This is a genomic window from Arcicella sp. GW821-FHT09D11 (genome assembly GCF_059416265.1).
The window spans coordinates 413,318-461,913 of sequence record NZ_JBWKOV010000005.1 but is presented as its reverse complement, the minus strand read 5'-3'; the positions used below and the strand labels follow the sequence as shown (position 1 = coordinate 461,913).

Genomic DNA, 48,596 nt, shown 5'->3' with positions numbered 1-48,596 from the left:
CCCAGATAACTTTCTTGGAACAATTTGTAAAAACATTAACCAAAATACAAAGGAACGGTTATTTCATGAAAGCTAATAAGTCCCTCGCTAAGGATAATGGTTGTAAGTTATTGATAGTCAAAGTGTAATAGGCAATTTGTCGTCGTAGTGTATTAAGATTACTATTCTTTTTTATATGAAAGTAAAAAATAGATATTATTTCTATTTTGTCAACAAATTAGGAATATTTATACCAATTTGGATAATTTTTTATATCCTTAAAATAGAATTTATGATGGTGCTTATACCATTATATCTTCTTTTGAATAGTATTTATTATTATATCTTTTGTAAAGACTTTATCATTGAAAAAGATAAAATAGTCTTACTTTCAGCCAAAGCCGAAAACTATGATTTTGATAATATTGTAAATATTGTTTTTGTAGAAAAATCTTGTCTGGTTTATGTAAGTCAAAAGATTGAAATATTATTTTCTGATGGAAGTAAAAAAATAATTAATTGCGACGGATTAAATTCAGACGATGAGTATATCAATTCATTCTATAACAAATATGAGTATATAAAAAATGTGTTCGAAAAAACATACTTACAGGAATCCATTTTGAGTCCTTTAGTAGGTCATAGAGTTGATTAGCAAATTTTAGACACCTATTAATCTCTCTTTCCCCCTATGGCACAGTATTTTAGCTATTCTTGAAGAACATAAAACTAAATCAAAAGATGATGATGTTATTCAAGCTACCACCTTTGTGCCATAACTCCTTCAAAAGAACTTGTTTTTTATTGATAGGACTATCGCTGTTTATTAATTTATCAGCTTTGACTCAGACGCCTCAGCCTGCTACTTTACCTGCACCTTATGCAACCAAATCGACTATGAATTTTAGCAAGGTGTTAGGTTGGAAAAACGGACAAACGCCTAAAGCTCCCGAAGGCTTTATTGTTAGTCGCTTTGCAGATAAATTAGATAACCCTCGGTGGATGTATGTAACCCCGAACGGAGATATATTAGTAGCTGAAAGCAATACCAATCATACCTTAGTAGATAAAATAGGAGGGAAAGTAATAGGGGCAAGTAAGTCAAACAATCAAAGTAAAAGTGCCGATAGAATTACTTTATTGCGCGATACTAATCAAGATGGCATTCCCGATTTACGCACTATTTTTCTAGCGAACCTCAACCAACCTTTTGGAATGTTGATAATAGGAAACTGGCTGTATGTAGCCAATACAGATGCCGTAGTACGTTTCCCTTATCAAAAAGGACAGACCCAAATTATGGGGGAAGGGCAGAAAGTAATAGACCTACCTTCTGGCGACCATCCACGCCACTGGACACGCAATTTGATAGCCAATGCAGATAATACAAAAATCTATGTGTCAGTAGGCTCCAATACGAATGTAGCCGAAAAAGGCATTAAAGAAGAATTCAAACGTGCGGGCATTCTTGAGATTAATCCAGATGGCTCGGGCGAACGCATTTATGCAAGTGGTCTGAGAAACCCTATGGGAATGGGTTGGGCGGTGGGTACAAAAACACTTTGGACGGTAGTAAACGAAAGAGATGAACTAGGCGACGATTTAGTGCCTGATTATTTAACTAGCGTGAAAGACGGAGGATTTTATGGATGGCCTTATTCTTATTTCGGTCAGCATGTTGACCCACGAGTAGAAGAAAAAAGACCAGACTTAGTGGACAAAGCCATTGTGCCTGATGTTCCTTTGGGTGCTCATACGGCATCGTTGGGCTTGGCTTTTTATAATCAAAAAGCATTTCCTAAAAAGTACCATAATGGTGCATTCATCGCCCAACATGGTTCGTGGAACCGTTCTGTATTGTCGGGCTATCGGGTAGTATTTGTGCCATTTACAAACGGAAAACCAAGTGGAAAGCCACAGGATTTTTTGACGGGATTTATGGCTGATCAAACCAAAAACGTTTATGGAAGGCCGGTAGGCGTAATTGTATTACCCAATGGTTCGCTATTGGTGACGGATGATGCGTCTAATACTGTATGGCAAGTAAGCGTTAAAAAATAAGATATTATGGACTTCAAGAAGATTGTTGAACTATTAGGAGATGATGCTGATAAGTTGCTACAGCATGAGTGTACTACTTTTTCAAAGGAACTCTTATACCGCCCTTCACCCGACTATATAAGTCAGGTTTTAGTAGAGAGCAATCGTAGCCCACAGGTATTACGCAACCTTGCTACTATTTTTAACCACGGTCGCTTGGCAGGTACGGGATATGTCTCTATTTTACCGATTGACCAAGACATCGAACACACAGCTGGAGGTTCGTTTGCCAAAAATCCGATTTACTTTAATCCAGAAAATATCCTGGAATTAGCGATGGAAGGGTCTTCCAATGCAGTGGCTACCACCTTTGGGAATCTGGCATTGGTTGCTCGAAAATACGCCCATAAGATACCCTTTATTGTAAAGATAAACCATAATGAATTACTGACGTACCCTACCAAGTATAATCAAATCATGTTTGGGTCGGTTCGGGAAGCTTGGAACTTAGGGGCTACGGCCATTGGAGCTACCATTTATTTTGGTTCGGAAGAATCAAGCAGACAGATTATTGAAGTGTCGGAAGCCTTTGAGGAGGCCCATAGCTTAGGAATGCCCACTATTTTGTGGTGTTATACCCGTAATAATGGCTTTAAAAAAGAAGGTATTAATTATGAAACAGCCGCGGATATTACGGGACAGGCCAATCATATAGGCGTAACGATTCAGGCAGATATTATCAAACAAAAAATACCTGATACGAATGGCGGTTTTACTGCGATTGACTTTTCAAAAAGCGACCCTTTGATGTATTCAGCGTTGACAACAAAGCATCCGATAGACCTTTGTCGCTATCAGGTAGCCAATTGTTATATGGGCCGAATCGGACTAATTAATTCAGGAGGGGAATCTAAGGGAGCGTCTGATTTAGTAGATTCTATTAAGAATGCCATCATTAATAAAAGAGCAGGAGGGATGGGGATGATTTTAGGGCGAAAGGCCTTTCAGCGGACATTTACTGAAGGCGTAGACCTTTTGCATGCTGTGCAAGATGTGTATTTAGCCAAAGAAATTGGCTTGGCGTAGGATAGTTGTTACGTTTTTGTTTTGGTAAGATAATCCTCAAAATAATTTTCTATTAGCTGGTGACTTATGTCCTAACCATTATCCACATCTTTTAAAAAAGTTGAAATGAAGATGTAATTATTGATAAAATTGGTTCAAATAGGCTTAAATCGTCTTTCAAACTGAGGTTTGGTCGCCTCATGTCATAGCCTGACTACGTGAAGCTCTTATCCCTAGCGAGGGACTTAAGTCCCTCGCTAGGGATAAATTCTTTGATTATCAGTGATTTATTTGCTTATGGGTAATCGATAGAACTTAGGTCACCAACTAAGAGAAAGGGAATAAAAATTTGAATATAACGAGATACTTTATTTGTAAAATGTAATTGACACAATCATGAAAATCTCACAACAATTATTCGCATTTGCTTTTTGGACAATATTAGTATCATGCTCAATAAGTTTGTTTGCTCAAACACAAACAGAGCTAGAAGAAAAAGACTCTAAGCAAGTATCAGAACATTATACGATAGCTTTAGAACAAATTTCGTCTGTACAACTGGCAGAGTCTCTGACCAAAGCAGAGTTGTTGGAACACGTACAAAATGCAGGAAAAAATTTGAAAAAGGCAGAGGAGTTTTTTGCTTTAGTAGAAAAATACATAGGCAAAATAGATGCGAAAAGTTCTGCCTGTTTGGCTGTTAAACAATATAATAAAGCAGCAAACGGCTATTATTTAGCGATGGTGAAGGAACTGGAAAAAGAAAAATATAATATTGGGGTTATAAAAGCCCATGCAGTGAAGTTTCAAGATGCCATATCTAATGCTGAAACTGAGCATATAAAGGCTAGAATGATGTAGCAGACCTACTATTAAATGATAACTTTTTCTATTAGCAAGTGACTTAAGTCACCAGCTAATAGAAAAGGAATCTCTTTACTTACTCACATTTCTATAAGTAAAAGAATGAAAGATATGTCTTTTGGCAAATCTTGGCAATGATGGAGCATTAACAAGCTTCACATAAGTATTTTTAGGCACACCGAAATATTCATATACTACATTATCTTGAAAGATGATTTTTAATGTTTCATCTTTATAATCAAAATCTTCAATGATAGAAGTCGTCGTGATACGAGTATACTCTTCTGCATTAGCCAAATGTGTTTCTGGGGCAATACCTACCAAAAGATTATAGGCTTCTATGATTACCTTACTCTTCACCGCGGCTTGTGCCTGTAGGTCCTCGTTATCTTGAATTTTATCAGGATGCCACTCTTTTATTAGATTTCTATATGTTTTTTTTAATTCGGAAAGCTCAGTTGTTTTTGTTGCACCAAATAATGTTCTATAAGAATTGATCTTTTTCATGAATTTATCAAAATGTGAATAACGACATTAAACACCTGTTAATGCTTCTATTATTTTATTCGGGTGCAAAATTACGGATTTATATTTATCGAAGTATAAAAAAGCTTGTTACTCTCTGCATTTTGGGGAATTTTGGGGAATTTCTGTGAACCTCACCCCTTTATTCATAACCAATCATAGCCAAATCAGCTATAAACCAGCAATGGAATAGTATTTTGACACTCTTAAGCGTAATTAATTATCATTCAATTATTCCCTTTTTAAAGTTATGAAAAAGAAAACAAGTTTATTCGTTGTAGCTATCTTATTAGTTACTAGCTTATCGAAAGCTCAAAATTTATCTTTTGGACCAATGGCTGGGGTAAATTTCTCTAATTTATCTTCAACCAATAATACTACCTCTACAAAAACAGGACTCACTGCAGGAGCATTTTTTAACTATAGCAGTAAAAATTGGTTTGGCGTAGGCGTTCAAGTATTATATAATGAAATGGGAGCAAAACTGAAAAACTCGACAGCTTCAATTAATCTAAACTATCTACAAGTTCCAGTTTTATTTACGTACTATTTCCCTGGGGATAATACAGCAGGTTCATTTAGACCAAAGTTATTTGCAGGGCCACATGTTGATTTTTTATTAAGTGCCAAAAATCAAGATGGCAATGATTTGAATCCTGACGGAAAGTATTATTCGAGTGCCGATTTCGGGGTAACCTTAGGTGGAGGATTTAATTATGCACTATCAGACCAAATTTGGTTGAATGTAGATGCTCGTTATGGACTGGGTCTAACAGATGCTACAAAATCAACTACTACTAACAGCATGAACAGAAGTTTTGGTGTAAATGTAGGAGTAAGTTTCCCAATCGGAAATCTCTAATTGTTTAAAACAATATAACAAAAATTCCCATTTTACTCATATTGTGTAAAATGGGAATTTTTGTTTTTTAGGGAGTGATAAATTGTTTGATTAAGATTCAGTGTTAAATATTGTTTCGTAACTGATGGTATACTTAAAGTCATGCTATCAATATTAATTTGTAGAGGATTGCTAAAAGGAGTGGAGACAAAAATCAAATTGCCAAATAGCATACGTTCAATTAATCGCGTGTTTATGATAATATTGTTTAAATTAAGATAATTGGGATTTATAAATTTATAAGATTAATTTTAAACACTATTATCCAAACTAAATATCTTTCGTATATGGCGATTCCAAAGTGCTACAGGTGCTACTACTGTTGGAAGTCAAAAACAAGACTTAAAATATGACTTAGAAGTAAGTAATAATGGGGTAAGTCAGAAAATCAAAAAAACACTCACTTGGATTTTTAACGAAAATGGTTTTGGTACCCTCGCTTGGCGTAGTGTTTTTCACTACGTCAGTGTGATAAGCAATGTTATATTGCAAAAATGTGAAGCATTTATCGTTTTTTGAACTTCCATTACTAAGCGATGCCTTCTAAGAAGGCAATACACACTGACGTAGTAAAAAACACTACGCCAAGCGAGGGTATTTAATAATAAAGGCCGAAAGATAAAGCCACAGCTTTAAATTCGCAATTTGCAAATCGTGAATTTATTGTTGACTACTCACTCCTGTAGAATATTGAACGTTATCACTAGCGAGGGACTTAAGTCCCTCGCTAGTGATAAATAATTGTAAGGCAGTATTTTGTAATAAAAATATAACCATTCAATCCCTAACTCACTAAACAAAAAAAGACCCCACAAAGTGAAGCCTTTTTAAATACGAATCAAAAACCCGTTAGGGATAAAAATGATAATATTTAATGGTTAAGTGATTTTGTAATCTAAATACTAGCAATGACAAATGACAACTCCAAAACTAAAGCTCACATCTCATCGCTCAAAGCTTATAATGCACTTCTGATAAAGCACGCAATACTGTCGCACTTTTTTCAGCGGTGATGTCTCTCTGTGGATTGGCTAGCATTTCGTAGCCTACCATAAATTTCTTGACTGTTGCCGAACGTAAAAGCGGAGGATAAAATACAAAATGCCAATGCCATTCGTCATGCGCTTCGCCATCGGTTGGGGCTTGGTGTACACCAGCCGAGTAGGGGAAGGAGGTCTCAAAAAGATTGTCGTAACGTACAGTCAACCTTTTGTAGGCATTTGCAAAAGCGTCTCTTTCAGCACCAGTCATGTCCGAGATTCTTGCCATTTTACGCTTAGGTACAATCATGGTCTCAAACGGCCAAACTGCCCAATAAGGCACTAGGGCCACAAAATGTTCGTTTTCAAATAATACTCGCTCTTGCTTTATTAACTCTTTTTCCAGATAGTCTGCCAATAAAGAGCGTTGGTTTTTCTGCCAATATTTCAGTTGTGAGATTTGCTTTTTCATGGGTTCATCTGGAATCGACGACGATGCCCAGATTTGTCCATGTGGGTGTGGGTTCGAACAGCCCATTACAAAACCTTTGTTCTCGAAAATCTGAACGTAGTTAATAAAGTCTTTTCCGCCAAGGGTTAGGTATTCATCTACCCATGCATCCACTACTTTTCTGATAGCCGTTTCTTCCATTTCTGGAACGGTAAGGTCGTGGCGAGGGGAGAAACAAATTACTCTGCCCAATCCTCTTTCAGTCTCTGCTCTGAACAATTCGTCTTCTTCAAAACTATGCGGAGGGGTGTCTTCTAACAAAGCCGCAAAGTCGTTATTGAAAATATAAACGTCTTGATAATCAGGGTTTACTTCGCCATTCATCCGTGTGTTTGTCGGACACAGATAGCAGGTTTCGTCGTAAGCAGGGCGGTCGTCGCCCGCTAATTTTTCTACCTGCCCTTGCCACGGACGTTTGGCACGATGTGGCGATACTAATACCCAACTGTCTGTCAGGGGGTTATATCTTTTATGTGGATGTTCTTCAAAAATTGAGTTCATATTTATGCTTTGAGCTTTTTTGCTTTCGGATGTCGGCTTTCGGGTATCGTTTTTTTTATCTGCGTAAATCAGCGGATAAAATCTCTGTAAATCTGCGGGTAAAAGCTTTTTAAAATCTAGTTTCAATTGTTTTTTTACCCGCAGATTTTCGCTGATTTGATTCGCTGATTTTGGAGATTATTAATCTTATTTTAGCTTTGAGTCATCGGAAGTCAGCTTTCAGTTTTTTTACATCTTGTGTCTAATGTCTTGTGTCTAACATCTTACCTCTAAATCACTTCCGTTCCATTCGTCAAAGCCACCTCGCAAGTCACTAAATCTTTTTGGTATTTAGACTGATACACTCTTTTGATTCTTTGTAAAAATGCTGCTGCATTACTTTTCTCAACGATGTTTACTGTGCAACCACCAAAGCCTCCGCCCATCATTCTTGAACCTACTACCGCACTATCCTCACGAGTTTCGTCCACTAAAAAGTCTAGCTCCTCGCACGATACAGCATAATCATGTTGCAGACCGTCATGCGTTTCATACATTTTTTTGCCGAAAGTCGCCAAATCGTTTTGTTCCAAGGCTTCGCACGCCACTACTACGCGGTCTATTTCGCCCACCACATATACACAACGTTTATACACATTTTCAGAAAGACTATCTTTGGCATCTTCTACCATCGTAAGCGTCAGGTCTCTAAAGCTTTTTACGGCTGGATAAATTCCGCCTAAAATCCTCAGCCCTTCTTCGCATTCCAATCTACGGGTATTGTATTCCGAATCACCCAAAGAGTGTTTAACCCCAGAATTGCAAAGAATAATGGTATGGTTGGGTAACGACAACGGAAAATGTTGGTAATCAAGACTTTTACAATCCAATCGAATTACCGCATCTTTTTTACCAAACATCGAAGCAAACTGATCCATGATACCACAATTTACGCCTACAAAATTATTTTCGGCAGCCTTCCCGATTTTTACCATTTGCATGGTTGCTAAACCTAAACCATAGATTTCGTTCAAGGCAAAAGCCAAGCCCGTTTCTACCGCAGCCGACGACGATACGCCAGCCCCCAAAGGAATATCTCCACCAAAAACTAAATCAAAACCCTTGATAGTCTGTCCCGCTTTTTGGATTTCATCCACCACGCCAATTAAATAATTCGCCCAACTGTTAGTAGACTTTTGAATATCGCTGATGCTGAAAGAATCGCTACTTTCTAAATCGTAGGCATATACATTACAGGTGTCATCCTGACGAGGAGCAATGGCAAAATAAATGGCTTTATCGATAGCGGCAGGCAACACAAAGCCATCATTATAATCGGTATGTTCGCCGATAAGATTGATGCGTCCTGGCGCACGAACCACTAGGGAAGCTTGTTTTGAAAATTGTTCTTGAAATTTGGCAATAATATTTTCTGGGTACATCTCTGAGCGTAAAATTAAATTTTAAATCAAAGGACGATATTTTTTAGAAATACTCATTGCCATCATCTACGCTAGGCAATGAAATTAATTGAAAAAGTACCATAAAACCCATTGAAAAGGCATTACAAACATTTGCGCAAATTTTGCACAAACCTCAAAAATCTTCCTAATTTTACAAATCCAATCTCAAAGATGTATCATGCAGAAAAGTCAGGTTACTATTAAACATATCGCTCAAGAACTTGGCATTGCTATTTCTACGGTGTCGAGGGCATTGCAGAATCATCCAAGGATTGGACTTAAAACCAAAGAGCAGGTTTTTGAAGTAGCCAAACGGCTAAACTATGTGCCAAATCCAGCGGCAATATTATTAAGAAAAAACAAAACCTATACTGTCGGAGTAGTCTTTCCGCATTTGCAAGAAGAGTTTTTTTCGCAAGCCATTACAGGTATCGAGGATGTTATTAGCGAAAAGGGATATAACGTAGTAATCAGCCAGTCGAGGGATAAATTAGCACGCGAAAACAGGGCTATAAAGTCGTTTATCAGTAGCCGAGTAGATGGCGTAATAGCCTCCATTTCAGCCGAGACTACCCAATATTACTCTTTCAGGGAGCTAGAAAATTATGGTATCCCTTTGGTGTTTTTTGATAGAGTACCCAAAGATGTGGCCGTCAACAAAGTAAGGGGGAACATCCTTGAAGCCGCCTTTGAGGCTACCTCTTTTTTAGCCAACAAAGGCATCACCAAGATTGCCATTTTGAATGGTCCATCGAATCTGGAGATTTCAAACGAGCGCTTAGAGGGTTATTGGAAAGCCTTAAAATCTTTGGGACTGCCCATCGTTCAGCACTACATTAAATCTACAGATTTGAGCAAAGAAGATACTTTCAAGAAAATGGAAGAGTTGATGGCTTTGCAAGAAAAACCCGAGGCAGTTTTATGTTTCAACGACTACGTAGCCCTGTATGCTATGCAAAGCTGTCGGCAAAATGGCATTGTACCCAATAGCGATATTCACTTTGTAAGTTTTGCCAATTTGCCCATTACGGCATATTTAGATAACCCACCGTTGGCATCGGTAGAACAATTCGCCTACAAAATGGGCGAACAGGCGGCCTTGTTGCTTTTAAAGATAATAGATGCCAAACCCGCCGAAAAACTAATGCCTGAGGAGATTATTATTGATACGGAGTTGGTGGTGCATTAGGGGTTTTCGGCTGTCGGTCTTCGGCTTTCGGATTTCAGCTAGGCAGTCACTCGGCTAAAGCCAAGCGACTGTGAGAAGCGTTCTAATTTTTTTAAAAATCTCCATAAATCAGCGTATCAAATCAGTGAAAATCTGCGGGTAAAGTCAGCTTTCGGCTTTCGGTCTTCAGATGTCAGCATGTGTAGTCACTCGGCAAAAGCCAAGCGACTGCACAGACTGAAAGCTGATTTTTACCCGCAGATTCACGCTGATAAAACCCCGCTGATTTTCGCTGATTAAAAAACCAAAAGCAAAACCCCAAAAAACCTACAGCTTACAGCCAAAAACTATCACCATTTCCGAAGCACAAACTGCGTAGGTTTTTGTCTTGATAACATCAGCAGAATACTTTCGTACGTAAGAGCCTCTAACAATTTGGTAGCCCTGTAGGCAGAAATATTCACCAGTTTAGCATATTCCTTAGCCGTAATTTTAGTGTTCTTTTTCAGGTAAGTAATTAAATACTTTACGTTGGGTTGTTCCAAGATTTGCTTGTTGATGTCCTTGTCCCCAGCCTTTATCATTACTTGTGTCATCTCCTTTGTTACGGGCGTAGTCTCATCATTTGCCCGAACATATACTGTACGATGCTCGTGTTCGTCTATGGCTTCATGCGGTTTATTGACAGCCTCAGTAATATTCACAATCATAATATTGTGTTTGTCTTCCACCTTTACCGATGAATAAACAATATTAATAGCAGGGACTACTAGCTCGCTAGCCGCATAGATTACTTTCGTCATTTCTTCTACTTCCGAACAGCCTTTTATCGACTTATCGTCGTTTACACCAATAATCAACTGTCCGCCAGAAGTATTGGCAAAGGCTGCCAAGGTGCGTGCTATTTTATAAGGACTATCAATTCTACTTTTAAATTCTAATGTGGTAGATTCTTTTTGTTTAAGGATTTCAAATAATTGTTTTTCTGTCATTCGTTTCGCTTATGAGTAAATAATGAACAATTTCGGTAATTTTGGATTATACTTCATACGTTATCAACAATATTTTGAAAACACAAGATTCCGACATTCCTTTAAAGGCTTATCTATACCTCCTGTTGGGCGTTTTTTGTATCGCTTGGTCTGCTATTTTTGTCAAAATGGCCGATGCCCCAGCCCTTACTTCTGGTTTTTATCGTTACTTTTTTTGCTTTATTGGTCTGGTGCCAATTTGGCTATACAAAGGCATCAAAATTCCAGATGCGAACACTGCCCTTTTAATCACTATAGCAGGCTTTTTGTTTGTAGCCGATATGAGTCTCTGGAATCTCTCTATCCTCCGCACTTCTGCGTCGGTGTCAACCCTGTTAGCTAACAATGCCTCGGTATTTGTTGGTTTAGGAACATTACTTTTTTTCAAACAAAAATTACCTAAAATCTATTGGTTTGGGCTGGCAGTGGCGATGGTAGGGGTTTTTCTGGTAGCGGGCAAAGATATTTTGCAAAATCCTAGTGTGGGTTTCGGGCATTTTATGGCTATAGGTGCCGCTGTATTTTATGCAGGGTATATGCTCATTACCCAACGTATCAGAGGGAAGGTCGATACCGTTAATTTTATGGCATGGTCGCTAATAGCCTGTTTGATTTTCTCATTTCTTACCTGTTGGCAACAGGATTTAAAAATGATACACTTCAATCAAACTACATGGATAGCCTTTGTGGGTTCGGGTTTAATCTGCCATTTGGCTGGTTGGCTTTCTATTAATTATGCCTTGGGCTTTATCCCAGCCGCCATCGTGTCGCCCACCTTACTAATTCAGCCAGTACTTACGTCGATTATCTCTTTTTTCTTGTTAAGCGAAATCCTAAGAACCGAACAAATTATTGGTGGACTGATTGTATTATGTGGTATTTATTTGGTTAATAAAAAGAGCTGACTTTAAGAGTTGTGAGGGTTGAAAAATGAGTGATTGAGTGATTTTATCCTAAACCTGTATTCTGTGGCACACAGAACATAAGTTTAGGATAACGCAGTCAGCGCTCTTCGGGATATTCCGAAGGACACCTCGAAGTACGGATAGAAAGGATTTTATACCTTATTTTACTAACAAATACGAGCGTGACGCTCTTCTTCATTTTGGGTCGTAGGAAAGCGTACGACCAGAGGGAACAACGCTTTAAGATTGGAGAAGTTTTAAATAACTCAGAAAAAAAATCTTTTATTTATGATGATAAAGGTAGGGTTGATTAGGATTTCACTACGTCAGAGTGTCAGGCGTTCTTAGAACGCAACGACAAAAGAGTGTGATTGGTCAAACTTATAAAATGCGTTGTATTTTTGCAATGTAACATTGCAGTTCACACTGACGTAGTAAAAAACACTACGCTAAGCGAGGGCTACCCATTTACCACTTTCAATCAATTTAATGAACACGGAACTTTCATAAGATGAAAAGCCGTCTGCTCTCATAGGGCTGCGTCTGTAGAACTTTCTTCTGTTAATCCAGTAACGAAGTCCCAAGCCTGTAATCAAAAATATTATCCCTATAACTAATGATGAAACTATATCCTCACATTTTTAATTTTACAAGTATAAATTTAAGAAATATTGATGAACCTATAAAATACACGTATGCTAAAACGCTATAAATAGAAAACGGCTTACCACAGAGATAAGCTGCTTTCTGCATCTTCTGCGCTTGGCGGTTCGTTGTTTTTGATTGCCTGTGCAGTGTAATTTCACCTCTACCGTCTTTTATTCTCCCATTTCTTTAAAAAGATTAATCAGTTTTTCTTGGGCATTTTCACTGTGCATCCATTCAATCATTTCAAATGATGTTTCGACTTCTTCTGCGGCTCGTTGACGCATTGAGGTTTCGTAGGTAGCAATGGCAGTTTGTAAATCGTCAAATTTATTATTGGTAAGACACTCACATAATTCAAGTGCATCAAGCATTGCCAAATTTACACCTTCACCAGACGGAGCCATAATATGAGCTGCATCGCCAAGTAATGTGATGTTGGATTGTGCTTCCCAAGTTTGGTTGATAGGAATACAATATTGCGGACGTATAAGCATAGGTACATCTACATTTTCAAATAACTCAAACCATATGCTGTTCCATTCTGCAAATCTATTTCTAAACCACTCATTTAGTTGTATTCTATCTGAAAAAATGACGCGGTTGTCTTTTGCCCAATTTTCGTCCATTTTGCTGCTGATATAAAAGTCAATGCTGCCATCGCCTTTAGCCGATATGTGCAAATATTTTCCTTCGCTATGCGTATAAATTTTTCCGCCTTTCAACAATTCACATATACGTGGTGCTTTTGCTTTGGCGTTTTCAACGTTTCCTTGCAGAATGGTAATGCCTGCATAAGAAGATTGAATTTTTGTTACAAAAGGGCGGATTTTAGAATTAGATCCGTCAGCACCAATCACAACATCTGCTAAAGCCGTTTTGCCGTTCTTAAATGTGATTTCCCATTGCCCCGCAACCTGTACCATACTCACAAAATGACTGTCCCATACAACTGTATTGGAAGTAAGGGAATTTAATAACATATCACGCAAATCGCTACGGTCAATTTCGGGTCGTGCATCGGGACTGTCAAAATTGATTTCTGAAACTCTTATTTCGTGTTCGTCAAAAAGGATATTTCCTGCTTTATCAATCACACGCCCTTTTTCTGCTCCGATTCTGTACCTGGTTTTGAATACGTCAAGCAAATTTGCCGATATAAGAGCTTTTAATCCCGAATTTTCGTGCAGGTCAAGCGTTGCGCCTTGTGTCCGCACGTTGCTGTTCAAATCCCGTTCATATACTTTTACATTCACTCCTTTTTGTTGAAGCAAACGAGCTAATGTTAGTCCGCCCGGACCACCGCCAACAATGGCTATTACTTTGCTTTTCAGTAGCATAATCTTGTATTTTAAATCCAGTACAAAATTATCTCTGTGTCAGCGTTGACAATAGTATAAATCGGTCGTTTTTATGTCTAAATAAATCTGTCGGTACAGCGCCAGAAAATTTCTTTACTTGCTTAATGAAATGGTTTTGGTCTGCGAAATCAAGTTCAGGGAAAAACTTTCCTTTTGCAATATGTTCCAAAGATGATCTGAAGCGCAGAATGCTACAATACGCCTTTAATGAAAGTCCGAACTGCTGATTAAAATAACGATTTATTTGACGACTACCCCAAAATACCTTTTCCGAAAGTTCTTTCACGGTTATTTCGCCTTTTGAAGCATAAATCAATTCAAATAATTTTCGTTTTCTGCTGTCCATTTCTTTCGGTAACAACGACTGAATCTTTTGTGAAACCTTTCGGCAAAACTCATTAAAATCGTTTAAGTCTTCCGCACTGAAATCCCAAAAATCATTTGGCAAAGGTTTTCCTTTATCCAATAAATCGGCAATGGAAAAATTAAAAATATACTCAATTGCGGGCAGTTTAAAACCAATAGCAAAAATCAAAGTTTTTGGAGCAACTTCCACCTTGTCGGGTTGCGTACCAATACCTAAAATACCAATAGTAATTGGTTCTGATGCAGATTTCGATAAAAACAAATCAATTCGTCCGTCAGGCAAAGCGATGGCTTCTTCTGGATATTCAGATGAGTTTTGTAATGCCCAAAAACCAGCGACAAAATCGGCAAGTGAATTGTCAGGATTAACGAATTTGTACTGCAAGCTGTTGTTCATTCTGTTTGTTATTTATTAGGACGCAGATTTATGGCTTCCTTTTAAAATTGCAATTAATTTCATTTAAAAGTTGAATTAAGTTACAGTTAACATCAGGGTGTTTGGGTAGATTATCTAAGATGGATTTAGTATTACTAATTTATACAATATTGATGTATTACAGCAATCTTAAAATGGAAAATCCAGCATAATTGTAGTTAAATCTTTAATAAAAAACAGCTTATCGTTATGGTAAGCTGCTTTCTCTCGCTTGGCGTAGTGTTTTTCACTACGTCAGGGTGTCAGGCGTTCTTAGAACGCAACGACAAAAGGGTGTAACTGGTCAAACTTATAAAATGCGTTGTATTTTTGCAATGTAACATTGCAGTACATCGTGACGTAATGAAAAACACTACGCCAAACGAGAGGGATAAACTTTGTTTAAATGATAAACTTAAATTGTAAGAAATTTTCTTCAAATTTCACCTCTATTATACTTTTCCAAATAATATTCTATTGGATATGCTGTTCCTGTTTCTATTATAGTCTCAGATATTCTATTAATAATTATTGGAGCATTCCCTGCCAAATATGCACTCATATTACTTGTCGCTAGATATTCTTTCGAATTGTAAAAGAAAACCCAACCGAATGTTTTTTCAATTGTTTCGCTTTCTATTATTTCATAAACTATCTCATCATCTTGTTCAAGTTTTTTATCTAAAAAAACTTGAACTCTATTTTTTGCGTCTTTATAGTTTATCATTTATTTCCTGTTGGTAAATGCTATACAACTATTATCAAATATAACTAACACTGGTCTTAGGCTCTCCTAAGACCCAAAAGGAAAAAGAGCGTCACGCTCGCATTATAGCAATTATTGGTATTATTATCACCATAAACAGCAGATAACTTATCATCAAAACTGCTTCAAATAAGAAAGCTTCGCTATCAAATGTAGCTCATGCTGACGTGCCAGTTCGTTTGTCGTGATTCTGGTTAGCCCATCGTTTGATAATTGGGTACGGTAGTCGTTGAAACCACGCTGATTGAACACCAAATACAAGAATGACAACGGTTGGTATTCCCATGAAAAACGGATATTCCAGACATCAAAATCATTCGTAGAATTGTGCTGGTAAAACCCAATTAATTGTACCCTCGGGTTTAACGCAAAACGCCCCGATAGGGTATATAATTGAGTACTCCCAGAAGCCTTTTCTGTCCCCAAATTGCTATAACTATTGTTGGTAAAGCGCGCTTCCATAGAAATATGCGGAATCGGGGCAAATCTAAATGTTGAGGAAAAAGTAGTTAATGAGCCATCGTAATATTTACCAATTTCCACATTCCCTGAAATTGATACTTTTTTAGACCCATCCGTTTCCCCAAATATCATGTAACGATTGTACCTAAATTTCCCACTTGGAATAGCTACTTTAAAAAACGATAGCGTATCGCTTCCATCGCTATAGTCAATCAACTGATAAAAGTGATTGCTGAAAAGACCAATACCTCCGCCATTTTGGAAGGTAAACCATACAGGGTTAGTACTCCATTGTTCTTCAACCAATTTGCCTGTCGTGGCCGAATAATAATTCAGGTAATATCCGCCCGGTTCAAATGCCCTGATAAAACTAGGCAGCCATTTCCCCCGATTCAGCCAGTAAAAACCTGCCGAATTTTCAACCACATCTGGACGAGCCACAAAACCCATCTCAGGGTTAAAGGCCTTGTTGTTAATGTTTTGCGTAAGCCAATATATCCACGATATTCCCTTGTGTACCAATTGATAATGCCCTGCCAAGCCTGTTTGACTTTCGTGGCTAGATTTAGACAACATCGCCATCGTATTCACGTTGGTACTTTCGTTGATACGGAAGAAACCATCTGCCGAAGCCGTGATATTAGCATGGTCGCTATCGTTTTTCAAAGTAGCAATACCCCCAATTCTATTTTGTTTGCCTATATTTTGCGAGTATCTCCCTACTACAAAATCCGTAGCAGAATAGGCATCATTCCCTTTCTGGCGAACATACATAAAACCCGTATTGCTTTTGGTAGAACGGTTTACCAACCTAGCACCTACCTCAATCGGCACAGGATTTCCATCATTATCTAACCCTATTCTTCTACTGAAAAAGGGCTGGATACGTTGCTGACCGCCATAAAACTCTTCGATAGGGCTAAGTCCCGCAGCAAAAAGAGAGGCATTTTCTAAGAAAAACTGTCGGCGTTCTGGAAAGAAAACCGAAAGCCTAGATAAATTATTTACCTGTCGGTCGGCATCAGCTTGGGCAAAATCGGTATTATAGGTCAAATCCAGTACGGTGTTGGGCGTAATGGCCCATTTTATTTCACCACCCAATTTTACTTTAGAGCCATTGCTTTGGTCATAAAACTCCGAGCCATTGTATCTATCTTCCGAAATCAATAAATAGGGCTGAAATCTAATGTTGGGCTTAGGTGGCGGAGGCAATATTCCCGATAATTTTCCTGCATACTGCATCCTAGCAGGCGAAAAAGCACGTGGCAGAGCCGACCAAATGGTTTGCTCGTTACTCATGCGTCGCATTCTAAAAAAGTTAATACCCCATGTATTCGCTTCAGTGGTACGCTGATAGCGTAAAGTTTGCCAAGGTATCGCAAACTCAGCAATCCACGCGGTATCATTTCGGGAAGTACGCACACGCCAAAGCCCGTCCCAGTCGTCGTCAAACACTTGATCGTCGAATGCCAGCAAGTCTTTTTGCGAACCATACGGATTGGTCATAAAAATCATCGCATTGCGTTCGTCATTAAACCCATCAATAGAAATACCTACTTGGTCGCTTCGACCAAAAGTAAAGTCACGCTGAAGGTTAGTCACACGTAATGCCTGTTTGCCCAGAGGCTCGTGCAGGATAGCCGCGACATATAAATAATCAGCATTGTACACAAGCTTGAAAACAGACTTTTGCGAAGCTGGTTGTTTCTGAAGAGGTTCTACTTGAACAAAGTCTGTGATAGATTGAGCATTTTTCCAGACAGATTCGTCTAGTTTGCCATCAACCTTGATAGGATAATTGATAAATGTAGCCTGAGTTTGTTTTTTGATAGAATCAGGTAAGAAAATCTCTTGGGCTTTTAGGAAGCAACTACCCCAAAAAAATAGTAATAAAGCGTAAAAATAGCGCATAAAAATGATTGAAAATAAAGAGGTTCGTAATTTTCTAGTAAAGGTGTAAGGTACACAAAAATTAGGGACACAGCAAAGCCACGTCCCTATACCCCTTAACCAAATTAATTATTATCTTACTTATAAAAAGTATCTTTTTGAGAAGAATATTGCAATAAAACTCCGCAAGAAAAACGTTTTTATAGCGTTTCTATACGGAGTTTTTTAAACTTTTCTACTATTTATAATGGGTTGATGAATTGTAATTCAAAAATTACATCCTGCAATTAAGTTGAAAATATGGTATAAATTTAGATAAATTCGCCAAAAAACCGTAAATATTCGACCAATAACGTGAAAAAAGCAGGATTCTGCATATCAATATTGTTATACTGTTTATCGAAAAGAATATCTTTTTACTAATTTTTTGTATAAATTTGATAAACCATCTTCTCAATCAATATCTAAAAACCGTGCAGACAACAGCTTCATTACCCCATAGAACCGCTTTTTTTACGGATCTTTCCGGAAGAGGAGTCCTTAGCCATCGTTGGGCTTATCATTCTCTTTTCTGGATAGTGCTGAGTTTATACAATATTTTGTATTTCGGCTTTTTGATGAACAACTATACTCAGGCTATTTTTGAGTATTCCATGAAGTTCCCGTTTTATTTTATATTGGTCTATGGTAATATTTATTATCTGATTCCCCGCTTTCTATTAACAGGTAAATACGTCCAATATTTTGTGTTTTTGGTGCTAGCAACCCTTGTGTCGGTGGCTATTATCCAGACGCTCATCAACCATTTGATACTGATTAATTACTGTCCAGTGGGCTATCGCCCCAATGCTTTATTCGACCCTAAGCCTACTGCCAAAAGAATGTTTGATACGTTTTCTGTGTTGGGAGTTACTAGCGGTATTAAATTGACGAAAGACTGGATTGATAATCAGGAAAAAATAAAGGAGTTGGAAGGGCAAAGTGTAAAAAATGAATTAGAGTTTTTGAAGTCGCAGATACAACCGCATTTCTTTTTTAATACGTTAAACAATTTGTATTCGCTTACGATTAAAAAATCTGATTTAGCACCAGAGGTAGTAGTAAAACTATCGGGATTGATGAGCTATATGTTGTATGAGTCTGACAGCCATGAAACAACTCTCAAAAAAGAAATAGAGCATATCCAGAATTATCTGGACTTAGAAAGTCTACGTTTCGGCAAACGCCTGAACCTTGAGTTTGAAATAGAGGGCAGTACCGAACAGCGAAAACTACCACCATTGTTGTTATTACCGTTTATTGAGAACGCCTTTAAACACGGTACGTCACACGAAACAGGGATTTTAGATTTAAAAATAACGCTAAAAATCATCAACGGAAAATTGCTTTTTGTAGTGGTCAATCCGCGATTTGATAATAACACTAATCGAAAAAAACACAAAGGATTAGGACTCAAGAATGTTCAGCGACGATTGGCCCTGCTTTATGGGAATAATTACGAGTTGAATATACAGCCTACTGAAAATCAATATGTTATTTCTTTGTTTATTCCTTTGAAATAAGACGTATCGGTATAGCTCAGTTCCATTCTTCTTTTATTAAAATATTAAAACCGTGGGCTGTGGCACACAGAACACAACCAGCATTCAACTCCTTTCTATTAGCGGGTGACTTAAGTCACCCGCTAATAGAAAATGATTTTTAGGATTATATTATCAAAAGAAGTTTAGCACATTGCATAAGAGGTTTTTACAGAATAATATTTGAGGATATTTTTATTTGAGATGACCACTTAGCTTTACAAAACATGAAACTAAAAACGCTAATAGTAGATGACGAGCCACTGGCTTTGGATGTCTTAGAAACATTTATCGAACGCATAGATAGCCTTGAACTAGTGGGGCGTTGTGAAAACGGTATTCAAGCATTTAATTACCTCAAAAAAGGTGATATAGATTTACTTTTTCTGGATATTGAAATGCCTACTTTAGACGGGATGGAGCTATTAAAAAGCCTTCAAAATCCCCCTAAGGTAATTATTACTACCGCCTATCGGGATTATGCCGTTGAAAGTTTTGAGCTTAGCGTGGTTGATTATTTACTAAAACCTATTCCTTTTCAGCGATTTGTAAAAGCCGTAAACAAAGTAGTTCCTCAGGAAAATGAAGGTAGTCAGCCAGTCACGACGGGTAGTACTCAGACTAGTGTCAGCGAACGCCCCGAGGCTATGTTTATTAAAGTAGACAAACGCATTGTAAAGATCAATTTTGCCGATATTCTATTTATAGAGTCGCTGAAAGATTATATCAGGATTCATACATTGGCAGGAACATTTGTAACCTATCAAACCATGAATGGGATAGGGGATATTTTACCTGTCGAGCAATTTGCTCGCATCCATAAGTCATTTATTGTATCTATTTCAAAGGTGACATCTATCGAAGCAGGCGATTTAATCGTTTGTGGCAAAAGCCTACCTGTTGGTAGAAGCTTTAGAGATGGTATCTTGGAGAAAATTTATAAAACAGGGGTTTTGGCGGTGAAGTAGAAGATTTGAGCTGTAAGCAATGAGCTTTTTTGTGCCCACATCTGGTCGTAGGCTCTCCTACGACTACAAAGATAAAAGAGCGTCACGTTCGAAATCTTATAAATAAATGCTCATTCTTATCCCTAGCGAGGGACTTAAGTCCCTCGCTAGGGATAAGAATGAGCATAGGACTTAATAGCCTTTTAGCCCTTGTTGGAATTATCTCCAACAAAATAGGCGTAAGCAACACGCCAGCTGAATAGTCTATTTTTGATTTTTGTTGCAGAGTTGCTTACGCTTGAATGTTGGTGATAAAACCAACAAAGGCTGAAAATTTCGAGCGAGACGCTCTTCCATGTTTTGGGTCTTAGGAGAACCTAAGACCAGTAAAGGTCCTCCTAAAATCCTCCCTACTACACCATTTTTGCCCTAACCTTAAATTCCTCTATATCAATTAAAGACTGGTATTTTCGGATTAATTCTTCGTCAAATTCATCTTTTAGGTTTAATGTATTTAGCAGTGTGCGTTGGTCTTCGAGCATCTCAAGGTAAATCGTCTGACTATTTGTTCCTGCAAAAACTTCATCACTTTCGCTATGTTCTATTCTTTGGGTCAAAAAACTTAGTTCAATCTTAAATTTTTCATACAAATTATTTAAATGTACATTTTGTAAACAGCCCTCACCGTACTTTTCTTCTAAAAATAATAAAGAGTTTTTAGCAATTTTCTTTTGAATAATTACTTCTTGATCATCTTCATTGATGTTGTGATCGCTGATATATACTTTTTTTATTATCCACGGGAGAGTAAGTCCTTGAAACACCAAGGTTACTAAAATAACAATAAAAGTTATGAATAGAATTAAGTTACGATGCGGAAAAGGCAGCTCTTCGTTAATAAGTAAAGGTATCGAAAGGGCAGATGCCAACGATACTACGCCTCGCATGCCAGCCCAGCCAAAAATAAAAGGTATCCTCCATCCAGGATTTGAGTCTGCTACGGTAATAAACCTACTCATAAAACGAGTAGTGAGTGCAGCCCCCATTGTACATATTAATCGAGTAAAAATTATCACTACCGAAATAATAATGCCATACCCAATCGCTTTACCTAGACTTACTTCGCCAAGTTGGTTAACGACAGTAGGTAACTGAAGACCGATCAATAAAAAAACAAAACAATTTAGTACAAATACTAAGTTTGTCCATACATTCTCGCCTTGAATCCTACTCATGTAAGTAAGCGTTTTTTGGCGTTTGCTAGATAAAAAAAGTCCACCGCTTACTACAGCAAGCACCCCTGAGTAATGAAAGCTTTCAGCAAAATAATACATGCAATAGGGTGTAACGAAAGTCATAACTATTTCGATATTGGATGTAGTGGGCAACCATTTGTAGATACCATAAAAGATAAGCCCTATCAACACACCAATTAGCAAGCCCATTACAACGACCATAAAGAAGCTTTGAGTAGCCTCCTTAATATGAAATTGTCCTGTGATAATAGTTGCCAAAGCAAAACGAAATACAATCAACGACGAGGCATCATTCATCAAGCTTTCGCCTTCACAAATGCTTATGAGCATTTTGGGAGCTTTTACTTGCCTTAGAATGGTTGATGCAGAAATAGCGTCGGGAGGAGAGATGATTCCTCCTAATAAGAAACCAAAGGCTAGACTAAATTCAGGAATGATGGCATTTGATACAACAGCAATTACACATGATGTGATGATGACTATCGGAAAAGCAAAACTTGTGATGACACGTCGCCATTTCCAAAACTCTTTCCATGATATTTGCCAAGCAGCATCATAAAGTAATGGTGGTAGGAAGATAAAAAAGACCAGGTCGGGCTCAATCGTTATAGTAGAAAATTCTGGAATAAAACTAAGTACCAGTCCACCCAATACTAGCACGATGGGATAGGCCAAACGAAGTTTATTCGCAATCATTACCAATGCTAAAATTATCAGGATAAGATAAATATAATCAAAGAATAAATGTTGCATACCAATGTTGGGTGAAAGTGAATCTATAGTAAAATATTCCTAGCGAGGGACTTAAGTCCCTCGCTAGGAATAAAGGATTGAATTTAACAGCTTTGCTTTAGAGAAAAGATAACTTATGACCAAAATGTCATTAAATACTAACCCATTCTATTAGCGTATGACGTAAGTCATACGCTAATAGAATGGGCTTTGAGGAGGCTCACACAAGCAAGAATTTACTCCAAAGTATGCTCTTTATGAATCACTTCCAAACGACGTCCTTTAATGATTTTACGGAATTTAGTTTGGGTCATTCTATGTTCTCTTTCGAAACCAGCATGATAAAATGCTCTTATGATAAGGATTAGTACCAGTAAAGTAATATCCCACGAGTATTGTACGGCAAAAAATAAACCCATTGCTAGGAGCAAGCCAATAAACATAAAATAATATCCATACCAGTAGCTACCATTACGCTCGTGAGTCAGTAAAATAATAGGAATATGGAGAGGGAAAGCCCACAAAAGGTTTCTGTTATCGTTAGTTACACCGTGGTCGGTACCAAACCACAAGAAAAGTAATAACCAACCGATGAGTCCTGCTATCGAAAAAAGTACTTTATCGAAAGCATATCCTTTTTGTCGACGTTGCCAATGCTGATATGTTTTATAGCCTGTAAATATCAATACCAACAATAACCAGAATCGAGGCGTTAGGATGAAAAGAGGCTCTTCATTGATAGGTGTGGTACTATACATGGGGTTCTCGGAACGAACTAAAAAACGCAAAACGTGGTGTGTCATCCTTTTGGCAGCACGCATACTTTTTTGCAAGTTTTCAGGCAAGTAACAAGATTTAAACTGTAATATTCTTTCGTCGGCAGGAGCCCCCAACGCAATGTTCATCCCTAAGGCAGACCAGTAATGATGTTTTCTAATTAAACACTTATTCATCCACTGACGATAAGTACTGTCGTTCATTTCGGGAATATTCTGTAAATGCACGCTATCAGTACAAGCCACCATCATGGCATCGCGGACACGGGTTGCACAGTTATCATAAAAGAATTTGTACATATAAGTCCGCGTTGCAGGATTATTGTAGGTTTCTTCGAGATTATTGTACACAGTTTGCTTTTGTGCAAGCGATAAGTCCAGTACCTGCTCAGTCATATTACGGTGCTGTTCCAGATAATACCGTTGGTAGGCTGGCATTGGCGCATACGACATCTTGTAAGGGAGCTGTCCTTTTACAAATTTCCAGTAGAAGTTCTCCGTTTCGAAATCATATATGCCAAAATTATAAGCCTTATCTATTTGATTAACGGGGTCGTAAATCCATAAAAGCGTATGCCCAAAAGCATCGTTTAGCTCATTTCCAGGCTCTACGGTAATCAAACTTACTTTACTGTTTTCAGATAATGTTTGAGCTTTTACCAACACAATTGTAGAAATGAGGATGGCAAAAACAAGTATTAAATGTTTAAAATAAGAGAGGTATTTCATTGATTAGTTTGGATTTGGGATGAATTTTCCCTCTAAAATAGTAATTTTTTTATGCTTTACCACCAACTACAATCACAATTTCACCTTTAATAGTATTTGGATTGGTCTGATAATGCAACAAAATTTCAGCCAAAGTTCCCCTGATGTTTTCCTCAAACACCTTAGTCAATTCACGAGAAACACATGCCTGACGCTCAGGATTGAGGTATTCTGCTAGTTGTTCAAGGGTTTTTAACAAGCGGTGTGGCGACTCATAAAAGATAATTGTTCGTTCTTCTTCTGCTAAATTTTTCAGTCTGGTTTGCCTTCCTTTTTTATGGGGTAGAAACCCTTCAAACGTAAAACGGTCGGCAGGTAAGCCCGAGTTTACCAAAGCAGGCACAAAAGCCGTAGCCCCTGGCAAACATTCAACCTCGATGCCTTGTTTTAAGCATTCTCTGACCAACAAAAAGCCAGGGTCAGAAATAGCAGGTGTTCCTGCATCTGATATCAAGGCTAGTACTTTGCCTTCCTTTAATAATTTAATAATGCCATTGGTGCCGTGATGCTCGTTATGGGCATGGTGTGCATACAAAGGCTTTGAGATATTCAAATGCTTTAGCAATATGCCAGAATTTCGGGTGTCCTCAGCCAATATAGCATCAACAGATTGTAAAACTTTTACTGCTCTGTAAGTAATATCATCCAGATTGCCAATGGGCGTTGGAACAAGGTACAATTTCATAATGTTTTTTTTTATTCAATCAGTCTTTAACAATCCTCAATCTCTAGCGAGGGACTTAAGTCCCTCGCTAGAGATTGAAGTGTTATTTATTTCTTATTTTGTTGACCATTTTAGATTATATAAACCTCAAAAAATCTTTTCTATTAGCAGGTGACTTAAGTCACCTGCTAATAGAAAAGATTAGTCCTTACCTTTTATTTCAGACCAATGAATCAATAGCCTTGGCTAATTTATGGTCTTTTTCAGTCACAATATCACCCTTATCGTGGGTATTCAATTCAATACTCACTTTATTATAAACATTCGTCCAAAAAGGGTGATGATTTTGTTTTTCAGCCAATAAAGCCACCCTAGTCATAAAGGCAAAAGCTGCTGAAAAGTCATCAAAAAGAAAACTTCTTTTCAATTTATTATCTTCTTCTATCCACATAACAAAGTTGTTTAAAAATGTGTGAAGCATTCAAAATACCTGAATACATTGTAAAAGTACAATAGTTTAGGCATTTTACCAGAATTGGGGAAGGAATAGGGAGATTTTGAGGGAGGAGGAGGGAGTGCTATTTGGAAAATCCCGAAAGTATGGTTTTGTCTTCGGACGCTTAGGACGAATGCAATTCGTCCCTACCTGAAATTTGTTGAAGATATAGCAAGCTAACATTTTGACCAACGTGGGTTGCAATCATAGCCGTTTAGCCAGTTGAGATACGTTAATAAGTGGTATTTTAGTATGATATCTCTCATTGATTTTTTTAATAGTTTCATTGGCAATTACCGCACTACCGATAGCGGTGGGATGTATTCCATCTTCCGAAAAAAAATTGCCATTCGGAAATGAAGGGTCAATAAATAAACCGTCCTCAGTATGGTATTTGCCTGCTAAAATAGTTTTATAAAGGCTGTACAAATCCACCATAGGTAGGTTATACAGCTTTGCGAAATATTCGGTTGTATTGGTGTTTAATACATCCTTTATTATGATACGGAATTGCTTGGCTTCATCGGCAGAAATTACATCTTCGTCCAATAAAGCACTTTTTTTATTACTTACAAATGCCTTTTTTATGCCATCGGTAGGGATTAATAGCGCGCTGTCGCTCAATGTCAATGCTTGCCCAGTTGTATTATTTTTCAGCCTTAATTGACTTGCCTGATATAAATGAAAGTATGGGAAATCAAGAAAATCAGGCATATTATATAACACCATTTTTAGCCCAACTTTTGTGTAGTCTCTAATAAATGTGTGTTTCGGGTAAAAGTATCCTTCATGTAATCTATTCTGAATAGTAAGATTTTGAGTATAGCATGCCCAGCCTATCCATGAATCTAGGTCTTCGAAGTGAAGTAGCAGGTGTGTTTTTTTGGGGATTGTGTAAGCGAAATAATGGAATGGTGTTTCGCTTGTTCCTTTATCAGGATAAAACCGAAATAGGTAACTGAAATACGGTTCTTTGCCTTTGGGATAGTAAAAATAGCTGTTTGATGGATCCGAATTGGTTCCAGGGCCTTCTGGCCATGATATATTATCTACATAGGTTCCCTTGAAGGGCGTGAATACGAGTGGCGTCTGAGAGACAATGGCGGTTTGGTTGGTCACTTTTTTCCAAGATAGCAGGCTAGCTTTTCGGTCATAGATTAAATAACCGCTTCCATTGCCTTGTTCCTTTTCAAACAAGGGAGAGATAAATGACTGAAGCTGCATCTGATGGGCGATTAGCTGTGGGATAGATGTCATTTGCCCTTCTCTGTACAATCCTCCATTTCGGCTACCAGACGGAAACGAGCCACCGAGTGCGACCATTCTAATTGCTGAGGTATCACCCTTTTCCCGAAGTGGCTCAATATCAGGTGCGAAAGCTACAAGAGGTAGTTCAATGTCGTCTTTGACGGGTAAAGATATCTCCTCAGTGATAATCGAAATGGGTGCTTCCTCTGTTATAACCGAATCAGGTTTGCATGCCGAAAGTATGAATATGATAAGTAATGAGTATAGAATATTATGTTTCATTGATGTCGCATTTTTTCTGGTCATACTCAGTAATATTAATGTAAACTTCGAGATGCCCTCTGAAATATCTAAAAGAGCCTTTTACTTTCGCTTTTTAATCTAAAGCTTATAATCTTCTCGAACAGGAGAAAATATATCAAAAAGCTTGCATTCAGAAAGTGCTTTTCCTCCATGTATTACATGAGAAGGAATAACCGCTATCTGTCCTTTTTCATATATCCGAGTTTCTTCGCCAACAGTCAATTCAAATTTACCTTCTAAAACTTGAGTGATTTGTTCATGAAAATGAGCGTGCATAGGTAAAACAGCCCCTTCTTCAACGTCCCAATAACCTAAGGTCAGGTTGTCGGTATGGACAAAGCGTGCGTTGAATCCTTTCACTATTTCTTTTTGTGGTAATGTTGCTATTTCTATCATTGATTGAATAAGGAAGGCTACTTTCTGTGTAAGAAACTAGAATTAATACAAGTAAAAAAGCTCATCGAGAGACCGGTTACAATATCTCGATGAGCTTTGTGTTATTCTTTACTCCACCGTCACACCATTCTTTTTCAACACCTTTTGAAAGAAAAGCAGGTGATAAGGCAAAGCGTTTTGCCAATAATCCCATGTATGTCCGCCTGGTCTTTCTATGTAATCATGTGGCATACCATTATATACCAATCGACGGTGTAATTCTCTGTTAGCCTCAATGAGAAAATCATCTACGCCACATTCAATCAATACTGCTAAATTATTCTTTTTGATGGCATCAGTCATGTTGATGATAGAATTATTAACGAATACCTCACTCGTAGGGTCTGAGCTACCCAATAATTTTTGAAAACGGTCTTTGAGAGATTTTAAAAAATCATCGTTCACACGGAATTTTGTGTAATTCATATCCATCGCACCGCTCATTGTACCTACTGCACAAAACATATCAGGGTGACGGTTAGAAAGATACATCGCACCATGTCCGCCCATCGAAAGCCCTGTGATTACCCTGCCATTTTTACTTTGTACAGTACGGTAACTATTATCAATTGTAGGAATAACCTCCTTGATAATATGCGTTTCAAACTTATTGGTTTGGTCATAAGGGCTATCCATATACCACCCAAAAGTTTCGCCCTCGGGCATTACGATGATAAGATTGTACTGGTCAGCTAAATTTTTCACTAGCATTTTGTCGGGAGTAGATGTTAGCCAATCTCTGAAATGTCCTGAACCACCATGCAGTAAATACAATACAGGGTATTTAGTAGTTTTGTTTTTGGCATACGAAGCAGGCAGTACTACAGCCGCTTTGTACGTTTTATTCATCGCCGGACTCTGTATGTCGAGGGTATCAACGGTAGCTGCTTTTGAATAGCAATAAGTTAGTGTTAAGATTGAAAAAATGAGGAGGCTTAATTTGGATAATTTCATAGTTATACATTTGGTTTTAATTATACACGTTTATTTAGTTATTAATAACTATTTGGTTCTATCATAGAAACGGACAAATCAACAATAGAGGACTAGGAAATCATTTTTTTTATAAATGATTCTTCCCAATTTTTGGCATCATAATTTTCCATTTCTATTACAGGCATCCGAGTAGTATTAATGAGCCCATCTGTAGTATTTGCAATACAAAAAGCAAATACTTTAAAAAAATGAAACTCTAACAAATCTTGCGTTTTGCATTTTATAGAAATCATTTCATCAGCTAATTCCAATGATTGACAAATTTCAAAATAAGATTTTTCAGAGCCTAATTGTAAATAATTAGTTTCTGAAAGTAAATCAGTAGGTTGGAAAAACTCATCAAAAGAGTATGGGGTCTTAAAATAAATACTTATCGATTCTTCATCTACGGCATTAATAACGCTGTAAAAAACCCCGTCATCCTCCCCTAAAAATGAAACTTTTTGTTTTTTATTAGAATTTATTATTTCGGAAAAAATATTTTGAGGAAAGTAATCATTTAAGTTTTCGTGATTATATTTAAAAAAATCTTCTCTTATTTTTTCACAAGAAACAACAACCTTTTTAGTGGAATGAATATTGAGTTCTCCGTAATATTTGATGGTTGTGGGAGGATGTTTTTTTTGTAATAATCGCAGTAGAAATCGTATTAGCCATCTCATATTTGTCAATAATTATATTTTGTTTGAAAAACTTAACTTTGAAGAGTGTTTATTTTAAAAACTTAACTTTGAAGAGTGTTTAGCTCCCCCAAGTTGGAAATTAGTATTGTAAAATAAAGAGACCTAATTTACAGGATTTTATAAGTTTATAGATAATTAATTTTTAATAACCTTTAAATCAGTAAAATATCCTTCTGTGCCAACGTCTACAAATAAGCCTAAGGCACCACTGATATTTCCGCCATGTTTTAAATCGTTTACTATCAACGAGGGTTGTTTGTTTTCGTTTAAAAACAGTTTTGCTTGCTTGCCTTTCACTATAATCTTGAGGGTTATCCATTCATTCAAGCCCATATCTGCATAGGATTCATACATTTCGGGACGCTCTTTTCTGAGCCGTGAAAACTTGAAGTCGGGAAAGGAAAAGTATTGGATGGAATGATTACGGCGTACTTGGTCGTCGGTTCTGCCATTGGTAGGACGTATATAGATACATTCAAATTTAGAGTTGTCTTCGCTGGCTCTGAATGCCACGCCGATGAATCCACGAGCAGTAGGAGTGGCATTCTTTGTTAATCGGCTCAATACCTTTACTTCAATGATGCCATCTTTAAAATCAACATCTTTGATTCGCACAAAAGTGGCTTCATCAGCTGCCAAGATGGTGGAATCTTTGATAACCTTGACAACATCTTTACCCTGAAATTTTTCCAGAGACATATATACTTGATTGGCAACAAGGTTGTTTGATGTTAGTTTAACTTTTTGTGCATAAAGTCCTTGTGGAATAATAAAAATACTGATGATTAAGAAAAATTGGAATATTTTCATTGGCTGAGAGTCAGTTTATAAAAAACGATGAGATACCAAGAAAAACTCGGTATCTCATCGTTTTCAATATCAAATATAACTTTTTTTTGATTTTATTTTGCTATTTATTGATATTTTTAAAGTCTTTGAAAGCGCTATAATTTTTCGGTAGCCTCCGCCAAAGTAACAGGTTTCCCCAACGCACCAAATTCATGTAAATCACCAAAAACTTCTATTCGGATAGACTGGTCTAAACCGCCCACACGCAAAGGTACAAAGCCATTATCAAGAATCAGTTGCTCAATCGCCACGTTGATACTGCTATCATCCGTAGCGTAAAATAATACTGAAGCAGGTTGTTGATGAGCAGTATTAGTTAACGAAGCTGCACCCAACGTGCCTAATGCTTTAGCTAATACCGCCCCTGTGGGTAAAATAGTTGCATTGATTTGTCCCGCCGACTCATTTTCGCCAATAATTTTATCAAAGCCTCCTTTATCATTGGGAGCAATTGGGTTTGAAGGGTCAACGATGATTTTTCCTGCCAGTATTGCTTCATGCTGACTGAACAATTCCTTGATAGTGCTAAACCAAACCGCCATAATGATGATGTCGGCTTCTTGAATAGCCTTGTCAATTTCCATGGCTTGTGCCAAACTGCCCAATTGTTCGGCAAGGCTTTCAGCCTTCGTGATGTCTTTGGTGGCTAATATCACAGGACGATTGCCCGCTACTAGGTTTTTCGCTACTACTTCGCCAATATTACCAAGTCCGATAATAGCTACTTTTGGTTTTGTTGTATTTTCCATTGCTTTCATTTGCTTTAGTTGAATAACAGTGCAAAGTTGCAGTCAATGGGCTATACCAGCCTATAAACTATCGTAAGAAATAACCTTAAGATAGTTTAAGAGTAGGGGCTATTTTGTAGTTAAATCTTTACGGATTTTACTGAGGAATTCGGGTGTAATGCCCAGATAAGAAGCGATTTGCGTGTTCGGTAAACGTAAGGCGAGGGTGGGGTATTGCTCCAAAAAGGTTAAGTAACGCTCCTGAGCGGTTGAACTAATATTTTGCAATACATGATTTTGTAATTCAACGTACTTGTTTTCGATGATAACCTTAAAGATTCTATCGAGCTTAGGAATGGAAAGGTACAAAAAGTATAAATCGTTTTTTTCGATTTGTATAATTACTGATGGTTCGATGGCTTCAAGAAATAATTTGCTTGGTTTGCTAGAGTGAAAGCTGCCAATGTCAGTAATCCAGTCGTTTTCAGCCGCAAATTGAATGTTGTGTTCAGTGCCTTTGTTATCTATTCCATACATTTTGAAACAGCCTTTTACCACAAAGGTATAATGCTTGCAGACGAAGCCTTCTTGCAAAATCATCTGCCTACGTTTGATGTTTCGTAAGATAGTTTTTGATATTACTAGCTGTTGTTCTTCTTCGGTAAAAGGAAGATAATTTAAAAAATAGTCAATCAATAATTGTGTTTCCAAACTTTTAAACGATTAGTCATAGATGTTACGAACTTACACATTTTACTTTGTTTTTTTGTCTACAGGCTTTTGTATTTCATTGAGACGTTGTTTTTGGACGTTTCGGACGAAAGCCATGTGGACGTATGCAATACGTCCCTACCGTGTTGCTACCACATGTTGCGAATAGTGATGACTTCATTAAAAGATTATTAAACACTTTTTCTATTAGCGGGTGACTTAAGTCCTACTGATTACCCACATCTTTTAAAAAGTTGAAATGGAAATGTTATTATTGATTAAATTAGCTTAAATGTACATAAATAGTCTTTAAAACCAACCGTTGAAGCGCTCATCTCTAGCGAGGGACTTAAGTCCCTCGCTAGAGATGAGGGATCGGGACTGAAAACCTTTCTTACGGTATTTTTGAAGAACTTAAGTCCCTCGCTAGAGATGAGAGATTGATTATTAGCTATTTATATACTTGTGGGTAATCAATAGGACTTAAGTCACCCGCTAATAGAAAAAAATCAATTCCTACTGTGTGCTCTTCAATTTATTCTTTAAAAAGAAATAGGTTAAAATGGGTAACAATACTATCTGTGTAATGAAAAACACTAAAGATATTATTCCTTCTAATTTCTTATCGCTCGTACTTATCAATAATTGAAGTCCTAATGGACCTTTTGAAAAAACAACATTGAATATCAAGTTCCAACCCAAATGGATACCAATGGGCAAATACAATGAGTTGGTTTTGGCATAAGCAAAGGCAAACATTAGTCCCCAAATACCCGTCATCCCAAAGATGATAAGCATTTGTACAGGATTTCCGAATGCTCCAAATGAAAACCAATGATAGATACCAAAAGCTATGGCTGATATCATACAAGCCTTGCTAATGCCTAATTTTTTAATGGCAATGTATAATAAAGCTCCTCTAAAAATCAACTCTTCAAATAAAACTGATTTCAATGTCCACCACGAACTTTTTAGAAATAGTGTAAAAGTGAAGTCTTTATTGATGATAAAATAATTCCCCGTCAAACTTGCTATACTTCCATAATATAAAGTACAAAAAGCGGATGCTACAACAAAGCCTAGTATGAAGTAATACACCCTGCTTTGTATTGGGGCAATGCCTAAAACTGACAAATTTGTTTTGTCAAAAAGCCAAAGCAAGAGCCACGAAATTATCAGTTCAATCAGTAGTCCAATCATAGGATTATTTAAATAGTTAAGATTCTTACTGGTGGGTTGCTTAATGGGCGTACTATAGTGGTATAGAAAGATAAGCGCAAGGGTTATTGGTATGATGGTTTTTTCAGTGATGCCTTGGTTTTTAATGTAATCAGCCTCATTTACATAGACGGTTAGGACGAATGCAATTTGTCCCTACATAGGTTATTACGTCAGAGAAGAAAAAGCAATTATGATTCAAAGATAGCTTTCTTCCTCATTTTTCCACATTAGTATATTGTTTGTAGAAAAATTTCTCAATAATCATCAAGCAAATAAAGGAATGCTTATTTAATTGATAGTAAATACTTTACCATATTATTAATCGCAAACCTTAAAATAAACCAAATACTACATGAATAATTATATTACATCTTTATCACAAGACTTTATCAGCCATACAAATCAGGATTTTAACAGTAATACAAAGACTAAAAAAAGAGACACCTTAGAAACACTATTGTGTTTTTCTCATCTCAGATGGGACTTTGTATTTCAGCGTCCGCAACACCTCATGACAAGGGCAGCCTTGGGATGGAGGGTTTTTTATATTGAAGAACCTATTTTTTCAGGGGATGTTACTGTCCCAGAAGTCCAGATAAAAAGGCCTTCTATCATACATCCTAACCTGATGGTTGTAACACCCTGTATGCCTTTCGGCTTTAATGATGCCGAGGTTAATCAGGCCATGAAAGAATTGCTCTCTGCACTTATTTCTAGCTATCAGATTGAAAATTATGGATTATGGTACTATACGCCTATGGCTTTAAAATTCACAAAGCATTTACTACCAAACGTCGTGATTTTTGACAGCATGGATGAGCTTTCAGCTTTTAAAGGAGCTCCTACAGAATTACTCAGTCTGGAGAAAGAATTGTATCAGAAAACCGACCTAGTTTTTACAGGTGGAAAAAGTCTTTTTGAGGCTAAATGTCATAAGCATCCTGAAGTTCATTTTTTCCCTAGCAGTATCGATGTAAATCACTTTATGGAGGCACGAGATGCTTTGCCAGAGCCGAAAGATCAGGAAGAAATTCCGTATCCTCGGATGGGTTTCTATGGCGTGATAGACGAAAGATTTGACGTAGAATTATTAAGAGAACTCTCTTTTAGTCGTCCTGACTGGCAATTCATCATTATCGGGCCAGTAGTCAAAATTGATCCTGCTACACTACCTCAAAGAAAAAATATCCATTATTTAGGCATGAAAAGCTATAAAGAACTTCCTACTTATCTGAGTGGTTGGAATGTGGCTCTACTTCTTTTTGCGCTTAATGAATCTACTCGTTTCATCAGCCCAACAAAAACGCCTGAGTACCTTGCTGCTCTCAAACCAGTTGTATCTACACCTATTCAGGATGTTGTCGACCCTTATGAAGCACTAGGGTTGGTATCTATAGCGCGGGATGCGGAAGCGTTTGAAGGGGCAATAGAGGAAGCACTTCAAATGGAAATCAATAATGACTGGAAAGAGAAAGTAGATGCTTATCTAAAAACAAATTCGTGGGACATTACATGGCAAAAAATGATGGTGCTTATCAATGAGAAAATTTTAATAAGCTAAATGTCCTCTCAAAGTTGCATCCAGTGCCAACAATAGAAAATACTAGAGCTTGGTCAGTATGCAGCAAAATACTGATCAAGCGCTTGAGATAATGGAGGTAAGAAGGTTCCTTTTTCACTGGTAAGCCCACTGAATCTGGGACTTTCTTCTTTCACATGACTAAAGTCATAAATCGGGTAGTCTGGTAATTTCACCGTATGCCCTGACCTTTGGAAAATTTCAGATACAAAAGAAGCCCACGTAGTTTTTCCCTGATTGGTCAGATGCCATATTCCACTTTCATTATCAATCAATAAGTCTAAGGACATATTTACCAAATCAGGCACATAGGTAGGAGAGATAAACACATTGTGTGGATAATATTGTGCATAAGCACCCGACATGACACTTTTGATAAAACAGAATGGCTCTTCCTTGTTAAACAAAAGGCTTGTTCTGATAATCAACGCATTACAGTCTGCTTCTAATACCAATTGTTCGGCTTTTGCTTTACTTCGTCCATAAGTGGTAAGTGGCGACACGCCGTCGCTTTCAATATACGCTGTATTTTTCAATCCGTTAAATACCCTATTTGACGAAAAAGTAAGTAATTTAACGCCCCCCATCTTACAAAACTGTATTAAGTCTTCTATGCCATTGACATACTCGTCGAAACATCTATGAGGTGCTGATTCAGCTTGGTCAAATGTTGAATAACTTGCTGCATTCACAATAGCCCAAGGATTAAAATGTTTGAATACCCTTTCAATTGATTGGGTATCGCAAAAATCCATGTCCTCATGGTCGAGGGCAACGTAAAGAATCCCTCTTTGCTCACAGAATTTACTAAAGCTTCTTCCTAATAAGCCATTTTTACCGATTATCAACAAAGGTTGTGAAGCGGGCAGTGTTTGAGAGATGATTGTTGGCATAGATTGATAGATAAATCTAGCAGGCTTTTCCCACCAACCTTTTTGGTTAAGAAGTGGGTGACTAAAATGCTTGCCTTCACTAAAAGACTTCATCATATCAGCTAGTGCCGTAGCGCGTGGGGTAGGAGAGCGGAGGTCAAAAACGCCTGATTCATAGTCACCATCTTTTTTGGTTAAAAGTTTGTTCCAACCATAAGCTCCTAACAATGCCCAAACTGTAACTGCTTTAATACTGACACCTTCTTGGATTAATGATAAGCTAATTTCCCAAGCATATTTTAGCCATCTGAGCTGTTCTTCTCTTGTACAGTGCAGATGAACTTCTGTTAACGCTATGTCACAGGAATATCGGTTTTGAAGTTCCTTTAAAAGTACTTTTAATCCCGTTTCAAACCCTAAGTTTATGCGAATGGCCTCAACGTCGGCATACGTATGCTTGCCATTTCCGCCGTGCGTGGATAGAGGATAAGCACCAATATTATCGTCGAGGAAACGTTCTGAGGTAACATAGTGATTAGCTCCTAGCAAATCAGGAGGACACGGGTTATCCTGAAAAAAATAAAGGGTTTCTTCCTCAATGCCCGACTGTATAAAATACTCCCAGAGCGGGTGATGATGATTCAACCTGCCATAAAGCACATCATAAGTAAGCCATCGTCTGTGGTTTTCAAAATCAGCCTGATATTGTATTAAAGGAGTACTGTATGTTTTTGCCAAATCTTCCGTTTGAATAAATTTAGCAGAAGGGTTTACCTTCCGTATTTCCTTCATCGATAATACAATGGCTTTTAGTTGATTTAAAAAAATCCTACAAAATGCCTCATCACTTTTCAGGTGCGGATGCCAAAAGCCATATAAACCTGAAAACCGCGCTGTAGTGAGGGGTTCGTTAACGGGCTTGTACCAAGTAATCCACGGGAATCTTTCAGCTACTTTTCTGGCAAAATTGCTAAGACCAACGGCAAAATCGTCGTCGAGCAAATTGGTGAATGATGGGCCACTTCCATGGTGTATTAGGCTCACAATAGGAGTCATATTATTTGCCCTAATTCTCTCCAGTCGTTCAGCGGTCCAGTCCCACTGAATAATACTTTCTTGATTGGGTTGATGGTATTCCCATAATACAGGATAATGCAAGGCTTTAATGCCCAATTGAGCAAAGCGGTCTATGTCTTCTATTCGCTCGTAGTGACCATTAAAAGACAATTGATCAAAGAATTCGTTTTCTACTCTGTTAAAACTACATTCTATACCACCCCATAGTTCGGGGATAGGGGAAAGTGTATTATTTTGAATCATCTATAGGCGGGTTAAGTTAATGGGATTACAAAAGATTTATCAAAAAATCATACCTTCTATTTTGGATAAAAATGTTCTGTTTGTGCGAATTAAATTGCTCATATTAAAGGCTTTCATAGCGCTAACTTCAGGCATTTCGTTGCGTTATATGGTCAGGAATAATTCTTTTCTCATGCATGAAAGACAATCACAGTAAATCCGCTCGTGATTTTGAACACTATAAAACACACTATTCTCATCGTCATGAAAGAAACTATCCATCTCGATAAATCTAGGATAAATCCGCCTACCAATGGCAAAATTCCTTGGGAAGATTTCTACCAATTGTATAGGCAACATATCGTAGATAATCACAATATTTTAAACCAAAGAACTATCTGGTTAGCCATATCTCAGTCGTTTTTCTTTGGAGGATATGCTACTATTGTCAATGCTCCGAAAGAATCCAAAAATTCTATCTTATCCAATCAGCAAGACCTTTTATTGTGGCTTATTCCGATAGCAGCATTATTAGGATGTATATGTATATTTTTTGGCATAATTGCCCGAAGTATTCATATTCAGACGCTGTATAAAAAGTTTTATTCATACGGAGAGATGGACGACAACTATCCTTCCATTGATGTAAGTATAACAGTTAAAAGAATGGAAATCTTTGCGGTATGGGTTTTACCACTTGTATTTATTGCGACATGGATTTTTATATTGGTGAATACATTTATACAGATTTGAATATCGGGGACGAATGCAATTCGTCCCTACCTAGTTCAGCCAGCAAGAAGAAAACTATCCTCTGTTCTCCATCACATTATCAATACTAAGCCAATAGGTATTACATTGGCTTAATAAAAAACTCGCTCCTGCCGACGTCCATACAGAATAATCCAAGGATGGTTTTATCCCAAAACTAATCGTCATCATCAAGCCAAATAGCAATAATAGCGTTCCTGAGGCTATTGATGCTAATTTAGTCTTGTAGCCAATCAATAAAAATAAGGGAATGATGATTTCCAGCGCAGTAGCTATCAGTGCCAAGATATTGCCTAACGGAGTAGGCACGAATGAATTAACGCTATTAGAATAATCGACAAAATTTTGCCAGTTGCCCCAATTTACATATTGAGTATTGGGAGTTCCCCACAGACCGAGACGGTCTGCTACAGCCGATAGAAATGAAAACGAAATGGCAATTCTTAAAAATAACTGTGAGTATAAAACCTTGTTTGATTCCATGGTATAATTTTTTAGGTTAAAGTAACGTATAAAACTAAGAGAAGTTAATTTTTAAAAACTTAAACAGGTTTAAGAAAAGCTGTATTTAAACAACGATTAATTATCTTTTAATCATCATAATGATTAACTATCAATTACTCAGTATATTTTGTCATTTATGATTACTCCACATACTAAAACTCTTCAAGAATTTAAAAAACATGAAAAACTCCATCTCAATATTAATAATAGCAATCAGTATTGCTTTTGTATCATGCAAGGATGATTTAAAGGAAAATCCTGATACTGGAATAAAAACGGATAGCCTTCCGCCAGTAGAAACAAGTTCGCCTAATTCAACTTACAAGCCTGCCTTTGCAGGGCAGACTAGAATAAAAGGAGTGAAGACAACTACTAGCTACGAAAGTAAGATATTAACAACAGCGCTCCAGAGTCCGTGGGGAATAACTAGCCTGCCCGACGGAAGATTATTAATCACCGAAAAGGCGGGTACCATGCGTATCGTTACGACAGATGGTCAGGTGAGTCAGACCATCACAGGTGTTCAAGCAGTAAATGCTAGCGGACAGGGTGGGTTATTGGGCGTTCGTGTTGACCCCGACTTTGCCACCAATAGAATGGTATATTGGGTGTTTTCGCAACCAAATGCCGATGGCAACCTGACGGCAGTGGGCAAAGGTAAATTATCTGCTAATGAAAGAACCATAGAATCGCCCACGGTTATTTATCGGGCCACGCCTGCCTATAATGGTACATTGCATTATGGAGGCAGAATCGTCTTTGATCAGGCGGGTAATTTATTAGTTAGTACGGGCGAGCGGTCGGATTTAGCTACTCGTCCACAAGCACAGGCCTTAAATTCAGGGCTGGGCAAGATTATCAGAATTACGAAAGATGGTACAGAGCCCTCAGGAAACCCCTTTGTTGGTCAAGTAGGTGCTAGAACCGAATTGTATGCTTATGGTTTTCGTAATCCACAAGGTTTGGCTATTCATCCTGTAACGGGAGAGTTGTGGGAAAGTGAGCATGGCCCTCGAGGTGGAGACGAAATCAATCGAGTTCGGGCTGGTGCTAACTATGGTTGGCCAACTATCACTTATGGCATTGAATATAGCGGAGAAAAAGTAGGAAGTGGTAGTCAACAACAAGCAGGACTTGAACAACCCGTTTATTATTGGGATCCAGTGGTGTCGCCAAGTGGTATTACTTTCTATAGTAGTGACCGCATTCCTGAATGGAAAAACAACCTATTTGCTGGCGCATTAAGTGGAATGCACATTGTAAGGCTAGTCATTGAAAACAATAAAGTAGTGGGCGAAGAGCGATTACTAGCTAGCGAATCACAACGTTTTAGAGATATAACACAAGGCAAAGACGGTGCTTTATATGCCATTACCGACCAAGGAAGGCTGTATCGTATTGATAAGAAATAGTTAGTTGTTTTTTATTTCTATTAGAGGTTGTCCAAAAAGTTTTTACAACCAAATATTATTCTGCGAAAGACCTCATCCCCAGCCCCTTCTCCTTCAGAGAAGGGGCTTTTTGAGCCCAAAAGTTCCCCTCTCAGAAGGAGAGGGACGGTCGGCCGCTGCCGTTAGGGGTGAGGTTGCAAACAAAATAATATTTGGCTATGGTTCCCTTTTTAGACAGCCTCTAAGAGAAAAGATGCTCTTCGCCTTACTTTTGCAACCGTGGTCTGCTTCACACAGAACACAGTTTAGGGAATAAATAGATAGTTGCTAACTATCAACTATTTGAAAATCGTAACTATTGGTTTGATGATTGTTATTTATACCTTTATGGTATATTTACTTTTGGCATTTAATTAATGGTTACTGGTTTTTGAAGCTTTATTTATATTTCGGAAATGGCAAATGTTGAAACATTAGAACAGTTATATCAACGCAAATTTGATTGGTTACCTGAAAATCTTAAAAATGAGGTCGGTCATTTTAATGTGTTTCCTTTAGAACCCATCCCGAAAGACAAAGTAGTACCTATTCCTTATAAAAGAAGAGATTATTATAAAATCATGCTGGTGATTGGTGATATAGAGATACATTATGCCGACAGGGTAATGCCTATCAGAAAACAGGCTTTAGTATTCTCCAACCCACAAATACCTTATCTGTGCGACTACCTCGAAAACATCAAAGGGGGCTTCTATTGTATTTTTAATCAATACTTTTTTCATCAGTTTGGTAACTTAAACCAGTACTCTGTTTTTGAGCCTACTGGTAATCATGTGTTTGATTTAGAAGATGAACAAGTAGAAAACATCAAAGGCATTTATCAAAAAATGTTTGATGAAATCAATTCAGAATACATCCATAAATATGATGTACTCCGCAATTTGGTGTTTGAATTATTGCATTTTGCCATGAAGATGCAACCTTCAGGTAAGTTAGATAAACAGCCTATCAATGCCTCTCAAAGAATTGCTACTTTGTTTTTAGAGTTGTTAGAACGACAGTTTCCCATTGACGAAAACCACCCCAATATTAGTTTACGGTCGGCATCAGATTTTGCCAATCAGTTGAATGTACACGTAAATCACCTCAATAGGGTTGTCAAAGAAACCACCCTGAAAACCACTACTCAGATTATTGCCGAGCGTGTCCTACAAGAGGCAAAAATTATGTTGAAGCATAGCAATTGGAATATTGCAGAGATAGCATTCTCACTAGGTTTTACTGAAGTAACACATTTTAATAATTTCTTCAAGAAGCATACCGACCTCAATCCTGTAAAGTTTAGAAATATTTGATTTTCGTAATCTATTGTTTGTTTTTCATTGTTTCGTTTCATTAGCCCCTCGTAATTTTGTTATTAGAAATTAGTCTTTATTACATAAGTAAAGCTTACATAATAATGTAGATAAATAGGATAATACTTTAGCAAAACAATCAACTTATAATAATATGAAAACACGTAAATTAGGTAATGCAGGCTTAGAAGTCTCAGCCTTAGGATTAGGTTGTATGGGAATGAATTTTGGGTATGGCCCCGTGGCAGATAAAAATGAAATGATTACGTTAATACACGCCGCCGTAGAACAAGGAATTACTTTCTTTGACACTGCGGAGGTATATGGTCCATATACTAACGAAGAATTGGTAGGAGAGGCTCTTGAGCCTTTTAAAGGAAAAGTGACGATTGCTACAAAGTTTGGTTTTAATATTCAAGATGGCAAAATGTTTGGGGTAAATAGTCGCCCAGAAAATATCAGAAAGGTAGCGGAAGCATCTTTGAAAAGATTAAGAGTGGACGTAATAGACCTTTTATATCAACACCGTGTAGATCCTAACGTGCCTATTGAGGAGGTAGCGGGAACGGTTAAAGATTTGATTCAAGAAGGGAAAGTGAAATATTTTGGTTTGTCTGAGGCAGGTGCCAGTACTATTCGTCGTGCCCATACTGTACAGCCTGTTACGGCATTGCAAAGTGAATATTCGTTGTGGACAAGACAGCACGAAGAAGAGATTATCCCTACAATCGAGGAATTGGGCATTGGGTTAGTAGCCTTTAGTCCGCTAGGAAAGGGGTTTTTGGCAGGTAAAATTGATGAAAATACCAAATTTGCAGAAGGCGATATTCGTAATATTCTACCACGATATACCGAAGAAGCCCGTGCTGTTAATAAAGTGTTATTGGATTTGCTGAATAAACTAGCAGCTAGTAGAGACGCTACGAGTGCACAAATAGCTTTAGCATGGGTTTTGGCACAAAAGCCTTGGATAGTACCGATTCCTGGCACGACAAAACTTCATCGTTTAGCTGAAAATAATGGTGCTGCATCGATAGAACTTACTGCTTCGGAACTTCAGGAAATAGGAGAGGCATCTAAGCAAATACAAATTGTAGGTTCGCGGTATACAGAGGCAATGGAGAAGTCTACAGGATTGTAAAAAAGACTCTAATACACTCGTATCAAGACTGTAGTACGAGTTTTCAACTCGTATATTATTTACGCACGAGTTGAAAACTCGTGCTACAGTCTTTCATTCCATTAGTACTAAAACTGAATAATAAATATGAGTTTTTCTAAAATAAGCTTATTGGTATTGATGACATGTACTGTTTTTTCGAGTTGCTTGCATGCTCAGTTAGCCAAGAAAGAAATATTGATTGTGTATTTATCCAGAACAAACAACACAAAAGCCATTGCTGAAATCATCCACAAAAATGTAGGAGGTACGTTGGTTGCCCTTGAATTAGCAACGCCGTATCCAGAGAATTATCAAGCAACGGTAGCACAGGTATCTAAAGAAAACGAAACGGGCTATTTGCCACCACTGAAAACCAAGATAGATAATATCAAAAAATATGATGTTGTCTTCGTGGGTTTTCCTACGTGGGGAATGCAATTGCCTCCGCCTATGAAGAGCTTTTTAAAGCAATATTCTTTAGAAGGTAAAACAGTCATCCCCTTTAATACCAACGCAGGCTATGGTGTTGGAAGTTGCTTTCAGACAGTAAAAAATCTATGTCCACAAAGTACAGTACTAGAAGGTTTTGAAATAAAAGGAGGAATAGAACGAGATGGACAGCTTCTAGTGATTAAAGAGAACAAAAGAATAGAAGCTGAAAAAGAAGTTAAAAAATGGTTAGCAAAAATAAAATTCAACTAACCACGCTAGACTAGGTATTTTGCCTTATTAAAAAGAATTTTTAGCCAATACCAAGTTGTCACAAAGGCTGTTGGTCGTGTATAAAAGCTGTTGGTCTAAATTAAGTTTGTTTTTCTTCATTATGCTTTGGCATTCTCTACTTTTACGTAAAATAATAAGAACTTAAGACTCCTTTTCTTTGAACTAAAGCAATAAGCATGGTCGAGATGGGTCAATAGAAAATAAAAGAAAGGTATTACATCCTTCATCAATATAATCAATTTAAAACACATGTAAAATTGTGTTTTTGATTGAAAAGAAGAAAGGTTTGCTGTTTTACGGCAAGCCTGTTCTATAAAGAAGGCTTTTGTTGATTTTGCCTATGCTAAAGGCGCTCTAAACGGAACTATTATTGCTGAATTATTTATCATTATTCTTATACTTTCTATACTTTTACATACCTATAATTGGTAATGATTGATGAACGAGCGATTTGATACAATCCGATTTAACCTTATTTTTTGGACACTCTATTTTTTATACGAGTGGCTAGGAATGGGTGCAGCCACAGATCAATATTATGTTTATTTTATCAAAGCTTGTACCTCCGTACCCATTGCCTTTGTGGTGTCTTGCTTATCTGTTCATTACCTGTTTAGTAACTTCTATTTATCGGATAAAAAAACAACTTTTTGGTTGGGGCAAATCGTAGTAGCTGTAGTGTTTGTGATGCTGAAAAGATACATCAATTATCACTATTTATACCAGATGTATTACCCTCAAGGGACATTAAAGCCTTTGATTTTCTTTCCAAAAATAATCATAGAATTTGTCAATCTTTACCTGATTGTTTTTCTATATGGAACGTTCTTCTTTATACGTAGCTGGTACCAACAGCGACAAACCTTGATTGAACTTAAACAAGAAAAAACAGCGGCTGAACTAGAGTTGCTAAAGTCGCAAGTACAGCCACATTTTATCTTCAATATGCTGAATAATATCTATTCAGGAGCTTTCAAGAAGAGTCCCGAAACGGCTCAGCAAATATTGAAGTTGTCAAATTTTATAGAATACAGCCTTTATGATTCTAAAAAAGAAAAGGTAACCTTGACCGAAGAGCTAGAATATATTCAGAACTATATCGCCTTACAAAAAATCAGATTTGGTGATAAACTGGATGTTTCCTTTAATGTGTATAATGCCATCGAGGGAATACAAATTCCCCCTTTGCTATTGTTACCAATCATCGAAAATTGTTTTAAACATGGCGTGAATAAATCTATCAATGCCTCATGGATACGCGTAGACATCGAGAACAAGAATAACGAACTTATCGTTAAAGTAGAGAACAGCATTGAAGAGGAGATTGAAGTAATTGCTAGTCAGAATGGAGGATTAGGGCTAAACAATGTGAAAAGACGTTTGGAAATTTTGTACCCGACTGTGCATGAATTTAAAACGTATCGAGAAAAAAACAGCTTTTTAGTCGTACTAAAACTACAAATCAATAGATGAATCGTTGTTTAATTATTGATGATGAGCTTCCTGCACGACAGCTAATTCAAACTTACCTTGAGGCATTGCCCGATTTTGAGGTAGTGAAAATGTTCGATAATGCGCTGGAAGGTTTTGTTTATTTACAAAATAATACGGTTGATTTATTGTTTTTAGATATTCAAATGCCTAGAATGACTGGCTTAGAATTACTAAAATCGTTACAGAAACATCCTAAGGTAATCCTGACAACGGCTTTTAGAGAATATGCCGCCGAAGGATTTGATTTAGATGTGTTTGATTATTTAGTAAAACCCATCAGCCAAGAAAGATTTTTAAAAGCCATTTCAAAATATTTATATTTCAGAGAGATTACTCAGCAAAATGTGCTAGATGTATCACCGTTTGAGGATGCTTATATTTTCTTGAAAGTAAATAAAGAACAGAAAAAAGTATATTTAAATGAAATACTTTATATCGAAGGACTGAAAGACTATATCAAAGTTTTTACGACACAAGGTAAATTCGTCGTTTATGAACGTTTGAGGTATATGGAAGCAAAACTGCCTGAATCAAAGTTTGTACGCTTGCATAAATCCTACATTGTGGCAATGGATAGAATAAGTGCTTTTTCAAGCGAGCTAGTGAAAGTACAAGATTATGAAATTCCCGTTGGAAGAATTTATAAGCAATCGTTTTTGAATAAGATTTCAACGGGCACATAATTGTGATTGAGCGAGTTAGTGATTGAGTGATTTTTTTTAATTATGTATTAGTGACTATTGTTAAAAATCACTCAATCACCACTCACTCAATCGCTCAATTACTCACTCAATCACTAACTCGCTCAATCACAAATATTATATGAGGTACGAATTAAGGAAAATAATAACAGCCTATCAACAAATTAATTTTGCTGAACGTCGACTAGCCCTTGCTACCGTTGTAAAACTACACGGGTCAGGGTATCGTCGTCCAGGAGCAAAAATGCTTATTGTAGATAATGGTACTTGGTTTGGGGCAGTCAGCGGAGGATGTTTAGAAGGCGATGTATTACGCAAAGCCCGTCAGGTAATGCAAGATGGCATACCCCGAATAGTAGTTTATGATACCATGGACGATTTCCAAAATGCCTTTGGCATTGGGCTAGGGTGCAACGGAATTATTGACATCTTGATAGAACCGCTCGTTCCTTCAGATTCATCGAACTTAGTGGAGATTTTAGCCAACTATGTGCATAACACTGAAACCATTAAGTATGCCACAGTAATAGCAACACAATCGCCCGAAGCCATGCCGATTGGCAAACGCTTTGCCGTTAATGACCAGCTAGCAGCTTATTTTCCTATGATACCTTTTGAGCTTTCGACACAAGAAGGCCTTGTCGAGCATCGCGACTGCACCTTATTTTATGAAACAATTAAGCCTGATATACAATTGTTAGTAGTTGGGGCAGGCTATGATGCCGTACCTTTGGTAAGTTTAGCTCAACAAGTAGGGCTGACAATTACGATAACCGACGACTGTGTCGCACATATCACCCCAAAACGTTTTCATGAAGCTAGCTGTTTGATCTATAGCAGAAGAACAGATTTTGTTGAAAAACTACCTGTCAATAAATACACTGCGGCAGTACTGCTATCGCATAATTATGGTTATGATAAAGACGCCCTTACTTACCTAATCGGTACGGACGTGGCGTATATTGGCATACTAGGTCCTAAAAAAAGAGGGCAAATGATGTTAGATGAATTAAATATTCAGGATGAAGATATCCTGAGTAAAATACATTATCCCGTAGGCTTAGACATCGGAGCAGAAACGCCTGAGGAGGTAGCACTCTCAATTATCGCCGAAATCAAAGCATTTTTTGCGCAAAGAGAAGGTGGTAAGCTAATCTATCGAATGCAGGGGATTCATTGATAAGACAGGCTATCGGTAGTCGGATTTCGGCTATAAATGTTCTTGCATTGGCATCCTGACTTATGAAGCGAGCGAGTTTTCATTCTTATCTCTACGAGGGACTTAAGTCCCTCACTAGAGATAAGAATATCAGACACTTATAGATATGTGGGTAATTAGAACGACTTAAGTTACCAACTAATAGAAATATATGCTTTGATTATCCTCTCGATAATAACCTACTTCCTATACTTCAACACTCTACCATCCTTAATAACTCCTTTCCAATTAAGTCCAAAGCCAAAATTGTAGGTATTTCCGTTGGCGTCTTTATAACAGGTTAAGTCATACGGTACGTCTTCGGCTTGTTTTTCTACTGTTTGCATATTGGCAGGCATTTGCATAGGCAATAACGCCGAGGGCTCAGATTTGCCAATAATGGTTTCAATAATGGCTTGGTCTTGTACACCAAAGCTCAATAAAATGGCCGATGCAGACGTCTCTATTTCAGAGAATATCATTGGGTTGGTAGTGCTTACTGATACTATCACGGGCTTATCTTGCATTAATATTTTGGTATTATTGACCAATGCCGCATCTGTAACGTTAGCAGTTTTGGCCATTTTACCTTTATAAGAACGGTTCGTGAAGTTTTCCATCGGGTCGCCACCAGCTATACTGGTTTCACGTGCTTCTGTAGCGGTATAGTCGAAGTATTGCAAACTAATCGGGATATAGCCATTGCCACCGTTTTTCAAGTCCTCTTTGTCATAGCCAATCGTAGCCTTTGGATTTTCGATGAAAACTAAGGCAAAATCTGCTTCTTTGGGATTGTCAGTTACATTAAAATGTTTCTTCACGATGTCCATATTTACTGGATAGTCTTCTGAAGAAGGCGTTTCCATACCTAAGAAATTACGACTAGCTGGTACATATCGTTTGGGTACATATACCGTTTTTCTAGTAGTAATAGGTAGTGTTTTAGCATGATTTTTAAGCATCACGATAGATTTCAACTGTGCTTCATATCCAGCTTTCATATAGGCAGGTTTTCCCACAATCGCTTTTGTTTCTGCTGGGTTCAAGTACGGATTTTCAAATACGCCTACTCTGAAAATATTCTTCAAAAGTCTCACTGCTGATTGTTCCATGCGGGCTCTCATTTTGGCTTCACCATGTTCTTTGATACCCATTTGATAGGCTTCCAATACAGGCTTCATGTCGTTATTACCCCCAAATTGGTCTACACCCGCCATCAATACTTTATAGTGTCTTTCGGCCAGACTAAGGTTTTCTACTCCCCACGACTTGCCATCAATAAATACGTCCATCGCCTTATGGTCACCAGTCACAAGCCAGTCGGTACATACCACACCATCGTATCCGTATTTTGTTCTTAATAAATCAGAGATAATATACTTATTATAATTGTTAGCTACATTCTCATGATTTTTCTTGTCCTGATTCCATGAAATGGTATAGTAGGGCATTACCGCCGAAGCCATCTTCGTTTGTCCTTTTAGCTTAAATGCTCCTTGTGTGAATGGAATAAAATGTTGTTCAAAATTCTTACCAGGATACACGGCAAATTTTCCATTGGCATAATGTGCATCACGACCAGCCTCACCAGCACCACCGCCAGGCCAGTGTTTTACCATCGCATTGACACTTTTCATGCCCCAAGCAGTCGACTGAAAGCCATCGCAATAGGCTTGTCCCATCGCTGCTGACAGCCAAGGACTTTCGCCAAAAGTACCATTAAAACGTGCCCAACGTGGCTCAGTAGCAATATCCACCTGCGGCGAAAGCGCCGTAGTGATGCCTAAAGCACGGTATTCTGCAGCGGCAATTTTACCAAAAGTTTCTATCAATGCAGGGTTGAAAGTAGCCGCCATGCCCAATGAACTTGGCCACATAGAAATCTCTCCGCCCGATGCCGCATCGTATTCTGCCTTAGCTGATGTGCCATGGCGAGGGTCAGTACTATTGTTAGCAGGAATCCCTAAACCAACGCTTTCACAAAACGCCTGCATTTTGTTGTTCCATTGAGCTGCAATCTCAGGTGATTTTACCGTCGTAATCAATACATGACGAAGGTTATCTTCGGCTAAAAACTTCTTTTGTTGGTCAGTTAAGTCTGTAGGGTCAGTTTCACCTTCTTTATAAGGTTTACCATTATAAGTACCTGCAAAGTAACCTCCTGCACGGGCAGGAATAGATTGATGCGAAGAATAAAGCATCAAGCCTGCAATCTGTTCAATGCTTAATTTAGATGCTAAGTCTTTTGCACGAACATCACTCGACAAACGCCAGTCTTCATACTTATCTAGCTTGCCATTTTTATTCAAATCCTTAAAGGCTAAGCCATTGACTGTTAATATTTTCGTACCCACCGATGGCGAATAGGCTATACTTTGCCCTCCTTGATTTTTAATGATATTGAAACCCTCCATTGGGCTTTCCGACCATTTTTTTTGTGCGGTTGCAGTTGAAATCAGCCCTAATACAAGCCCTCCTGCAAGTATTGTTTTTTTCATAGAATGTTTTGGAATAAATTGACAAGCATTATTTAATCATTTTGATACAATAATGCTTATTTTTTTTCTAACGTCCTATCATAAAGGTTTAAAATTTACTTTTTTGTTGATTAAATATGAAAAAAATACTTTTTATGGACTTTAATGATAAATTATAGCTGATTTAGCACCCCGAAGAACGAGATGCCGTTTGGACAAATTTATTACAACATTTAAAGCAAAAGCATTGAATGAGTAAGCATAGTAACGTCGGAGAGGTTTTAAACCTTGCGGGGGTAGGTGCTCCTATGTTAGTCGATGTTGTTTGCTATTTTAAAATGATTTAGCCATTCCTTTTCTTTTTGGAAATTCCCTGCTTTATCTTTTGTAATAAATATTGCTTTTTGACTTTTGTCTATTAATACGGTGTCTGGTATGAAGTCGTTGTCATAAGGTCTTTTCTCAAAAACAATTGTGTCTCCATAAAATTTATATTTCCCGTGAAAAACTTCATGGTAAAAAAATATTCCATTGACTTCATTTTCACAATTTCCATTTTCCCTGAATACTAAAGTATAATGATATTGGTCGTCTTTCAGTGTCGCTGTCAAAATCTTTTTTGATTTGAATAACTCAGATTCATATCCATTCAATAAAATAATCGAGAATATTAATAATCCGTGAGCAACCACTTTAATCTTATTGGCATTCATTCCTCGCCTGATGGTAGAAACAATTGTTTCAAAGAAGGAAAAAATATAAAGTATGATGATTGGAATAATGAGTAGTCCATACGATAGTAGATGAATAATCATACCTCCAAAGAATTCCGTTATCATCCAGCAGAAAATTCCTAAGGT

42 protein-coding genes (1 of these 42 cut by a window edge) are annotated in these 48,596 nt (G+C 37.5%); 18 read left to right on the top strand and 24 right to left on the bottom strand.

Features of this window, described 5'->3' with window-relative positions:
* Window positions 1–271: 271 nt before the first annotated feature.
* The 4 genes from AC07N0_RS17255 to AC07N0_RS17240 all read left to right on the top strand — a co-directional run bounded on the left by AC07N0_RS17255 (window position 272) and on the right by AC07N0_RS17240 (window position 3,945).
* A complete protein-coding gene (locus AC07N0_RS17255; protein ID WP_494590166.1) occupies window positions 272–634 on the top strand; it encodes a hypothetical protein in 363 nt (120 codons plus the stop codon).
* Between the two features lie 86 nt (window positions 635–720).
* Entirely contained in the window at window positions 721–2,040 is a 1,320-nt protein-coding gene (locus tag AC07N0_RS17250; protein ID WP_494590165.1) for a PQQ-dependent sugar dehydrogenase, read from the top strand.
* A 6-nt stretch (window positions 2,041–2,046) separates the two neighbouring features.
* On the top strand, window positions 2,047–3,105 hold the full coding sequence (locus AC07N0_RS17245; protein WP_494590163.1) for a class I fructose-bisphosphate aldolase: 1,059 nt from the start codon (window positions 2,047–2,049) through the stop codon (window positions 3,103–3,105).
* Window positions 3,106–3,480: 375 nt separating this feature from the next.
* Window positions 3,481–3,945 (top strand): hypothetical protein, encoded by a 465-nt coding sequence (locus AC07N0_RS17240; protein ID WP_494590162.1) that lies wholly within the window; start codon window positions 3,481–3,483, stop codon window positions 3,943–3,945.
* Window positions 3,946–4,020: 75 nt separating this feature from the next.
* Here AC07N0_RS17240 and AC07N0_RS17235 read toward each other — a convergent pair whose 3' ends face one another.
* Window positions 4,021–4,455, bottom strand: a complete 435-nt coding sequence (locus AC07N0_RS17235; protein WP_492799524.1) for a KTSC domain-containing protein — start codon at window positions 4,453–4,455, stop codon at window positions 4,021–4,023.
* Between the two features lie 268 nt (window positions 4,456–4,723).
* On the opposite strand from AC07N0_RS17235, the gene AC07N0_RS17230 reads away from it, so the two are divergent.
* Entirely contained in the window at window positions 4,724–5,335 is a 612-nt protein-coding gene (locus tag AC07N0_RS17230) for a porin family protein (RefSeq protein ID WP_494590161.1), read from the top strand.
* A gap of 990 nt (window positions 5,336–6,325) precedes the next feature.
* Here the strand turns inward: AC07N0_RS17230 and AC07N0_RS17225 are convergent.
* Together AC07N0_RS17225 and AC07N0_RS17220 are read right to left on the bottom strand one after the other, a co-directional pair.
* The gene (locus AC07N0_RS17225) at window positions 6,326–7,366 is read right to left on the bottom strand and encodes a UDP-glucose--hexose-1-phosphate uridylyltransferase (protein ID WP_494590160.1); all 1,041 of its coding nucleotides are present in this window, start codon (window positions 7,364–7,366) and stop codon (window positions 6,326–6,328) included.
* A 269-nt stretch (window positions 7,367–7,635) separates the two neighbouring features.
* Window positions 7,636–8,787, bottom strand: a complete 1,152-nt coding sequence (locus AC07N0_RS17220) for a galactokinase (protein ID WP_494590159.1) — start codon at window positions 8,785–8,787, stop codon at window positions 7,636–7,638.
* A 199-nt stretch (window positions 8,788–8,986) separates the two neighbouring features.
* Between AC07N0_RS17220 and AC07N0_RS17215 the strand changes: the two genes are divergently transcribed.
* A complete protein-coding gene (locus AC07N0_RS17215) occupies window positions 8,987–9,997 on the top strand; it encodes a LacI family DNA-binding transcriptional regulator (protein ID WP_492800017.1) in 1,011 nt (336 codons plus the stop codon).
* 329 nt (window positions 9,998–10,326) lie between these two features.
* Here the strand turns inward: AC07N0_RS17215 and AC07N0_RS17210 are convergent, their stop codons facing one another.
* A complete protein-coding gene (locus AC07N0_RS17210) occupies window positions 10,327–10,968 on the bottom strand; it encodes an AlbA family DNA-binding domain-containing protein (protein ID WP_494590158.1) in 642 nt (213 codons plus the stop codon).
* 74 nt (window positions 10,969–11,042) lie between these two features.
* On the opposite strand from AC07N0_RS17210, the gene AC07N0_RS17205 reads away from it, so the two are divergent.
* Complete coding sequence (locus AC07N0_RS17205; RefSeq protein ID WP_494590157.1) at window positions 11,043–11,912, top strand: DMT family transporter; 870 nt, start codon at window positions 11,043–11,045, stop codon at window positions 11,910–11,912.
* A gap of 818 nt (window positions 11,913–12,730) precedes the next feature.
* On the opposite strand, the gene AC07N0_RS17200 is transcribed toward AC07N0_RS17205, so the two are convergent.
* The 4 genes from AC07N0_RS17200 to AC07N0_RS17185 all read right to left on the bottom strand — a co-directional run bounded on the left by AC07N0_RS17200 (window position 12,731) and on the right by AC07N0_RS17185 (window position 17,838).
* On the bottom strand, window positions 12,731–13,897 hold the full coding sequence (locus tag AC07N0_RS17200; RefSeq protein WP_494590156.1) for an FAD-dependent oxidoreductase: 1,167 nt from the start codon (window positions 13,895–13,897) through the stop codon (window positions 12,731–12,733).
* 28 nt (window positions 13,898–13,925) lie between these two features.
* Window positions 13,926–14,681: a helix-turn-helix domain-containing protein gene (locus AC07N0_RS17195; RefSeq protein ID WP_494590155.1), complete on the bottom strand. Its 756-nt coding sequence runs from the start codon at window positions 14,679–14,681 to the stop codon at window positions 13,926–13,928.
* A 454-nt stretch (window positions 14,682–15,135) separates the two neighbouring features.
* Entirely contained in the window at window positions 15,136–15,426 is a 291-nt protein-coding gene (locus AC07N0_RS17190) for a YrhB domain-containing protein (protein WP_494590154.1), read from the bottom strand.
* 153 nt (window positions 15,427–15,579) lie between these two features.
* The gene (locus tag AC07N0_RS17185) at window positions 15,580–17,838 is read right to left on the bottom strand and encodes a carbohydrate binding family 9 domain-containing protein (protein WP_494590153.1); all 2,259 of its coding nucleotides are present in this window, start codon (window positions 17,836–17,838) and stop codon (window positions 15,580–15,582) included.
* A gap of 452 nt (window positions 17,839–18,290) precedes the next feature.
* Between AC07N0_RS17185 and AC07N0_RS17180 the strand changes: the two genes are divergently transcribed.
* Both AC07N0_RS17180 and AC07N0_RS17175 read left to right on the top strand, forming a co-directional pair.
* A complete protein-coding gene (locus AC07N0_RS17180; protein ID WP_492800009.1) occupies window positions 18,291–19,379 on the top strand; it encodes a sensor histidine kinase in 1,089 nt (362 codons plus the stop codon).
* A gap of 245 nt (window positions 19,380–19,624) precedes the next feature.
* Window positions 19,625–20,365, top strand: a complete 741-nt coding sequence (locus AC07N0_RS17175) for a LytR/AlgR family response regulator transcription factor (protein WP_494590152.1) — start codon at window positions 19,625–19,627, stop codon at window positions 20,363–20,365.
* 392 nt (window positions 20,366–20,757) lie between these two features.
* On the opposite strand, the gene AC07N0_RS17170 is transcribed toward AC07N0_RS17175, so the two are convergent.
* The 12 genes from AC07N0_RS17170 to AC07N0_RS17115 form a co-directional block, all read right to left on the bottom strand.
* Complete coding sequence (locus AC07N0_RS17170) at window positions 20,758–22,353, bottom strand: Na+/H+ antiporter (RefSeq protein ID WP_494590151.1); 1,596 nt, start codon at window positions 22,351–22,353, stop codon at window positions 20,758–20,760.
* A 215-nt stretch (window positions 22,354–22,568) separates the two neighbouring features.
* Window positions 22,569–23,837 (bottom strand): lipoprotein N-acyltransferase Lnb domain-containing protein, encoded by a 1,269-nt coding sequence (locus AC07N0_RS17165; protein ID WP_494590150.1) that lies wholly within the window; start codon window positions 23,835–23,837, stop codon window positions 22,569–22,571.
* A 49-nt stretch (window positions 23,838–23,886) separates the two neighbouring features.
* On the bottom strand, window positions 23,887–24,561 hold the full coding sequence (gene rsmI / locus AC07N0_RS17160; RefSeq protein WP_492800005.1) for a 16S rRNA (cytidine(1402)-2'-O)-methyltransferase: 675 nt from the start codon (window positions 24,559–24,561) through the stop codon (window positions 23,887–23,889).
* Window positions 24,562–24,760: 199 nt separating this feature from the next.
* Window positions 24,761–24,991, bottom strand: a complete 231-nt coding sequence (locus AC07N0_RS17155; protein ID WP_494590149.1) for a 4a-hydroxytetrahydrobiopterin dehydratase — start codon at window positions 24,989–24,991, stop codon at window positions 24,761–24,763.
* Window positions 24,992–25,240: 249 nt separating this feature from the next.
* Entirely contained in the window at window positions 25,241–26,359 is a 1,119-nt protein-coding gene (locus AC07N0_RS17150) for a hypothetical protein (RefSeq protein WP_494590148.1), read from the bottom strand.
* Window positions 26,360–26,665: 306 nt separating this feature from the next.
* Window positions 26,666–26,983 carry a cupin domain-containing protein gene (locus tag AC07N0_RS17145; RefSeq protein ID WP_494590147.1) on the bottom strand — a complete coding sequence of 106 codons (318 nt, stop codon included), beginning with the start codon at window positions 26,981–26,983 and terminating at the stop codon, window positions 26,666–26,668.
* 108 nt (window positions 26,984–27,091) lie between these two features.
* Window positions 27,092–27,976 carry an alpha/beta hydrolase gene (locus tag AC07N0_RS17140; protein WP_494590146.1) on the bottom strand — a complete coding sequence of 295 codons (885 nt, stop codon included), beginning with the start codon at window positions 27,974–27,976 and terminating at the stop codon, window positions 27,092–27,094.
* A 92-nt stretch (window positions 27,977–28,068) separates the two neighbouring features.
* Entirely contained in the window at window positions 28,069–28,680 is a 612-nt protein-coding gene (locus tag AC07N0_RS17135) for a hypothetical protein (protein WP_494590145.1), read from the bottom strand.
* A 156-nt stretch (window positions 28,681–28,836) separates the two neighbouring features.
* The gene (locus AC07N0_RS17130) at window positions 28,837–29,511 is read right to left on the bottom strand and encodes a hypothetical protein (RefSeq protein WP_494590144.1); all 675 of its coding nucleotides are present in this window, start codon (window positions 29,509–29,511) and stop codon (window positions 28,837–28,839) included.
* Window positions 29,512–29,645: 134 nt separating this feature from the next.
* Entirely contained in the window at window positions 29,646–30,299 is a 654-nt protein-coding gene (locus AC07N0_RS17125) for an NADPH-dependent F420 reductase (RefSeq protein ID WP_494590143.1), read from the bottom strand.
* A gap of 108 nt (window positions 30,300–30,407) precedes the next feature.
* Complete coding sequence (locus tag AC07N0_RS17120; protein WP_494590142.1) at window positions 30,408–30,989, bottom strand: Crp/Fnr family transcriptional regulator; 582 nt, start codon at window positions 30,987–30,989, stop codon at window positions 30,408–30,410.
* Window positions 30,990–31,505: 516 nt separating this feature from the next.
* A complete protein-coding gene (locus AC07N0_RS17115) occupies window positions 31,506–32,189 on the bottom strand; it encodes a CPBP family intramembrane glutamic endopeptidase (RefSeq protein WP_494590141.1) in 684 nt (227 codons plus the stop codon).
* A 532-nt stretch (window positions 32,190–32,721) separates the two neighbouring features.
* Here AC07N0_RS17115 and AC07N0_RS17110 point away from each other — a divergent pair.
* Complete coding sequence (locus AC07N0_RS17110; protein WP_494590140.1) at window positions 32,722–33,771, top strand: glycosyltransferase family protein; 1,050 nt, start codon at window positions 32,722–32,724, stop codon at window positions 33,769–33,771.
* Window positions 33,772–33,824: 53 nt separating this feature from the next.
* On the opposite strand, the gene AC07N0_RS17105 is transcribed toward AC07N0_RS17110, so the two are convergent.
* Window positions 33,825–35,981 (bottom strand): family 1 glycosylhydrolase, encoded by a 2,157-nt coding sequence (locus AC07N0_RS17105; protein ID WP_494590139.1) that lies wholly within the window; start codon window positions 35,979–35,981, stop codon window positions 33,825–33,827.
* 243 nt (window positions 35,982–36,224) lie between these two features.
* On the opposite strand from AC07N0_RS17105, the gene AC07N0_RS17100 reads away from it, so the two are divergent.
* Entirely contained in the window at window positions 36,225–36,713 is a 489-nt protein-coding gene (locus AC07N0_RS17100; RefSeq protein ID WP_492799997.1) for a hypothetical protein, read from the top strand.
* Window positions 36,714–36,767: 54 nt separating this feature from the next.
* Here AC07N0_RS17100 and AC07N0_RS17095 read toward each other — a convergent pair whose 3' ends face one another.
* Window positions 36,768–37,214 (bottom strand): DoxX family membrane protein, encoded by a 447-nt coding sequence (locus tag AC07N0_RS17095; RefSeq protein ID WP_494590138.1) that lies wholly within the window; start codon window positions 37,212–37,214, stop codon window positions 36,768–36,770.
* 200 nt (window positions 37,215–37,414) lie between these two features.
* On the opposite strand from AC07N0_RS17095, the gene AC07N0_RS17090 reads away from it, so the two are divergent.
* The 7 genes from AC07N0_RS17090 (at window position 37,415) to AC07N0_RS17060 (ending at window position 45,241) form a co-directional block, all read left to right on the top strand.
* Window positions 37,415–38,647 carry a PQQ-dependent sugar dehydrogenase gene (locus tag AC07N0_RS17090; RefSeq protein WP_494590137.1) on the top strand — a complete coding sequence of 411 codons (1,233 nt, stop codon included), beginning with the start codon at window positions 37,415–37,417 and terminating at the stop codon, window positions 38,645–38,647.
* Window positions 38,648–39,081: 434 nt separating this feature from the next.
* On the top strand, window positions 39,082–39,981 hold the full coding sequence (locus tag AC07N0_RS17085; RefSeq protein ID WP_494590136.1) for a helix-turn-helix domain-containing protein: 900 nt from the start codon (window positions 39,082–39,084) through the stop codon (window positions 39,979–39,981).
* A gap of 154 nt (window positions 39,982–40,135) precedes the next feature.
* Complete coding sequence (locus tag AC07N0_RS17080; RefSeq protein WP_494590135.1) at window positions 40,136–41,122, top strand: aldo/keto reductase; 987 nt, start codon at window positions 40,136–40,138, stop codon at window positions 41,120–41,122.
* Between the two features lie 126 nt (window positions 41,123–41,248).
* Complete coding sequence (locus tag AC07N0_RS17075) at window positions 41,249–41,845, top strand: flavodoxin family protein (RefSeq protein ID WP_494590134.1); 597 nt, start codon at window positions 41,249–41,251, stop codon at window positions 41,843–41,845.
* 459 nt (window positions 41,846–42,304) lie between these two features.
* The gene (locus tag AC07N0_RS17070; protein WP_494590133.1) at window positions 42,305–43,339 is read left to right on the top strand and encodes a sensor histidine kinase; all 1,035 of its coding nucleotides are present in this window, start codon (window positions 42,305–42,307) and stop codon (window positions 43,337–43,339) included.
* On the top strand, window positions 43,336–44,043 hold the full coding sequence (locus tag AC07N0_RS17065) for a LytR/AlgR family response regulator transcription factor (protein ID WP_494590132.1): 708 nt from the start codon (window positions 43,336–43,338) through the stop codon (window positions 44,041–44,043). The genes AC07N0_RS17070 and AC07N0_RS17065 overlap by 4 nt, the downstream gene beginning before the upstream one ends.
* 139 nt (window positions 44,044–44,182) lie before the next feature.
* Window positions 44,183–45,241: an XdhC family protein gene (locus tag AC07N0_RS17060; protein ID WP_494590131.1), complete on the top strand. Its 1,059-nt coding sequence runs from the start codon at window positions 44,183–44,185 to the stop codon at window positions 45,239–45,241.
* Between the two features lie 218 nt (window positions 45,242–45,459).
* Here the strand turns inward: AC07N0_RS17060 and AC07N0_RS17055 are convergent, their stop codons facing one another.
* Together AC07N0_RS17055 and AC07N0_RS17050 are read right to left on the bottom strand one after the other, a co-directional pair.
* A complete protein-coding gene (locus AC07N0_RS17055; RefSeq protein ID WP_494590130.1) occupies window positions 45,460–47,757 on the bottom strand; it encodes a glycoside hydrolase family 3 protein in 2,298 nt (765 codons plus the stop codon).
* A gap of 290 nt (window positions 47,758–48,047) precedes the next feature.
* Window positions 48,048–48,596 carry the 3' portion of a hypothetical protein gene (locus AC07N0_RS17050; protein ID WP_494590129.1) on the bottom strand. The gene runs 42 nt beyond the window's last position, so the window shows 549 of its 591 coding nt (coding positions 43–591); its start codon lies off the right edge, out of view — the gene reads right to left on this strand; the stop codon is at window positions 48,048–48,050.

Coding starts and splice junctions, on each gene's coding strand:
- AC07N0_RS17255 (WP_494590166.1), top strand. CDS start 272: ATGATGGTGCTTATACCATTATATCTTCTTTTGAATAGTATTTATTAT.
- AC07N0_RS17250 (WP_494590165.1), top strand. CDS start 721: ATGATGATGTTATTCAAGCTACCACCTTTGTGCCATAACTCCTTCAAA.
- AC07N0_RS17245 (WP_494590163.1), top strand. CDS start 2,047: ATGGACTTCAAGAAGATTGTTGAACTATTAGGAGATGATGCTGATAAG.
- AC07N0_RS17240 (WP_494590162.1), top strand. CDS start 3,481: ATGAAAATCTCACAACAATTATTCGCATTTGCTTTTTGGACAATATTA.
- AC07N0_RS17235 (WP_492799524.1), bottom strand. CDS start 4,455: ATGAAAAAGATCAATTCTTATAGAACATTATTTGGTGCAACAAAAACA.
- AC07N0_RS17230 (WP_494590161.1), top strand. CDS start 4,724: ATGAAAAAGAAAACAAGTTTATTCGTTGTAGCTATCTTATTAGTTACT.
- AC07N0_RS17225 (WP_494590160.1), bottom strand. CDS start 7,366: ATGAACTCAATTTTTGAAGAACATCCACATAAAAGATATAACCCCCTG.
- AC07N0_RS17220 (WP_494590159.1), bottom strand. CDS start 8,787: ATGTACCCAGAAAATATTATTGCCAAATTTCAAGAACAATTTTCAAAA.
- AC07N0_RS17215 (WP_492800017.1), top strand. CDS start 8,987: ATGCAGAAAAGTCAGGTTACTATTAAACATATCGCTCAAGAACTTGGC.
- AC07N0_RS17210 (WP_494590158.1), bottom strand. CDS start 10,968: ATGACAGAAAAACAATTATTTGAAATCCTTAAACAAAAAGAATCTACC.
- AC07N0_RS17200 (WP_494590156.1), bottom strand. CDS start 13,897: ATGCTACTGAAAAGCAAAGTAATAGCCATTGTTGGCGGTGGTCCGGGC.
- AC07N0_RS17195 (WP_494590155.1), bottom strand. CDS start 14,681: ATGAACAACAGCTTGCAGTACAAATTCGTTAATCCTGACAATTCACTT.
- AC07N0_RS17190 (WP_494590154.1), bottom strand. CDS start 15,426: ATGATAAACTATAAAGACGCAAAAAATAGAGTTCAAGTTTTTTTAGAT.
- AC07N0_RS17185 (WP_494590153.1), bottom strand. CDS start 17,838: ATGCGCTATTTTTACGCTTTATTACTATTTTTTTGGGGTAGTTGCTTC.
- AC07N0_RS17175 (WP_494590152.1), top strand. CDS start 19,625: ATGAAACTAAAAACGCTAATAGTAGATGACGAGCCACTGGCTTTGGAT.
- AC07N0_RS17170 (WP_494590151.1), bottom strand. CDS start 22,353: ATGCAACATTTATTCTTTGATTATATTTATCTTATCCTGATAATTTTA.
- AC07N0_RS17165 (WP_494590150.1), bottom strand. CDS start 23,837: ATGAAATACCTCTCTTATTTTAAACATTTAATACTTGTTTTTGCCATC.
- rsmI (WP_492800005.1), bottom strand. CDS start 24,561: ATGAAATTGTACCTTGTTCCAACGCCCATTGGCAATCTGGATGATATT.
- AC07N0_RS17155 (WP_494590149.1), bottom strand. CDS start 24,991: ATGTGGATAGAAGAAGATAATAAATTGAAAAGAAGTTTTCTTTTTGAT.
- AC07N0_RS17150 (WP_494590148.1), bottom strand. CDS start 26,359: ATGGTCGCACTCGGTGGCTCGTTTCCGTCTGGTAGCCGAAATGGAGGA.
- AC07N0_RS17145 (WP_494590147.1), bottom strand. CDS start 26,983: ATGATAGAAATAGCAACATTACCACAAAAAGAAATAGTGAAAGGATTC.
- AC07N0_RS17140 (WP_494590146.1), bottom strand. CDS start 27,976: ATGAAATTATCCAAATTAAGCCTCCTCATTTTTTCAATCTTAACACTA.
- AC07N0_RS17135 (WP_494590145.1), bottom strand. CDS start 28,680: ATGAGATGGCTAATACGATTTCTACTGCGATTATTACAAAAAAAACAT.
- AC07N0_RS17130 (WP_494590144.1), bottom strand. CDS start 29,511: ATGAAAATATTCCAATTTTTCTTAATCATCAGTATTTTTATTATTCCA.
- AC07N0_RS17125 (WP_494590143.1), bottom strand. CDS start 30,299: ATGGAAAATACAACAAAACCAAAAGTAGCTATTATCGGACTTGGTAAT.
- AC07N0_RS17115 (WP_494590141.1), bottom strand. CDS start 32,189: ATGATTGGACTACTGATTGAACTGATAATTTCGTGGCTCTTGCTTTGG.
- AC07N0_RS17110 (WP_494590140.1), top strand. CDS start 32,722: ATGACAAGGGCAGCCTTGGGATGGAGGGTTTTTTATATTGAAGAACCT.
- AC07N0_RS17105 (WP_494590139.1), bottom strand. CDS start 35,981: ATGATTCAAAATAATACACTTTCCCCTATCCCCGAACTATGGGGTGGT.
- AC07N0_RS17100 (WP_492799997.1), top strand. CDS start 36,225: ATGAAAGAAACTATCCATCTCGATAAATCTAGGATAAATCCGCCTACC.
- AC07N0_RS17095 (WP_494590138.1), bottom strand. CDS start 37,214: ATGGAATCAAACAAGGTTTTATACTCACAGTTATTTTTAAGAATTGCC.
- AC07N0_RS17090 (WP_494590137.1), top strand. CDS start 37,415: ATGAAAAACTCCATCTCAATATTAATAATAGCAATCAGTATTGCTTTT.
- AC07N0_RS17085 (WP_494590136.1), top strand. CDS start 39,082: ATGGCAAATGTTGAAACATTAGAACAGTTATATCAACGCAAATTTGAT.
- AC07N0_RS17080 (WP_494590135.1), top strand. CDS start 40,136: ATGAAAACACGTAAATTAGGTAATGCAGGCTTAGAAGTCTCAGCCTTA.
- AC07N0_RS17075 (WP_494590134.1), top strand. CDS start 41,249: ATGAGTTTTTCTAAAATAAGCTTATTGGTATTGATGACATGTACTGTT.
- AC07N0_RS17070 (WP_494590133.1), top strand. CDS start 42,305: ATGAACGAGCGATTTGATACAATCCGATTTAACCTTATTTTTTGGACA.
- AC07N0_RS17065 (WP_494590132.1), top strand. CDS start 43,336: ATGAATCGTTGTTTAATTATTGATGATGAGCTTCCTGCACGACAGCTA.
- AC07N0_RS17060 (WP_494590131.1), top strand. CDS start 44,183: ATGAGGTACGAATTAAGGAAAATAATAACAGCCTATCAACAAATTAAT.
- AC07N0_RS17055 (WP_494590130.1), bottom strand. CDS start 47,757: ATGAAAAAAACAATACTTGCAGGAGGGCTTGTATTAGGGCTGATTTCA.